Consider the following 56872-nt stretch of genomic DNA (forward strand, 5'->3'; position numbering starts at 1 on the left):
GACGAATCCGAGCTGCTTGATCACTGAAAAGACTCCTCAGAAATCCCCGCCGGGCGGCGGGGAGGAAGAAAGATCCGGTCCGGCGAGCGACTCGCCGGACTCAAGACGATGACGGTCATACGGTTCACGCTGAGTGGGGCCGGGCCTACTCCTGGGCGGGACGGACCGGCCCCACTCGTGCCGGCGTCGCATCACGTCGTCACGTGCCCGGTCACGGAGCGGAGTGTGCATCTCTTCACCGCGACCGGGCACGCCTTACGACAACGACACGGATCGCCGGACCCGGGCCGAGGTCGGTTTCCGCGCACCACCACGGTCCGCCTCGGCCGGGAGGATCAGTTGCCCTGCGAGGTGCCGCCGTCGGTGATGCCACCGGAGGCGCAGTTGTAGGGGGACTCGCCGCTGGCCTCGTGCGAGCCCGGCGACAGGATCGGGACACCGATACCGTTGAGCGAGTCACGGATCGGGACCTGGACACCGAGCACGTTCACGTCGTTGCCGCAGAGGCCGAGGGTGCCGTTCACGTTGTGCAGCGCGTCGATGTTGTTCGCGTTGATCAGGCCGACCTGGCCGTTGTGGTCGTAGCTGTCGAAGTAGTAGTCATCCGGGGTGTCGGCGGACGCGATGCCGCCGCTCAGGATCGCTCCGGCAGCCATGGTGGCCGCGACGAAACCGATTTTCTTCAACATGGATTCTCCTTGATTCGACGATTGCGTCGTACGAGACGGCAGCAAAGGTGTGTGCCCGCCCGGTGGGAGGAAACGTACTGAGGTCAGACCTTGTTTTCCAACTCATGCCACCATCGTGTGGGTGCCGCAGACCGCTGACCGCGTAATCCGTGGTCCGAATGGGTTACCCGCCCGTGCGCGGTGGCTGTTCTCCTTATTCGGCCGACGAGGCAGTATGGATAAGAGATCCTGGCACGACAAATAGCCCTGCCGCGCCACAAGAGTGACGCGCACAGGGCTGCTTTGTCGCCGGTATCAGCCGGGCCAGGCCTCGGCTTCCACTGTCAGTGCCGTCGCGACGTCGATCTCTCCCGAACGTACGCGCCAGGCCAGCGAGTCCGGCTTCGGTCTTATCAACAGCCAGCCGGCGACGTCCTTGTCGGCATAGCAAGGGTTTTCCTCGTCGCCGATACCCAGCGAGGCGAAGTAGCGCCGGGCGGGCCAGGTCTCGGGAACCCAGGTGCGAGCCCAGCGAACGACGATACGAGCGAGGTCGTTCTGGCTGTCCGACGGATGGATGAGGCGGTCTCCGGCGGTGCAGATCAGGCGTGGTGTGAAGGCCGCGCCCAAGGGCGCGACGATGCGACAGTCGGTCAATTCTCCCCCTGCCCCCGGACGTGGGCACGTTGTTCGCTGATGGGTGCGCGGGTGCGCGAACAAGGAAGGACGGCGGTGGAGGACTTGTGGACATGATCCGTACTTCCACGGCTCTTTTTTGAACCGGCCGTCATCCTACTGAAGGGAGCTTTCGGGTGAAATCCGGGGCGGGCGAAGAATCGTCACCCGTTCCTGTGAACGTGCGTCTCGACCAGCTCATCGCGGGCATTCCACAGTTGATCAGTCATCTGCCGAAAAAACGTGGAAGAGGGTTCGAAGTGAACGGGTCTCACCAATAGCGACCTGTGCGTGTACGGCCTCCGCCGCAGGTCGACGACAGTCAGGAGGGAAACTCGCGCGACGAGCGCTCGGCCTTGCCGGGCTTGTCCGGAGGGGCCCGAAAACCGGTGCCATGGCGGGATCTCAGGACTCGTCTCCTTCGGCGAGCGATCGGTGCGACCCGTGCCACAGGCTCGCGTACTCGACGCGATACGCGCCCCCTGTGGCTGCCCGGTCTTGTGGCGGCCGTATTTTCCGACCGTGGCCAAGACTAACGGCCCACCTGTCCCATGAGGAAGTGGATCCCACGCCTCGCACCCGATGAGGGTATTTCCGCGCAAAGAATAACTTAACTGATTACCCGTGCACCCTGGAAGATAAACAACACGATCGAGTGAGAATGCTGGGTGCGATGGTCGGCGTGGGGTAACTGGCAGTGAGATCGTCGTCGTCACGACCCGAAAGGGCGGCTGCGATATCTGAGGTGCCCAAGTGGGGTGACTGCGGAAACATTGGTCACCCCACTTCCGGCTGCTACTTTCCGCAGGAGGCTATTCGTAAATCACGTAAGCCGGTGTCGGCGTCAGGGCGAGGACTTCCTCAGGGGTCATCAAGGCCGCATCGCGGCGAGTGTCCTCGTCGAAGAAGAGTTTGAAGCCGGGCCGCACGTGGGCGGGCTTGCTCGGCATGAGCGTCTTCCAGGTCGCCTTCTTCGCCGAGCCCGACCCGATCCCGTCGACCACCTTCACTACCGACACCCCAGGGTGCGGACGCAGGAGCTCTTCGTCGCGCACCACCGAAGACGTCACCTGGTGGTAGACCATGACCTTGGCGGGAAGCCGGTGTCGCTCCGCCAGCTCACCGAGATAGGCGGCGACCTCGTCGAGTTCGGCTCCGGTGGTGCGGCCGAACTTCTTGCCCGGGATCGCCCCCGGCTCGACCGCCCACTCGGGGTCGAGCGCGACGCCGACGTCGGGTTCCTTCAACCAGTGCTCATAGGCCCGCACTTCGGGCAGAAAGTCGGCCCGCCCGGGCTGGATGTCCAGCAGCAACAGGCCGTTCATCGCGCGCGCGGCGTCGAGATACTCCCGGATGGTCTTGTCCGCGCAACGACTGCGGTACATCCCGTCCGCGCCGGGGGAGCGGTGCACGGTGGTGGCGATCAACTCGACGACCGGGGTGATCGGCCGCCCCGCCGGAAAGGTCTTGATCTGCTTTTGGAGTTCGAGGCTCGCGGCCGAGAGATCGCCCGTCATCCGGCCAAGAGCCTTCGAGCCGGGTGCGCCGCAGAAGCCGACGAGCAGATTCGTCGCGAGCGGGTCGACGGGCGGCGCGGCGACCGCCGGTTCCACCGGGGCCGGCGTCGCCCGGACGACGAGCCCCGGACTCTGCGGGGAGGCGCCGCACGCGCTCGCGGCAAGCCCTGCCAGGCCGACGGTGAGTACGAAGCGACGGCTGTGGTTGGGCATCCGGTCTCCCTGATGGTGCGCTCACGGCGGCTGGTCTCGTTTTCGGGACCAGGGCTGGAAAGTACCCTCGTTGATCTTCGGGCAAACTCGATTCCCGACGATCACCACATCGTGCGGTTGATGATTTCGGACTCTCCGCCCCGACCTGCGGATACGTTGATTTTCCAGCGAAGCCAACGAAATCCACGCTCACCCGACCCGGTGGATCGGACTGTCCATGTCTCGATACAGCCGCACACTTCCCGCATGCCTTCTTTTCTCCGGCTCGGCGCGGGGCTCGCCGTCGTCCTTGTGGCCGCTTGCGGGGCTCCCGGGCCAGTGACCCCGACACCGGCACCGCCGGCACCGGAACTGGCTGTCGCGCCCGCGCGCGTGACACCCGCGTTCGCGCGTCAGGTGGCCGCTGACGAGCTGGGCCGGATACCGGTCCTGATGTACCACCGGATCGTCGCGAAGCCGCGGTCGGTCTACGACCGCACGCCCGCCGAGTTCGCCGCGGAGCTGGAACGGCTCGCCGCCGAGAACTATGTTCCCGTCACCACCGCCGATCTGGTGAGCCGGAACCTGGACCTGCCCGCCGGAACGCACCCGGTCGTACTGACCTTCGACGACGGCGACCCGAGCGTGTTCACCCTCGCGCCGGACGGGCAGCCCGCCGCGGGCACGGCCGTGCGGATCCTCTTGGACGTCGCGGCGGCCCATCCTCGATTCCGCCCCGTCGCCAGCCTGTACGTCAACGAGCACCCGTTCGGTGGAGATGGGCGTGCCCTGCGCTGGCTCTCCGATCATCACTTCGAGATCGGCAATCACACGGCGAAGCACACGAATCTGCGCCGTGCCACCGAAACGGCGGCGACCACCGCGATCGCCGACGGTGACGCGCTGATCAGGCAGGCGCTTCCCGGCTATCAGCCCAGCACGCTCGCTCTGCCTTATGGCGCTCAGCCCCGGCGCGAAGAACTGGCGCTGCAGGGACCGGGCTATTCCTACCGGGGCGCGTTACTCGTAGGGGCCGGGCCCGCTCCTTCTCCGTGCTCGCGCGCGTTCGAACCTGCCGCGATCCCTCGGATCCGGTCGCAAGGTTCCGGGCCGGAGGCCGAGTACGGCTCGGCACACTGGCTCGATGAGCTCGGATCCCCGTCCGGGCGCCGCTACACCTCGGACGGGGATCCTGCCACCGTGTCGTACCCGCTGTCGGGCGCCGAGCCGACGGCCGCTTGTGCGGGTGTGGGCCTTGCCTACTGAGCCCGCGCACGTGCGCCGCGACGGTCGCCGCATCGACTGGCTGCCGCAACCGCGCTCTCACTCGTTCTCGACCGCGGCGAGCAGGCCTCCGGCGCAACCGGGTGGTGAGGTCGCGGCCCCGCACAAACACCGGATGCCTCCCCGGGGGCACAGGACCGTCGTCGAAGAGCCGCCTCGGACGCAGGACAAGCCCGCGCCTCGCACGGCGTGGAAGGCTTCGGAAGCCGACCGAACGTGGTGGCCGCTGATCGTCATCTTCGTGGCACTGATGCTGACCATGGCTCTTTTCCTGGCGCCCCTCGCCATCGAGACCCGAGTCACCCCGGAACCTGCCCCTCCGAAGCCTCCGCCCTCCTCGGTGGCGGCTGAACCGGCCGACCGAGCGCCTGAATCCGCCGCGCTGCCGGAAGGTGCTCCCTTCCCTTCGACCGGAGCGGGGACGTGGCGCGTCATCCCCGGTGCGAGCGGTTCCGTGGCGGGCACCGGTGCGAAGCGAATGACCTACACGGTCGAAATCGAGAACGGACTCGAACTCCCCTCGTTCCCCCATGAGATCGAGACGATCTTCGCGGATCCTCGCGGCTGGATCGGGCTCGGTGAAGTGTCGCTCCAGCGGATCGACACCGAGGATCCCCCACCCTCGTTCCGGGTCAGCCTCACCAGTGCCGACACGAGTCGTCGCCCGGACCTCTGCGGGTTCGAGATCCCTTACGACTCGTCGTGCTACCTCGTCCGCGATCGAAGGATCGTCGTCAACCACGCCCGATGGGTGCGAGGCGCGCATTCGTTCCAGGGTGACCTTCCGGGATATCACCAGTACGCGATCAACCACGAGACCGGGCACGCCCTCGGATACGGGCATGTCGGCTGTCCCGCGAACGGGGCGGCGGCACCGGTGATGATGCAGCAGACCTTCGGGCTGTCCAACAACTACGTCGCGGAACTCAACCGCGCCGAGCCGGGTGCGGCGGCCAAGGTCCGAGCGGACGGCGCGGTCTGCCGCCCCAACCCCTGGGTTACCGCGGCGAGTTGAGCTTCAGGCCCTTCTCGCCGGGGTGCCGTCACCCGATCAGGTAAGAGTCGGCACGAGCACCCCGCACACCTTCGACCACCGGGTACCCGAGAGTAAACGGAGGAGAAGAAGATGCCCGACAACGAGTTACCCGGATTCCTGATCATCGGTCTGATCTTCGTCGTCGCGGACGGCCAGGTCCTCTACCGCGGCGCCCGCCGCTACCTGCGCGGACGAGACGGCGGGGAAGGGAGCGGTTCGACGGCCTGGATGGTGGTGACCGTCTTCCACCTGGTCTCCATCGGAGTGCTTGCCCTGCTCTCGGTCGTAGGCCCCCAGTGGTCGGGCTCGACGTCAGCGCTGGTCGGCAGGCTGGGCATCTTCCTCCTGCTGATGGCCCTGGCCCACGTACTCACGCTGTCCGTGCTCGCCCGCCAGCGACAGGACGACGTCGTCGAGGCGCATTTCCACGAGCGAGAGACCGAACGGCCCGTGACATCGGTGGGTCCGGAGGCCGAAGTCAGGGTCAAGCAGACACCGACCGACGCTGTCTGGCAGCCGACCGTCACCCCGGTTCCCGGGCAGGAGGGGCGTCACCCCCAGGTGAGCCCGGATCTCGGGAGTCAAGGACCCTACCGGGCCTGAGAAGCGAGGAGTCGGCTCCGGTTGCCGTTCAGGAGTGGCCGGGCAACAACGTGCGCGGGTTCACGGCGGCGCGGAGCCGGGCGCGCAGGCCACGTTTGGCCAAGCCACGCCGGACTTCCCGTACCGCCGCCCACGCCTGCGGTCCGGAATGCGGGCCGGTGCCGACCCCCGACCACAGTGCGACGTCCACTGTGGACGCCAACAGGCGCAAGCCCTCCACTGTGGACGGATCGACGGTGCCGTGCGCGACCGCCGCCAGATCGCGGACCGTCATACCGGCGGTACACGGGACGCGGTGCTCGCGTAGCCGGTCCTTGACCTCCCGGCAGGCACCGAGCACCGCGCCGATGCCGGGCTGACGTCGCCGTCGCCACGCCCGCACGCCCTTGGCCAGCGGGATCCCGGCGAACCACGCCACCGTCAGCGCCGCGAGCGCGATCAGGATCGGGCCGTACGGGAACGTCCAGCCACCGTCTCCGGTGCCGCCGTCGCCGGGGCCGGAATCGCCACCGGGCAGCGGCCGATCCCGCAACTGCTCGGCCGGCGGCAGTTGTGTTCGCGCCTGCGCGGTCACCGCCGCCAGGCTGTTCGCGCTGCCGGCCGTGGTGCGCGCTTCGCCCGTCGGATCCAGCGCCACCCAGCCGACGCCGGAGACGGCGACCTCCGGCCAGGCCACGGCATCGCCGTTGTGGACGGTGTAACCGCCGTCGGCATTCGGCTTGTCCGGCGTCCGGAAGCCGACCACCAGCCGGGCCGGGATGGCGAGGGTCCGGGCGAGGGCGACGTACGCGCTCGCGAACTGCTCGCTCGTGCCCAGTTTGGTCTCGAACAGGAACTTCCGAAGTTGTGGCCAGCTGTGTCCGCTGGGCAGGTCGGTGCCGGTGGCCAGCCGATAGTGCTCACGCAAGAACCGCTCCAGCGCGAGCGCGATCCGGAAACTGGGTCGCAACCCGCCGACGGCGTCCCGGGCGAGTTGCCCGACTTCCGGCGGCACGTCGCCGATGCCCGCGAGACCGCCGGGAGCGGACGAGTCGAGCGCCGCGTCGAGCAGATCCGCCGGATTGATCTCCGGTGACCACCAGCTGAGGGAGTACCGCTGCGGGCCGTCGGTAGGGCGCGGTAGCCAAAGCGTGCCCTGCGATTCCTCGACCAGCGGAGCGATCCCGTCGACCGCCGCGGGCCATGTCTGGCTCGGAAGCCACGGGCCGGCCAGACCGCTCGTGGTGACCGTCGCCGATCGCCGGTGCGTGGGCACGTCCACCGCCGGACCGGGAGCCAGCTCGGTACCGAGCCGCCGGTAGCGGCTGCCGGGGCTCCAGTTGACGCCGTCGAAGAGGTCGAAAGCGACCAGTGGCCAGCGGTCGGTGTCGGCGTCGCCGCGGAAGGAGAACACCGGCGTGTTCGGGTGTTCCAGCCGGTAGGCCAGCTCGTCCAGCGGGTTCGCGACCCGCGCGTCGAGTTCGGCGAGCTGATCCTGTTTCAGCGAGTACGCCGGTCCGGGCGCGGGCACGAGCAGATTCGCGACGAGCGCCCCGGCGACGCCGAGTACGAACGCGGGTACGGCCAACGTCAGCATGGGCGCTTTCCTGCGGTGACCTTCCACGTCCGCCTGCGGCATCAGGGCGAACACCCCACCCGCGACCGCCGCGTACCCGAGGCCGCCGAACAGGGCCGTGACTCCGGACATCGCCTGGAAAAGCTGGCTCACCACCACGACGGCGAAACTCGGAAGAAGTGCGAGGAGCGGCCGCCTCAGCCGGAGCAGCTCCACCCCGAGCACCCCGGCCAGCAGCACCAGCAGCGGGACGAACAGCACTGTGGACGGCTCCGGTCGCGCCGGCCAGGTCGACTGCAGCGCGAGCCGCCAGGATTCGGTGACGCCGTCCGCGAGCGCGGAAACCGTGGCGCCGGTGGGAAAACCGGCGGCCGTCGTCGCATAGAGCACGGTCTCGACCACCCCGGCCAGCCCCACGGCCAGCAGCGACAACGCCCGCCACGGCGCCAGGGCCACCCAGCGCGCGCACAGCTCGGTGACGCCGAAGGCCAGAATCAGCGGGACGCCGATGGGTGCGAGCAACGCCGTCACGCCGAACACCGGAGTGAAGAACAGTCCCGCGACCGCGGCGGCCAGCAGGATCAACGCGGTGGTGAGGCGGTTCATCCCACCACCTCGTTCCATTTGCGGACCGCGTGCGCGGCATCGGCGGCGTTGAGCACCCGGACGCCGGGCACGACGATCGGCCCGGCCGCGGCGAGGTCGACGAGGAACAGTGAGGAATAGCGTGGCCGCAGGGCGGTCAACCCGTCGAGCCTGCCGGTGGTGACGGCCAGCAGGCAGCCGCCCTGGTCACGTGCGGCCGCCAGCTCGCGCGTCACGAGCGTTTCCCCGGTGTCCTGGCCGAGCTGGCACAACTCGTCGAGCAGAAGCCGCGAACCGAGCGGGCCACCGGCGGTGGTGAGGTCGAGACCGCCGGAACCGACGAGCCGGGTGTGATGCCCGGCCATCGCGGACGCGTGCAGCAGCGACGCGGCGAGGTCGACGGCTTCTTCGAAGACCTCAGGGGTGAAGGAAGTCCGGCGGGTGTCGAGCAGGAGGGTGAACCGCGGCTGCTGCGGATCGGCGTAGTCGCGCACCATCATCCGGCCGGTCCGCGCGGTGGCCTTCCAATGCAGGTGCCGGACTTCGTCGCCAGGCTGGTACTCGCGGACGTCGCGAAGATCGAGCGAACCACGCAGCGAGTCGGTCGTCCTGCCGTCGTGGTGATGACGCGGGTAGCCACCGATCAGGGCACGGGCGGGATGACGGCGCGGATGCACCCAGAGTTCCGCGGTCTCTCCGGCGGAAAGCCGATTCCTCGCCAGGCCGAAGGGGTCCACCCGGTGCAGCGTCAGCGGCCCTACCGGGAGCCTGCCCCGGCGACCGGTCGGCAATTCGTAGCGATAGGTGGCTTCGGCGTCTTGGGCGAGCGACCGGACCCGGACGGTTTGGACGGCGACGCCTGCTTTGTCCCAGGCGTCGAACCCACGCTGGCGACGCCCGGCGACGTTGCGGACCGTCAACTTCGCGAGCGCCGGGCGTCCGCGTTCGACGCGATCCGGATAGATCTCGCGGGAGACGTCGACACGCAGGCCGCGTGCGGTGACGACGACCGCGGCGATGACCGCCGCGAGCCCGACGGCACCCATGACGCGGAACAGCGGGTAGCCCGCCCATTCGGCGACCGCGAGGAGCAGTACCGACAGCACGAACAAGACCACGCCGCGGGCGGTCAGCCGCATGGTCAGCGGCCCGCGTGGTTCATCGCCGGCGCCGGGACGGCCGCGAGCACCTCGGCCACGATGTCCGCGGGGCCGCGCTGGTTGAGTTCGGCCTCCGCGGTGAGCACGAGCCGGTGCGCGAGCACCGGGACGGCGACTTCCTTGATGTCGTCGGGAGTGACGAACTGGCGGCCTCCGGTCGCGGCGATCGCTTGCGCGGCCCGGACGAGCGCGATGCTGCCGCGAGGACTCGCACCGAACCGCACGGCGGAATGCACCCGGGTGGCCGCGGCGATCCGGGCCGCGTACTCGCAGACAGCCTGGTCGAGGTGACCGGCGCGGACTTCGGCGATCGCGTCCAGCAACATCGGGATGTCGACCACGGCCGGCAGGTCGTCGGCGGAGACCCCGGCGCAGTCACCCATGATCACCATGACCTCGGACTGCAGATCCGGGTAGCCGACCGAAAGCCGCATCAGGAACCGGTCGAGCTGGGCCTCGGGCAGCCGGTAGGTGCCCTCCATCTCGATCGGGTTCTGGGTGGCGATGACGAGGAACGGCCGTGGCACCTCGTGCCCGACGGCGTCGACCGTGACCCGCCGCTCGGCCATCACCTCGAGCAGCGCGGACTGCGTTTTCGGGGTGCCACGGTTGATTTCGTCGGCGACCACGATATTGGAGAAGACGCCACCGGGGTGGAACGCGAACCGCTCGTCCTTCTGGTGATAGACGGTGACGCCGGTGATGTCGCCGGGAAGCAGGTCCGGCGTGAACTGGATCCGGCTCCAGCTCCCGCCGATACTGCGGGCGAGGCAGCGGGCCAGCGTGGTCTTGCCGAGGCCGGGGACATCCTCGATGAGCAGATGCCCCTCGGCGAAGAGCGCGGCCACGGCAAGCCGGACGACCTCCGGCTTACCGCGGATGACGCCCTGGATGTTCGCCGCGATCAGTTCGAAGGCCTCTCCGGCCTTGGACTTGCTCACCTTGCCCCCTGCGAAGTCGATCCCGCTGGACCGTTCGGCTCATCATGCCACCGGCTCAGCGTAATCGGCTAGGTACAGGAACGGTCTTTCCGCAGTACATTCAGGGTTTGCGCAGCGGCCGACAGCACAGCCCCTTGCCGCGTATTCGACGAACGGGCCAATTCCTCTCGCTCGGCGGTTCCTGCTGCCCCTTGCCGCCGATAATCGGCCTCAGCTCGATACGAAGCCGGGCCATTGGACGGCGGACCCGGGCTCCTCGCTTGTCCGGCGTCTGGTCGAGATTGCCGGTGCGAGGCTCCCTCACCCGCTGATGCCCTTGGCGATCCCTTCGGACATACGTCGTGCGAGCCGTTGAAACTTGGCCCACGAGTCCTGATCGCCATTCCAGTCGTACAACGTCTCCTTGCCGATGGTTTCGAACAACGGATGAGCGGGATCGGCCGCCATCTTCTGCAGTAGATCCGCCACCTCGGCGGCAAGGTCGCTGTGAAAGCGCACTATCCGCGTCGCGGAATGGTCGGCATGCTCTTCCAGGGCATCGTCGACAAAGTAACCCAGTTCGTCGGCGAGATAATACGTCCCGAACTCATTGAGCAGCACGTCCTGGGGGGTCGACATCATCGGCTCACGGCTCCGGGTAGTAGCTGATGGGGCGCCACTCGTTCGCGCTTCGCACGTACTCGTAGACGACTCGGGCGGTCTTCTGGGGCGTCACGACGAGATCGGGAATTCGATTGCCGTTCGCGTCCAGCACGAAGGGACTACTCGGTCCGCCGACCCGGCGCGCGACTTGTGCTGACTCTCCGAACCCTCGCGGGTCATCAGTGGTCACCAAGACGCGGTGCCGGACCGGTACACCAGAAGCCGGGTCGAAATAGAGCGGTTTACCAGTCACCGGATCAGTGTAGGAAGGCACCGCGCCGTCGCGAAGGTTCGCTTCGAGCTTGCTGGCCGCCCGGCCTAGGGCTTCGGCTTCGGCTTGTGCGTTGCGGAACCGGGAGGCGCGGCCGGCTGGTGCGGATGAACCATCCGGGGCTATACCGGTGCGTACCCTTGTCGCTTGCTGCCCGTCCGTCGTCTGGTAGCCGTGCCTGCCGTGACCGTGACCCTCCTGCCCCGCGTTCGGAAGCGGGTTCTCCAACGGTCGATCGACGTTGGCGACCGACCGCTCGGCACGCTGGCGAGATTGCTCCGCACGCCATTGCTCCCTGGTCATGGACCGTTCGCTGGACCCAGGGGTCCCGGCGAAACAATTCTCCTCACCCGCGTTGTGCGTGAGAATGTCTTGGCCGCCGACGTTGACGTAGTAAGTGTGCAGGCCCTCGATGGTGAGGTTGTGTACCTGTTGCTGCTGCGTCCACTCGTGCACGGCGACGACTTGCAGGAGGCGGCCGTCGGGGGTGCGAAGCAGGTCGCCGCGGTTCAGGTCTTCGGCGTCGGTCCAGCGGCCGGTGTCGGCGACCCAGAACGGGTGTTCGTCGGTGGCCGTGACGGTGCCGGTTGCGTTGCCCCGGTCGCCGTCGGTGTCAACGGTGATTCGTACCAGTTCCTTCAGGCCCTGGCCCGGAATCAGGTTGATCACCGGTCGGGCCTGGGTGAGGCCGGTGACAGGGTCGGTGGCCAGTACGCGGTCGCCGAGGTTGACTTTTTCGATCGGCTTGTACGTGCCGTCGGCCAGCAGGACAGGGGTACCGGGTACGAAGCTGTTCGGTGTCGGGCAGCGGGTCGCCGCGTCGGCCGAGTCCCGCGATTCCGGAGAGGTTTTCGTATCTGCTTCCGGTGTCCGGTCGCTCGACCGCTGCTTGGATTCGGCGTCGCCGGATTTCGGCGACGGTGGGGTATCGGTGTCCTGCCGAGGTTTATCGGCCGCTCGACGAGCGGGGGAATCGCCGCGGGGCAACGTGGGCAGTTGGGTCACCGGAGCCGGTAGCACCCTTCTGTCTTGCCCGTCCTTGTTCGGCGACCGGGACGACGTCCTTGGTGCGGTCGTGTCCGCCTTGGAGCCCTGAGTGCCGGTGGGCGGCGCGGTGCCGGCTCGATCCGGCGAATTCTGTGGATTTGGCGTTCCAGCGCCACTGTCCGGGCGGGCCGGGAGGTCGGCGGGCGTGGGACTTCCCGACGTTGATCCTTTGCCGGGCTCACGGTCCGGCCGCGGCCTGGCGATGGTGCCCAGGTCGGGTCCCCGGCCTCCGGACAACGCCTCGGCCGCGTTCATCACTCTCTTGCCAACGCCGACACCGGGGATGAACATCGTGCCGATGTCGACCGCCGCCCGGCCGACGACACGTTCCGGCTGGTCGCTGTTCCAGTCCTCCTTGTAAGGACGGACGACTTCTTCCACCACTTTGCCGGGATTTCGCACTACCTCGGCGACGGCCTCGCCGCGTTCCTTGATGCGTTTGTCGGCCGCGCGCCACTCGTCACTGTTCGGATCGGCCTCGGACCACGTCGTGGCGTCCTGGTTCGCGTCCACGAAACCCTTGATAGCGTGCGGAATCGACGCCAAACCCTCCACGACGGTTTCCCGTGCCTCGTCGAGCACGTTGCCGACGAGATGGTCCTTCGAATCCTTGCCCTTGTCGATCTTCATGATTTTCCGCAGATCGACTGGTTGGCCGGAGCCGCCTTTGCCGCCTACGGGGATGCTCTGACGTGGTGCGGGTTTCTCCTGCGGCTTCTCCGCCGTAGGCTGCCCAGTCTTCCGCTGTGGCTGCTCGGTGTCTTGGTGTCGATCCTTGTCGGTTTTCATGATTTTGCGTAGGTCGACTGGTTGGCCGGAGCCGCCTTTGCCGCCTACGGGAGCACCCTGGCGTGGGGCGGGTTTCTCTTGTGGTTTCTCTGTCTTGTGTTCTTCGGTTTTGCGCTGTGTCTGTTGGGTTTCCTTTCGTTGGTTCGAGTTTTTGTCGGTTTTCATGATTTTGCGTAGGTCGACTGGTTGGCCGGAGCCGCCTTTGCCGCCTACGGGAGCACCCTGCCGTGGCGCGGGTTTCTCCTGTGGTTTCTCCGTCTTGCGTTCCTCGGTCTTCCGCTGTGCCTGCTCAGCCGCCTGCCGCTTCTCCGAACCTTTGGCAAGCTCCCGTACCTTGTGCAGATCGACCGGTTGGCCCGAGCCGCCTTTGCCGCCGACGGCGGGAGCCGCCTCGGCTTGTTGAGCGGCAGCGAGAATAAAGAGCACTGACAACGCTCCACCGGACAGGCCGTACAGTATCGACCTGGTCAGTGGACGTCCTGCGGTTTCCATCAGACCTCCTGTTCTCGGCATGCTTCGTACCGCTGCATCAAACGGGAATTCGAACGCACTCCGGTCAACGCCGAGATCGGTCGACGCGGCGTGCTTCGGATTCATTCCGGGCGCCATAGCCCGCCTACGCGTCGTGAGTGGTAATGACGTCAGAGCCGTCATTACCACTCACGATTCCCCTTTTCGCGATCTTCGGCTCAGTGCTTACGTTCGTAGATTTCTTCGGCCAGCGAGTGGCCCATCAGGCCACCGAAGACGCCCGCCGCCACGCCGACCACCAGGCCCATCGGCGACGCCACCAATACGCCCGCCGCGATGCCGAAGGCCAGCGAGCCTGTAGCGCCGCCGAGGCCGGTGTATGCGCCCAGGCTCAGCGGTTCGGGTTCGCGGGCGAGGTATTCCGCGTCGTCTTCCGAGTACGGCTCGAACTCGTCGTCAGGAGGAGGTGGCGGCGCGTCTTTGCGCTCCCAGACGTCCTGTGGGATCACGATGTACCGGGTGGGTTCCAGCGTGGCGGTCATGGCGTCACCAGGCGTTGGCGGAGACGGTGCCGTTGGTCGAAGTCGCGCTGGACCACGAGGACGCGCCGTTGCCCGACGAGCTCGCCGTCTTCGTGACCGTGTTGCCGGACTTGTGGGTGGTCTTCGAAACCGTCTTGCCTTCCGCGCGAAGGGCGGCCAGTCGCTTCGCCAGATCGTCGGGGAGGTTGGCCTTCTTGAGCCGGTCGTGCGCGCCATGGTGGTCGTGGCAAGGCTTCTTGCCCGACGTCGGCTTCATCGAGTCGCGCAGGTTCTTCAGGTCCTTTTCGGACTGCGCGAGCCGCTTCTTGGCGTCACGCAACGTCTTTTCGGCGTCCTTGACGTTCTTGCGCGCGTCGTCGACGGCCTTGATCGCGGTGTCCAGTTTCGGGGTGGCCGGAGCGATCGCCATCCGCGACGGAGACACCGTCGGCGCCTTGGCCGCCGCCTGGACCACGAACCGCTTCTGCTCCGGCGCCTGGGCCACGAACCGCTTCTGCTCCGGCGCCTGCCGCACCTTCTTCACCTGCGGCTTCGACAACGCGGCCGGGACGGCGGCGCGATGGGCAGCGGCGGGTTTGACGTGGTGCGCGGGCTTGGGCGCGGCCTGTTGTGCGGCCGCTGCGGGCGCCTTCGGCGAGGCGTTCACCGGCTTCGGCGCGACCGGCGCGGCCCCGGGCGCGTGCGCCGGAGCGGGCGCGGGGGCCGGGGATGGGGCCTGTGCGGGCGCCGGGGCCGCGCTGTCGTTCGTGCTGTCCACCAGAGCGTTCGCCGTCGTCGCGCCGATCGCGGCGGTCGCCAGTCCGGCCACTCCGTAGACGGCCGCGCGCCGCAGATTTCGCTTCATGTTCGCCTCCTCGGTCATGGGGCGTGGAGAAACCACCGCCGTGGTGGCAAGAGTGGCCCGCGGGGGTCCATGGCGGATACATCCGCGGTACATCGGCGGAGGCGGCAATCACCGGACATGCTCGCCGTCGGCGGCCCTCGGATGACAGACTGGGAATGATGGAAGACGACGAGCTGGTGCCACTGGGCGAGGGTCCGGCCGCCACCGTGCTGGCCGGAATGGACGAGACGACCGGCGAGGCCTTCGCGCTCAAGGTGTACCCAGGCCGCGTCGATCGCCGCACCCGCGCCGAACTGGACAAGGAACTCTCCGCGCTGAACTCCTTGAGCGAGCTCGGCACGGTCCTCATCCCCACCGAAGCGAAGGACCTGCCCGACGGCCGGTTCGGCGTCCGGATGGAACTCTGCACGCAATCGCTGGCCGAACTCGTCGGTGCCTTCGGACCGCTTTCCGTGCAGGACGTGCTTTCCCTCGGCGAAGCCCTCGCGACGACGTTGGCCGCGGCGCACCAGGCCGGCGTCGTCCACGGCGGGATGACGCCCGGCAACGTCCTCTTCCGCGCGTCAGGCGCGCCGGTGCTGGCGGACTTCGGGCTCGCGCTGCGACAGTCGTTCCCCGGCGATCCCGCGGTGGGCTTCCTCGCGCCGGAAACGATCACCGAGGGCGTCCGCGACGAACGCACCGATCTCTACGGCCTCGGCGCGCTGCTGTATTTCGCGCTCACCGGCCGTTCCCCGGCCAGGGAAGAGCCGGGCGAGACCGCGGACGAGCTGACGCTGCGCGTGCTCAGCGGGCCGGTGCCGCCGATCGACCGGCCCGGCCTCCCGGCGGGTCTCGGTCCGCTCGTGGCCTCACTGCTGGCGCGTGACCCCGGCGCCCGTCCCATCGACGCCACCCTGGTCGCCACCCGGCTCGGCGCGACCCCCGGCGTCGCGGCCACCCCGCGCCCGCTCGGCGCGCCGATCCTGGACTACGGTCCGGAGCACGCGAAATCCCACCGTAAGGGGAAGACCCGGCTGATCGTGGGTGTCGCGGCCGGGGCCGTGCTGCTCGCCGCGGCAGCGGTTTTCGTGCTGCGGAACCGGCCACGTGAGCTGGCTGTGCCGCCCGCGAGCGCCGAACCGGTGACCAGCGTGCCCACCACGACCGCCGACCCCGTGCGACTGGACCTCGCCGATCCGGTCGACAACGGCGACTACGTCCAACTTTCCTGGCGCAGCACCGGCTCCACGCTGCACTACGCCGTCATCGTCGCGGGCCTGGACTTGCCGCGGAAGACTCACTACGTCGAGAGCGGCACGACCTACCGGGTCGATGTCCAGCCCGGTCGGCAGTACTGCTTCGTCGTGCAGGCAACCGACAGCGTGCACTCCTACGAAAGCGAGAGCAAGGGCATCCGTGGCGCCCGCTGCGTCCGCTAGCCCGACTTCCAGGTGATGACGTTGGATTTCACGCCGGTGTCGGAGACCACCCACACCTGGTTGCCGACCTGGCCGAAGTCGAACGCCTCGAAGGTGCAGTCACCACTGGCGGGGATCTTGCACGTGTGTCCCTCGTTGTCGTAATCCGGATCGCTCGACCATGGCCGGACGAGGACGCGGGCGCCGGGTTTGAAGCCCTTCATCACCACGTGGATCTTGGCGCACGCCGGCGCCTCGCACGTTTTGTCGTAGGTCCCGGTCTTGCCGCGGCTGATGGTGATCGTCGGTTTCGGTGCCGCGGGCCGGGAGACCCTCACCGTGGCCGGGGCGCCTCGGCCCGCGCGGCTCTCCGCCGCGACCGCGATCGTGTAGGTCACGCCTTCGCGCAGATCCGGGATCGACGTCGACCGCGCGTCGGCGCCGAGCGTCGCCGAACCCGCGCCCGATCCGGACGACGGTGTCCACGACACGCGATAGCCGGTCACCGCCGCGCCGTTCGCCGCCGCCGCGCCCCAGGTGACGTTCGCCGTCGCGTCCGCCAAGGTGGCGCGAAGTCCGCCGGGGATGGCGGGAGGGCTCGCCGCCAGCGCCTTGGCGGACGTCGGAGGGGTCTGCGGTTTCGTCTGCGGTTTCGCCTGTTCCGGCGATTTCGGCCGTTCGCCGCCGTTGCCTCGTTGTGGGGGCAGCTGGACCGTCGAGGACGGGGGCGGCGTGGACAGCGGGACCGGCGGCTTGTCGGCCGTCACCGCGACCTTCGCGACCGTGCCCTCCCGATCGACCACCAGGACGTGGTTCCCTTGCGCGCCTTCGATGTAGACCCGTTTGTCCTCACCGCGCGAGAGCTTCGGCGATCCGTTGTCCGGCGGGATCGGCATCATGTGCCGCGGCGAACCGTCCGGGGAGTAGGTGAGCACGGTGTTGTGGGTCAGATCGAGCAGGACGACGGCCGAGGACGAAGCGGTCGGCCGCGAGTACTGGCCGTCGGACAGGTCGATCGTCTTGGGCGGGCCGGGATGGCGCCCGGCGCTCAGGCCACTCGCGTCGAGAAAGTACAGCTTGCGCAAGCCCGGCTCGAGGACCGCGATCCGGCCGGCCGCGTCGGCCGAGGCGATCTGTGCGGCTGGGCTGAACGACGCGTTCAGCGGCAGCGGCTTGCCGAGCCCGGTGTCGGTGACTGTCTGCAGGGTGCTCGCCGTGGTGTCGACATACGCCGGCGTGTCGCCGACGACGGTCAGCGCACCGGAATGCCCGCGGATGGCCTGCACCGGGCAGCCGACGGTGTCGGAACCCTTCGACAGCCGGCACAGCATTCCGTCGCCTGTCCGCTGCAGCCACACTGTGCCGTCCGAGGTGGCCACCGGATCGCCGAGGGAGCCGCCCGTGTCGATCGACGCGAACGCGTCACCGAGCCGGACGACCCGTCCCGCCTCGCGGAAGACGAGGTAGGGACCGCCCGCGGTTTCGAGCAGGAACGGCCGTTCGCCGGTCACCGGCTGATCCACCGTGCGGCTCACCGTGAGGTCGGATTTGCCGAACTCGATGATCCGCCGCTGACCGATCACGTACGCGCTCGTGTCGCCCTGGACCACGTCGGAGCCGGGTTCGAGACCTGGCACGGCGGCCTGGGCGTCGACGCTCCGGTTGGCACCGTTGACGAAGAAGACCAGGCCGAGCGCGGGGTTGGCGACCCAATGCCCGGGCTGCGTGAGGCCGAGGCCGGGGACGGGTTTCACCGCCCCGGTGGCGACGGCGATCACGAGCGCCAGGCAGGTGGCCGACAGCACGATGAGCGGCATACGCCGCTTGAATCCCCTCTCCGGCACCGTCTGATGATAGAAGAACCGGGTACAGAATGGAGCCGCTCGGATACATTTCCCGGTCAGGACGCTTCCGGCAGCTTCAGTTCGAAGATCGCGCCGCCTTCTTCGGCGTTGTAGACGCGCAGCCTGCCGCCGTGTGCGAGCGCGACCCATCGCACGATCGACAGGCCGAGTCCGCTCGACCCACCGCCGCTGGTGAACCGGTCGAACGTCTCCTCCGCGACCGACGAGTCGATCCCCGGCCCGCTGTCGGCGACGGTCACCTGACCGCCGGCGACGGTGACGTGCACGATGGCCTCGTAACCGGGACGCCGTCCGTAGCGCAGCGCGTTGTCGAGCAGGTTGGCCACCGCGCGCTGGACCAGCGTCGGGTCGGCGGAAACCGTCGACGGCGCCGCGACCAGCGTCACCTGAGCGCCCTCGGACGGCGTCTCCGCCACGACGCTCGCGACGAGCTGGTCCAGCCGCACCGGCTGCACGGCCAGCGATTCGACCCCGGCCGCGAGCCGCGCGCGCACGAGCAGGCCGTCGATGATGCCGCCCATCCGTCCGGCGAGCCGGACGGTCCGTGGCAGCAGTTCGTCGCTCTCGGCGGGGTTGCGCACCGCCGCTTCGGCCAGCGCGCGCAGCGCCGCGACCGGCGTGCGCAGGTCGTGCGCGGTTTCGGCGAGCAGGATCTCCTGTTGCTGGAGTGCGGCGGTCGCGGGCCGGATCGCGCGCCCGGACAGCACGTGCCCGGTCACACCGATGGCGCCCAGCAGGAGCACGCATCCGCCGATGACCAGCAGTTTCAGCTGTTCATGCGCGGCGAGGGCGTCCCGCGCGTCGGCGACCGCCACGATGGCGCCCGACTCCTGGTTGTTGCGGTTGCGGAAGGGCTCGACGCCGACGCGGACCATCTCGCCCGCGGTTCCGCTGCTGTAGCCGTTGAGCACGGCCCCGTTCCGCACCGACAGGTCGGCGAAGGCCTGTAGCCGCGTGGCGTCGATCGGCACGCAGGTCCGGCCGCTCGCGTACGGCGGGAACCCGCCCGCGCCACTGGGCAGGATCATGAACTGCGGGCATTGCCGATTCACTTCGTCCTGGCCGACGTAGGCGGTGGTGACGGTGTCGCCCTCGCCCATGATCAGGCGTTTGACCGGTGCGGTGACGCGGGCGAGCTCGCTGTCCAGCTGGACTTCGCGCTGCTGAAGGTCGGCGCTCACGGCGAGCCAGGCGAGCACCACCAGCCCGGCGGCGTTCAGCCCGGTGAACAGCCACGTGAGCAGCCACCGCAGTCGGCGGAGGCGATCGGCCGCGGAGCCGTTCACCGGCTCGCGATCCGGTAGCCGCGGCCACGGACGGTGTGGATGAGTTCGGGCTCGCCGAGCCGCACCCGCAGGCGCCGGATCACCACGTCGACCACATTGGACATGGGGTCGGTGCTCATGTCCCAGCAGTGCTCGATCAGCTCGTCACGCCCGACAGCCTGATCCAGCCGCGAAAGCAGGTACTCCAGCACCGCGAACTCCTTGTCGCTCAAGGTGAGCAGGGCGCCGCCGCGGTGCACCTGCCGCCGGGCACAGTCCATTTCGAGGTCTTCGTGACGCAGCACCGACGGCCGTCCGGCGCCCGCGCGGCGGTAGAGCGCGTGGACGCGGGCGCTCATCTCGGCCACCGCGAACGGCTTCACCAGATAGTCGTCACCGCCGTGCTCGAATCCGGCGACCCGGTCGGCGAGACTGTCGCGCGCGGTCAGGAACAGCACGGGGACCGCCCAGCCTTCCTGACGACGGCGGTGGACGTAACCGATCGAATCGCCGTCGGGCAGCATCCGGTCGAACACCGCGCAGGCGAACTCGCCCGCGGCGAGTTCGGCGTCGGCCTGTGCCAGATCACCGGCCTCGCGGACGCGCAGACCGCTCCCGTTCAGCTCGGCGGTGATCGCCACCCGGAGGTCTTCGTCGTCTTCCACGACCAGCACCAGTGCCGTTGTCATCGGAACCTCAGGTACATGGCGCGATCGTAGGAGGACACGAGGGAGAGGGGTGTGAGCATGGTGCTCTTCCAGGTCCTGGGGCCACTCGAGGTGTGTGGCCGCGACGGCGTCACGGGGCGGCCGCCGGGCGGGAAACCCGCCACGGTGCTGGCCGCGCTCCTGGTGCAGCCTAACGCGTGGGTCGCGGTGGATCGGCTGATCGAGAACACCTGGCAGGAACAGGCCGCGCCGGCTTCGGCCGAAGCGAACTTGAAGACGTACATGTGGCAGTTGCGCCGGCTGCTGCCGGAACACGACGGGCCCCGCATCGAGGGCCGGGCAGGGGCGTATCGGCTGCACGTCGGCCCCGGTGAGCTGGACGCGGACTGTGCCGCGGCGCTCGCCGACGATGCCGCGCAGGCACTGGCCGAGGGGGCACCGGAAACCGCGCTGACACTGGTGGGGCAGGCTTTGCGGCTGTGGCGTGGGCGGCCGTTCGAGGGGATGGACGTCCTCGCCGACGACGCCGTCGAGCGGCTCGACGAGTTGCACCGGCAGCTGCGGGAGTCGCTCGCCGAGGCCCAGCTCGGGCTCGGGCGGACAGCCGACGCGGTGGCCACGCTGCAGGCGCTGACCGCCGACGATCCGCTGCGCGAGGACGTCTGGGCGCGGTTGATGCGGGCCCAGCACGTGATGGGCCGTCCGGCGCAGGCGCTGGCCACCTTCCACCGGGCGCGGCGGCTGCTGGCCGCCGAACTGGGGGTGCGCCCGGGACCCGAACTGATGAAGGCGTTCCAGGCGGTGCACGGCGCGGGGGCACCGGACCGGCCGCGGCGGGAGCTGCCGCGGGCCGTCGAGCCGCTCGTCGGCCGGGACCGGGAACTCGTGGCGCTGGGCAGGGCACTGACCGGATGCGCGCCCGCGGTCGTCGTCACCGGCGGGGCCGGGGTGGGGAAGACGGCGCTCGCGGTGGCGGCGGCCCATCGGGTCAGCGAGCGCTTTCCCGACGGGCAGTTCTTCGTCGAGCTGCACGGCGGTACCCGGCCACTGACGACCGCGGCCGTGCTGGAGCGGCTGTTGCGCGGCCTCGGGCTCCCGCCCGCGCTGATCCCGTCCGATGTGGACGAACGCGCCGCGCTGTGGCGCTCGGAGCTGGCCGGGCGGCGGGTGCTGCTGGTCTTCGACGACGCGGCATCCCGTGGCCAGGTCGCGGCACTGCTGCCCGCCACCGGCCGCAGTGCCGCCATCGTCACGACACGCGGTCGGGACTTCTCGCTCGCCGCGGCCGTGACCGTCCACTTGGGACCCCGGAGGGCGCCGTCCGGACAGCTGGAGTGGGTGGCATGACGACTATCCACTATGGACTTGACCGAGCAGACCTTTCGCTGCCTGGCGGGCGGGCACCGGATGTGGCCGCGAAGCTTTCGGCGGCGACCCGTGAGGTGCTCGTCGTGATGGCGGCGAGCAGCACCACCGGACCGCTTCCGGTGTTCCGCGACGCCGACCGCGACAACCTGCGGCGCGGCGTGCGTTACCGGGTACTCGCGCCGGTGGAGGCGAGGATCATCCGCGGTGTCGCCGAGCGGCTGGACACGTTCGCGTCCCACGGCGCCGAAATCCGCACCGTGGCGGCCGTGCCGATGACCGCGATCGTCGTCGACGACACACTCGCGCTGCTGCCGGGGGAAGAATGCGGCGAGCTCGCAGTGTTCCGCCTGCCCAGCGTGGTCAAGGCCGTGGCCGAACTGTTCGAACGGCTGTGGCTCGCCGGAACGCCGCCCACCGGATCGGGGCCGACCGCACGCGAGCTGGACCTGCTGGCACTGCTCGTCGACGGCTACACCGACGAGTCCGCCGCGGCCAGGCTGGGCATCTCCGTGCGGACCGTGCGGAGGATGGTGTCCGATCTGATGCACCGGCTCGGCGCGCGCAGCCGCTTCCAGGCAGGCGCGAAAACGGCGGACCGCGGCTGGCTGGCGGAGCTCGCCGGGTGATACCGCCGGCGCGTCACGCTACGGTCGTCAGGTGCGTGTACTGGTCACCGAGGACGACGAGGATCTCCGGCTAGCCGTCGAGGCTTCACTTCGAGGCTCCGGATTCGCCGTCGACGTCGCCAAGGACCTCACCGACGCCGACGAAGCGCTGAGTGTGAACGCCTATGACTGCGTCGTATTCGACCGGATGCTGCCGTCCGGGGATTCTCTCGGCTACGTCGGCGAACGCCGCCGGGATGGCTGGCGGGTACCGGTGCTGTTCCTGACCGCGCGCGACACGGTCGCCGACCGGATCGCCGGGCTGGCCTTGGCCGACGACTACCTGGTCAAGCCCTTCGCGATGGCCGAACTGATCGCGCGAGTGCGCAGCCTCTGCCGCCGCGGCGACTCCGGGCCCGCCCCGGTGCTGGGATTCCTCGACCTCGAACTGGACACCGGCAGGCACGAGGCGCGCCGCGGTGGCGTCAAGTTGACGTTGACCGGTAAGGAGTTCGCGGTCCTGCAACGGTTGGTGGTCGCGGCGGGCGAGCCCGTCCGGCGCCGCGAGCTGACCGACGCGGGCTGGGACGAGCTGGTGCCCCCGTCGCCCAACGCGCTCGAAGTGCTGATCGCGCAGTTGCGGCACAAGCTCGGCAAGCCGCCGGTGCTCCACACCGTGCGCGGCGTCGGATACGTCCTGCGCGGGTGATCATCCCGCCCGGTCAGGAACACGACGGGCCTGCTCGGTTGTCGATCACGGGTGCCGGGTACTGATGTTGAACATCCAGCTGATCCCGAACCGGTCGACGAGCGAACCAGCCTCGTCACCCCAGACCTGCCTTTTCAGCGGCAGGGTGACGCTGCCGCCTTCGGTCAGCTTCTGGAAGTACTCGCGCAGTTCGCTGTCATCGCCACCCAGGAAGAGCGCGACGTTGTTCCCCGGCCGGTATGGCGGGTGGCCTGGCCTGTCGTCGGGAAAATCCCATGCCATCAGCGTGTATCCGGCGGGGGTTTCGAGGCGAGAATGCATGACCTTGTCGGCGTTGGGCGCGTCCGGTGAGCCGAAGTCCGCGACGGTTCCCAGCTCCAGCTCGCCGCCGAAGACCTCCCGGTAGAACTCCATCGCCTGCCGCGCGTTGCCGTTGAACGTGATGCACGGATCGATCCGAGACCCCATCCGGAATCCTCTCGTCACGTGACCATTCGGGCCGTCCGGTGGTCGTCGCACCATGCTCTCGACGAATCACGACAACCCCTGTCGTGCTTTCGACCGGACTTCGATCAGGCCCCGGTGCCGGATTTTTTGCGCTGGTTGGCATTGAAGCGCGCTTTCTTCTGCCGATTGCCGCACGTGTTCATGTCACACCATCTGCGGGTGCGGCTTTGGCTGGTGTCGAAGAAGGCGGCTTGGCAGGTCGGTGACGCGCACAAGGCCAATCTGCCGTCTCGTTCGCCCGAGATGATGCTGATCGCGTCGGCGGCGATCACGCCGAGCGCGTCTTCGACGGCGGAAGCCGAGCTGAGCTGCCATCGCCGCTTGCCGTCGGGCGTCAGGATGGCCGCGGCCCGACCCTGAGCGCTGCGGTCGTTGATGACCTGGACGGCTGACGCGGGGAGTGTGGCCTGGATCGCGCTCGCCGTCGCGGCGGCGTGAATCGATTCCCTCAGTTCACGGGCGAGTTCGAGCTGCGCGGTGGTGCAGGAGTCCACGGCGAGGCCGCTCACCGCCAGCCAGTCGACGAGGCGATGCGGGGTGGGGATGCGCTCCACGGCGTCGCCGCGACGCTCCGTCAGAGTCGCCGTGAAGCTGGTCGCCAGCACGCTGCCGAGGCGAAAGTCGGGGAACTCGGCAGGCATGGAACCACCTTAGCAGGTTGCGCTGAGACAGTGCGGCTGTTAGAACCGTCTTAGCCGGTTCGCAAAAAGGTCCTGGCCGGTTCCGCGACAGCCGGGAGGTCTCATGCCCCGCTCGACCAGCGACGTACAAGCATTCGAAGCCCACGCCACCGACGCCGACCTCGACGATCTGCGCGCGCGATTGGCCGCGGCACGGCTACCGGAGGCCGAGACGGTCCATCGCGCCGCGCCGGACCCTCGCCGATGGGACCAAGGCGTTCCGCTCGCCGATCTCGTCGATGTCGTGAACTACTGGCGCAGCGGGTACGACTGGCGGTCGTTCGAAAAGCGCCTCGACCGGATCGGCCAGTTCCGCACGGCCATCGACGGTCTGGGCATCCATTTCCTGCACCGCCGATCCGCGCGGTCGGACGCCACTCCGCTGATTTTGACGCACGGCTGGCCGGGCAGTATCGCCGAGTTCACCGGGGTGGTGGACGAGTTGGCTGATCCGAAAGAAGCGACCGCGCCGGCTTTTCACGTCGTGGTTCCCTCGCTGCCGGGGTTCGGTTACAGCGACAAACCGGCCACCACCGGGTGGGGAACCGAAAAGATCGCGGCGGCTTGGGCGGAACTGATGGGAAGGCTCGGCTACGGCGAATTCCTGGCACACGGCGGTGACTGGGGAGGCAACATCACCACCGTTCTCGGCGGCAGGTTCCCCGAGCAGGTTCTCGGCATCCACACCACGTTCGCGCCGGGCCCGCCCGGCATGACCACGGAGGGCCTGACGGCGGTCGAGCGCGAGTGGGCCGAGGAAACCCACGTTTTCTGGCGCCACCGCGCGGCGTACGCGAAGCAGCAGGCGACCCGGCCGCAGACCATCGGCTACTCGCTCGTCGATTCACCGGTCGGGCTGCTCGCCTGGATCCTCGACAAATTCGCCGAATGGTCGGACACCGAAGACAGCCCGTTCGAGACGATTTCCATCGACAGCGTTCTCGACGACGTCACCCTGTATTGGCTGACGCGGACAGGCGCGTCAGCGGCCCGCATCTATTACGAAAGCCACAACTCGCTCGATCCCGACCTTCGGGTCGACGTTCCGGCGGCGATCACCACGTATCCCCGTGACATCGAGAAATACCCGCGCGCTTGGGCGCGCGAGCGGTACCGGCAAATCGTCCGGTGGCGGGCGCCCGAACGGGGCGGGCATTTCCCGTCGCTGGAGATCCCCGAATATTTCGTCGAAGACCTGCGAGCGGGCCTCGCGGCAGTGCTCGCCGCCACTCGGTGAGCACCGGTCAGTGCTCCGGTGCCAGTCGGGCCCGGCGAGGTCCGCCGGGCCCGACCGGCGCGGGCGATCAGCCCTTGAAATATCCCTTGAACAGGATTTCACTGATCTTGGTGGTGGTCTCCTGACCGGTTTCGAAGCCGTTCTGGATGACCTTGGTGTTGTTCATCAGCGCGAGGGTGTACCGCTCGTGCGGGCCGACGAAGCCGACGGAGTTCATGATCCAGGAGCCGTCGTCGTTGTCGTCGGACCAGCCGTCCTTGTTGCCGGGACGCGCCGCGGCGCCCGCGCCCCAGACGCCCCACTGCTGGTTGACGTCGACGTTGCGCATCTCGTGGACGATGTAGTCGCGGTGCTGACGGGGCAGCTTGGTCAGGACGTAGTTGATCAGCCGGTCCAGGTCGTTCGCGGTGGTCAGGATCCAGCCCCAGTGGTGCGGGTGCTGGTCGGTGAACCGCATGTCGGTCATTCCGTAGGACGGGAAGCGCTTGGCGAACTCGGCCTCCCCGCCGTACCGCGTCCACAGGGTGTGGGCGGCGGCGTCGTCACTGGAGTTGAGCATCCGGTGCATGAGGTCGCGGTCTTCGGCGGTCAGCTTGACGGCCCCGGAATCGTTGCGCAGCAACAGGTCGACGACCATCGCCAGCTTCGGGGTGGAGCATGCCCAAATGAGCGTCCCGGCGGCCGAGCTCCGGTAGACGGCGCCGGTCCACCGGTCCCGCAGGACGATGCCGGTGTCCCCGGGCCTGCTGTCGGCGTAGGCCTGGGCTTTCGCGATCCGGGCTTGGAGTTCCCGGTCGAAGCGGGTGGTCGTCGCACCGGCGGGCGCGGCGGGTGTCAACGCGAACACCGCCAGAATCGCGGTCAGAACGGCGAAAAGTCTCTTCATGGCTCCCCAGATTCCGATATCGGTTCTTCTGAGCTTGAAGGCGTTCACCGGCACCGAAGGTTGCAACAACCTGAATAACAGTGACGGCGGTCACAGGGGTGTGCGTCTGACAGAACCTGGTTGACATGCAGCCGTTTGGCTGCCTAATGTTAAAGGCAGCTGAACGGCTGCATATCAGGAAGGCGACATGGACGAGGTGTTCAAGGCGCTGGCCGACCCCAGTCGCCGCCGGTTGCTCGACGACCTGAACGCCCGCAACGGCCAGACCCTGCGTGAGTTGTGCGCGGGACTGGACATGGCGCGGCAGTCGGTCAGCAAGCATCTGGCCGTGCTGGAGGCGGCCAATCTGGTGACCACGGTGTGGCGTGGCCGCGAGAAGTTGCACTACGTGAACGCGGAGCCGATCAACGCGATCGCCGAGCGCTGGATCGACCGGTACCACCAGGGCCGGGTCGACGCGCTCGCCGACCTCAAGAAGGCATTGGAGCAGGAACCCATGAGCACCAACGAATTCGTCTACACCAGCTACATCAAGACGACGCCCGAGCGGCTCTGGCGAGCGCTGACCGACCCGGCGTTCACGAGGCAGTACTGGGGCTGTGAGTTCACTTCGGATTGGAAGGCCGGGTCGACGGTGGCCTGGGAACAGCAGGGCGTGAAGATCGAGGATCCTGAGCAGGTCGTGCTGGAGTCCGATCCGTACCGGCGGCTCTCCTACACCTGGCACACCTTCACCCCGGAGTTCGCCGAGTCCATGGAGATCGGCGATGACGTGTCGGCCAAGCTCGCGGCCGAGCCGAGGTCGAAGGTGTCGTTCGACCTCGAACCCGTCGGCGACCTGGTCAAGCTGACCGTGGTGCACGACGGTTTCGAGCCGGGAAGCACCGTGTTGGAGATGGTCAAGGGCGGCTGGCCGTCGATCCTGTCGAGCCTCAAGACGCTGCTCGAGACGGGCGAGCCACTGCCCGAGCCCGCGTAAGTGGGTCGACGACGCCGGTGCCATCGGGCAGGATCCGGACGTGCCCCTGGAGATCGCCTGCGACGAGTCCGGGTCCGAGGGTGAGAAGCTGATCGGTGGGCAGACCGGCGTGTTCGCGCACGCGGGGGTCCGGCTGAGCCTCGAAGAGGCCGCGGCTTGCCTGGTCGAGTTGCGCCGCCGGATCCGTTCGCCGGCGGTCGAATACAAAGCCAACCACCTGCTCCGCACGAAGCACCGGCGCGTCCTCGAATGGTTCCTCGGCCCGCTGGGTCCTGTCCATGGACGCGCACACGTCCACCTCGTCGACAAGAAACTGCTGCTGGCGAACGAACTCCGCGAACTCATCGGCCAGGAGGTCGCCCCGGACGACGCACTGCTGGCCGTGTTCAACGACGTGCTGCGGACCAGGAACCGGCGGGATCCCGCGGCCGGTTCGTTCTTCGCGATGGTGGGAGACACCGAGGAACTGCGGGCGAAGGTCGCCGAGTTGCGCGATGCCAAGGTCCTCGACCCCTTGGTTCCCGCGATCCTCCGCGCCGTCGAACACTGGAGCGGGGACGGCGAGCCGGTCTTCGTCGTCCACGACGAACAGCCGTCGCTCAAGGGGGAGCGACTCGCCGAAATCCGGTCCAGTCCGGGGCTGGCCGGGCTGAAGTTCGTGGATTCGCGGACGGATCCGCGGGTGCAGGTGGCCGATTTCCTGGCCGGGGTCGCCAGGCGGATCGCCGAGGACGAACTCGACGGAAGAGGCGACGAAGTATTGACCGCGCTTCTCGCGCCATATATCGACTCGAAGTCACTCTGGGCCTGATTCACTCCATGGTGCGCGGAATCGCTCGGCTGGTCGTTGCCCGGCGCGGCGCGGGGATGGAAATGTCGAGACGTATTCGACATCCGCCCGGGAGGCAGTCGCAGATGCAGGCTTTCACCTTGCCCGAGTTCTACGTGCCGCATCCGGCGCGGATCAATCCGCACCTCGAAGCGGCACGGACGCACAGCATGGCGTGGGCCAGGGAGATGGGCATGCTCGATTCGCCGTCGCCGTCCGGAGACGTCGTCTGGACCGAGCAGGCGCTGGCGAAGATGGATTACGCGCTGCTCTGCGCGCACACTCATCCGGACTGTGACGGGCCGTCCCTCGATCTGGTCACGGATTGGTACGTCTGGGTGTTCTTCTTCGATGACGATTTCCTCGCGCAATTCAAGTACACCCGGAACACCGAAGGCGCCAAGGCCTATTTGGACCGGCTGGAACTGTTCATGACCGGACCCGGGGAAACATCGCCGGAGCCGGAAAATCCCGCCGAAGCCGGACTCAAGGACCTTTGGGCGCGCACCATTCCCTCGATGTCGGAGGCCTGGCGGCGGCGATTCGTCACCAGTACGCACAACCTGATGGTCGAATCGCTCTGGGAACTGGACAACATCGACCGCGGCCGGATCGCGAACCCCATCGAATACATCCAGATGCGCCGCCGCGTCGGTGGAGCGCCGTGGTCGGCCAACCTGATCGAGTACGCCGTCGGCGCCGAAGTACCGGACAAGGTCGCGGCGACCAGGCCGCTGGAGGTGCTGCGCGACACCTTCGCCGACGCCGTCCACCTGCGCAACGACCTGTTCTCCTACCAGCGCGAAGTTCGTGAGGAAGGCGAGAACTCCAACGCGGTCCTCGTCTTCGAGGAGTTCCTCGGCTGTTCGACGCAGGAGGCCGCCGAACTCACCAACGATCTGCTGACCTCTCGCCTTCAGCAGTTCGAGAACACCGCGCTCGTCGAGGTGCCGGCGCTACTGGCCGAAAACGACGTCCCATTGCCGGAACAGATCGGGATCGGCCGGTACGTCAAGGGCCTGCAGGACTGGCAGTCCGGCGGCCATGAATGGCACGCGAAATCCAGCCGGTACATGAACGAAAGCCCCGTCTCGGGCACGAATGGTCCCCTCGGGGGACCGACAGGGCTCGGCACGGAGTCGCTACGGCTCTCACCGAACCGGCTGGGCCTGGTCCAGCGGACGCGGCAGCAGGCGCCCCCGCCGTTCGCGCCGGTCGGACACCTTCCCCTGCCCGAATTCCGCATGCCGTACCCCGTCCGCACCAGCCCGCACCTCGCCGCCGCCCGCGAGTACGCCCCGGGCTGGGCGCGGAAGATGGGCATGTTCGACTCGGTGCCGGGCGTCGAACTCGGCGGTGTCTGGGACGAACGCCGGATGCGCGGCATCGACCTGCCGCACTGTGCCGCGATGATCCACCCGGACGCGGACTTCGAACAGCTCAAACTGTCGTCGGACTGGCTCGCGTGGGGCACCTATGGTGACGATTACTTCCCGTTGATCTTCGGGATGCGTCGGGACCCTGTCGCGGCGAAACTCTGCAGCGACCGGCTTTCCCTGTTCATGCCGCTCGGCGGCGAGCCGGTGCCCGAGGCCGCCGATCCGATCGAGCGAGGGCTCACGGATCTGTGGCAGCGCACCGCCGGACCGCTGACCCCGCACGCGCGGGCGGGGTTCCGGCGTGCGGTCGAGAGCATGATCGCGAGCTGGGTCTGGGAGGTGGCGAACCAGGCGCAGAACCGCGTCCCCGACCCGATCGACTACGTGGAGATGCGACGGCGGACGTTCGGATCGGACCTCACGAAAAGCCTCGCGCGGCTCTCACTCGGCGACGTCGTCCCGCCGGAGATCTACCAGAACCGGGTCCTGTTCGAACTCGACACCGCCGCCCAGGACTATGCGACGTTCGTCAATGATCTCTTCTCCTACCAGAAGGAGATCGAATACGAGGGCGAGGTGCACAACCTCGTCTACGTCGTCGAACGCTTCCTCGACGTGGACAGGCTCCAGGCCAGGGACATCACCGCCCGCCTGATGAACGCGCGGATGGAGCAGTTCGAGCAGCTCGCCGACGAAGGCCTGCCGCGGATGTGCGACGACCTCGGGCTCGACGACGAGGTCCGCGCGGTACTGACCAGGTACGCGGACAACATGAAGAACTGGATGTCCGGAATCCTGGAATGGCACCGGAAATGCGTGCGGTACATGCCGGAGGAACTGGCGCGCACCCGCACTCCCGAACCGCCGGTGCGCTCGCTCAAGCCGAGCGGGATCGGACCGAACGGGATCGGCTTGTCGGCCTGGCGGATCGGGAGCGGGGTGCGCTGAGGGGGTCGCCGGCGGGGTCGTGCGTGGCGATTCGGGTTCTATTGAGGAGTGCCGAGGGTTCCGTCGCCATTTTGTGGCGACGGCCACGGCTGCCGCAGGTCGACCCCGGTTCGTCCATGAAGGAATCGGGACACTCAACGTCCCAATTCCTTCACCGCTGTCCCCAATGTCGCATCAGAGACGCTCAGTGTCACCAATGCGACATCGGGAACCGGAGGCATCGGCCACGCTCAGGCAGATGCCACCTGACGCGGGCTCCCCGCCTAGAAAGCGGTCAGTATGATCCGCGCCGAACGTGGGTCACCGTCGTGCACCAGCGACTCGAAGTGCCCGACGTCGTCGAAGGCGAAGCCGTAGGCCTTACCGTCGACCATCTGCTCGTGCACGATCCGCGAGTAGTGGTCGGTCACGGACTGCTTGTAGAACTGGCCCGCGTCGTAGGTCGGCTGCGTGTGCAGGTAGCCCAGGGTCGATCGGTGCAGCGCCGCGCACAACGTCCGCGCGATCGGCCCGACGACCTGGTCGTTCGGCGCCTGCAGCCGTCCGTCGCAGTTGAAGACGTCGCGGGTGCTCGGCTTGCTGAACGACGCGACCGTCGCCCCTGAGGTGTTCGTGAACCGCATGACGTCGTCCCCGCCGGTCCGGCCGGTGAACTTCTTGCCGGGTTCCGCCTCGAACGGGACCACGGTCAGCGGCGTCGACTTGTAGGTGTTCCAGGCGTTCGTGACGTAGCCGTCGAGGTAGTCGCCGCTGAACTTGCCGGAGTCGAGACCCTTGCCCGGCGCGAGGACCCGCAGGCGGTTGTAGACCAGGTTCGAGAAACCCGGCTGCGCTTGGACGGCGTTGAAGATGTTCTCGCGACCGTTCGCCTTGAGGCGCCCGGCTTCCTTGTTCGCGCCGGCGCCGTTGGTCAGCCCGACCGCGTGCGGGACGCTGAACATGTCGACCTGCGAGCTGTTGATGAACAGGCCCGCGTTGTCGTAGGTGAATTCGCTCCAGTCGAACAGGATGTCGCGGTTCGGATCCCCGCCGGCCCACGGTGCCGGCTGCACCAGCCCGTCCGGTGTCAGGAAGAACTTGATCTTCTGCCCGAACGACAGGTAGACGCGGCCCGAAAGCATCCGCGGGATCCGCAGTGTGGTCGAGCCGCCGTTGCCGGGGCCGGCGATCGCGACGTCCGGGGCGGGGCTCGGTGGGTTCGCGCCGGGCGGCCACGGGGTGAAGGCGCCGCCCGCGTTGACGTAACCGAGCCTGCCGGTGTTGAGGTTCGTGCCGAGCACATAGAGGTGGACCGCGTCGGAGCGGTTCGAATTGTTGGTGACGGTCAGCGGCAGCGGATCGGGACCGGCGGCGACCGCGGTGGGTGCCGAAAGGGCCGAAACCCCGGTGACCAGTGGGAGAACGACCGCCAACGCGGTCAGGACGCGCCGGATCTTCTGACGGATGCGCACAGCTCACTCCTCGGCTGAATCCCGCCGCGGAGCGCGAACGCGCCACGGCGGTGCTTGCGGATGTCGGCTGGGGGCGCGTTCCCGGCCTGGGGTGACCTTGGCGAGGGGTCACAGCACGGAAAGTTACGTCCCGAGTCCTAACTTGTCTAGACCAACGGTGGGAACCTGTCCGGTTTCGTGCCGGGGCGGACAATTTGTCGCGGACTTTCGTCGATTGAGGTGGCCGGACTACTCGACTACCGTGGTCCGCGTTCCGTCCTGGACCCCGGCGGCCGGTTTTCTCATCCGTGGGGAGCGGGACATGGGCGACGGCGACGATTTTCCGGTGCGAAGAACCAGCGAGGGCGAGACTTGGATCTCCCCGGCCGGTTGGGACGACCTGGCCAAGGCCGCGGCGGACGGCGAGCCGCACGGCATGGACGATCTCATGGCAGCCCTCTCCCCGTGGGCGCGGCAGTACGCCGAAACCCGGCTCCGCGGCCGCGACCTGACCTACCTCGAACCGGCCGACGTCGCGCAGGAGATCTGCCTCGCGGTCCTGGTGGCCGTTCCCGGCTACGGCGTACGAGGTGGTTCTTTCCTGTTCCTCCTGCGCGCCATCGCGGCGAACAAGGTCGCCGACGTCTTCCGGAAGGCCGCGCGGAGCAGACAGGTTTTGACCGGTGAGCTCCCGGAGCACCCGGCCGTCGCCGCGGACGAGCCGGAGCAACGCGCTTTGCGGACCGACCTCGGTGTCCGGCTCGGCAGGCTGCTGCGGATGCTGCCGGTCTCCCATCGCGAGGTGCTGGGAATGCGGGTGATCGGTCAGCTGACGTCCAACGAGACCGCCGCGGCCCTTGGCACGACGTCGTCACGCGTGCGGGTGACCAAACACCGGGCGATCAGCAGGCTGCGCGCCTGCGCTCAGCGCCAGGACGCCTTGAGTTGAATGCGGACCAGCAGCCGGAGAAGAAGATTCTCCCGCTTGGCCCGGGTTTCGAGAATGCGAACGCACATGGCCCCTCCAGAGCTCGCCGTCGGCGCCGTCGCCGAGGGCCGGAGCCACGGACGCCGGTGTCAAGCCTAGGTGCGGATGGGCACGCGGAAACCGGCTGAACGGACGATTGGCGTCCACCGGTTCGGGTCCGGTGGGTGAATACCGACCGGACCAATACCGATTCAGCGCTTGTCCGCCACTGATTGATACCTAGACTGAATAGGTGTTCTCCCTGGAGCAGCTGGTGAGTTTCGTCGCGGTGGCCGAGGAACTGCACTACGGCCGGGCGGCGGAACGGCTTTCGATGACCCAGCCGCCGTTGAGCAGGCGGATCCAGTTGCTGGAGCGCGAACTGGGGGTCGAGCTTTTCGACCGTACGCACCGCGCGGTCCGGCTGACACCCGCCGGACGGGTCTTTCTCGCTGAGGCAAGGAAAATACTGCGTTCGTCGCAAGAGGCGACGCTGTACGTCCGCCGGGCGAAGAAGGGTGAGGTCGGCGTCGTCACGCTCGGTTTCACCGCCACCGCGGCGTATTCGTACCTCGAACGCGTTCTCGCCGCGACGAACGCCGAAGTGCCGGGCGTCGATCTGGTCCTCCGGGAAATGGTGACGTCGGCGCAGGTGGCGGAGTTGCTGGCGGGCGGGATCGACCTCGGCATGATCCGGCCGCCGGTGACCGGCGGCGACATCGTGACCATGCCGCTGTGGCGCGAGCCGCTGCTCGCGGCGTTGTCGTCGGCGCATCCGTTGGCGCGGCGCAAGAAGAATCCCGGCATCCGCGACTTCGACGGCGAGCCGTTCATCATGTACTCGCCGTCGGAGGGCCGGTATTTCCACGACATGCTCGTGGCGGTGTTCCGCGCGGCGCGGGTCCTGCCGGAGTACACGCAGTACCCCAGCCAGGTGCATACGGTGCTCGCGCTGGTCAAAGCGGACCTCGGGGTCGCGCTCGTGCCCGCGGCGGCCGCCGCGCTGCGGTTCGAGGGTGTCGTGCTCCGTCCGGTGGACGGCATCGAGGGCCGTCCGGTGGAACTCGAACTGATGTGGCGGCGCGGCAACGACAACCCGGCGCTCGGCGCGCTGCTCACCGTCATCGGCGGCCTGGCGCGGCGCGGCCATCAGTCCACTGTGGACTGAGTGGGTGGCCAGGCGCCGCCCCATTCCGCGTCACGCGCCGCGCGGTAGTCCGCGCCGTGCCGTTTGGTGACGATCGTTTCGGTGAGTCCGGCTTCGGCGCACAGGGACAGGCTGACCATCCCCTTGCGTTTGACCGGATGCCGCAGGATCCGGCCCGCGGCCCGCTCCGGTGCCGTCCGGGAAGCGACGACGTAGGAGAACTTCTCGTCCTCGAATCCGAGCGTTCCCGCTTTCAGCTGACGATGCAGGCCGGTACGCGGGAGACGGGCGGAGAAATGACACCAGTCCTTGCCGCGCGGGATCGGGCAGGCGCCTTCGTGCGGGCAGGGCGCGACCAGGAAGAGGCCGAGTTCGACGAGCCTGTCCCGTGCCTCGACGATGCGTTCGTAGCCGGCCGGAGTGCCGGGTTCGATCAGCACCAGCATCCCGGCCTTGGCCGCCAGCCAACCGACGACGTCGGCCCGGCGGGGCCCCGGCAGTTCACCGAGGACATAGGAGAGGGTCACCAGATCGGCGTCCGGTGCGGGCGCGTCCGGGTCGATCAGGCCGCGCTGCCAGGTCGAGCCGCGCACGGCCTTGACGGCGGCGTTCCCCGCGAGCCGCCGTCCCAGCGCGATCGCGCCGGGAACCTGCTCGACGACGGTGCTGTCCTCCAGCGACGGCCACACGTCCGCGGCAGCCCAGATCGCCGCACCGGTGCCACCGCCGACGTCGATCTGCGTACGCGGAGCGAACCCGGGCGCGCGAAAGGCGGCTTCGGCGAGAACGGCGTGTATGGCCGCGTAGGTGGCCGGCATCCGGTAGCCCGCGTACGCCGCGATGTCGACCTCGGAAGACAGGATCGGAGCCGTCGCCGGGCTGTTCTCGCGGTAGCGCGAGCTGAGCCGCTCGACGGACTGCGTCAGCCTGGTCTGCGGGTACTTGCCCAGCTCTTCGTCGAGGGCGGAGCGGAGATCTGGGGGGAGAGCGGCCACGGCCCGATTCTTTCATGGGCGGTTGACCTGCGGTTTTCCGGCTGCTCGAATACTCGCGGAAAAAAGTTCGGGGACCGTGTCGAAACCCGGGGTGCCCGATCGACGCGTGGATGTGGCAGGGACGAGCCCCGCCGGGAACGGAGACACGAGATGCGGTTCATGGTGATCGTCAAGAGCAACGACGAGGTCGAGGCCGGTGCGCAGCCGAGTGCCGCGGACCTGCAGGAGATGGGGAAGTTCAACGAGGAGCTGGTCAAGGCCGGCGTCATGCTCGCGGGTGAAGGCCTGGTCAACAGCGCGGACGGCGCCCGCATCCAGTACAACGGCACCGCCGAGGCCAGGGTCATCGACGGCCCCTTCGCCGAGACCAAGGAACTCGTCGCGGGCTTCTGGATCCTCCAGGCGAAGGACAAGGCCGAGGTCGTCGAATGGATGAAGCGCGCGCCGTTCCGCGAGGGCGAGATCGAGATCCGCCGCGTCGCCGAAATGGAGGACTTCGACCACGCCACCCCCGAGATCGTCGAGCACGAGCAGAAACTCCGGAAGCAGGCCGAGGGGAACTAGCCGTGCCCGGTAGGTCTGCTCGTGGTCTTCGGGCCCAGGCGGCCCCTGACGGCACGGGCGGATGCGCCTGAGTACGACCCGGTACGAGGGCGATCCACCCGCACCGCCAGGAACCACCTGGACCTCGAAGCCCATCGACCAGACCTACCGGACACGGACTAGTGGTTGCGGTCGTCGCGCCGACGATGTTGATTGGTCGGCGTGACGGCAACAGCAGACCCTCGTTCGGCGATCGACGCGGTGTGGCGGATCGAATCGGCCCGCCTCATCGCCGGCCTCGCGCGGATGACGCGCGACGTCGGCCTCGCGGAGGAACTGGCGCAGGACGCGCTGGTCGCCGCGCTCGAACAGTGGCCTGAGTCGGGCGTCCCGAGGAATCCGGGCGCCTGGCTCATGACCACGGCCAAACGCCGAGCCGTCGACACCTTCCGCCGCAACGAGCGGTACGAGCGGAAACTCGGCGAGATCGGCCGCGAGCAGGAGTTCGAGGAGGAGCCGGACTTCACCGCGGGCCTCGACGACCATATCGAGGACGATCTGCTGCGGCTGGTGTTCACCGCCTGCCACCCGGTGCTCTCGACCGAGGCCAGGGTGGCGCTCACGCTGAAGATGATCGGCGGGCTGCAGACGCACGAGATCGCGCGGGCGTTCCTGGCCAAGGAAACCGCCATCGCGCAACGGATCGTCCGGGCGAAGAAGACGCTCGGGGACGCCAAGGTGCCGTTCGAGGTGCCGGAGGGGGCCGACCGGGTCGCGCGCCTGGAGTCGGTGCTCGAAGTGATCTACCTGATCTTCAACGAGGGATATTCGGCGACGGCCGGTGAGGATTGGATGCGGCCGGGGTTGTGCGAGGAGGCACTGCGGCTCGGCCGGATCTTGGCCGGCCTCATGCCGACGGAACCGGAGGTGCACGGGCTCGTCGCGTTGATGGAGATCCAGGCTTCGCGGTCCGCCGCCCGGATCGGGCCGAACGGTGAACCCGTACTGCTCATGGACCAGGACCGCGCCAAATGGGACAGGCTCCTGATCGGCCGCGGCCTCGCCGCGCTGGAACTCGCCGAGTCGCTGACGAATGGCGCTTTCGGTGTCTACGCGGCACAGGCCGCCATCGCCGCCTGTCACGCACGGGCGCGCACAGGCGAGGAGACCGATTGGGGACGCATCGCGGTCCTGTACGAAGGACTCGGGAAGCTGAACCCGTCACCGGTGATCGAACTGAACCGGGCCGTGGCGCTGTCGATGGCCTTCGGGCCGGAGGCCGGACTCGTGGTCGTCGACAAGCTGACGTCGGAGCCCGCGCTGAAGTCGTATCACCTGCTGCCGAGTGTGCGCGGCGATTTCCTGGCGAAGCTCGGCCGTCTCGACGAGGCCCGCGTCGAGTTCGAGCGGGCGGCGGAGATGACCGGAAACGACGCGGAACGCACGCTGCTGCTCAACCGCGCGGCCGAATGCGCCGCCGGCACCGACCGCGGTTAGTCCTCTGAACGCGGTACTTGCGCGTGCAACTACCGCATTCAGAGGACGAAACGCGTCAGGCGGGGGTGGGGCGCAGGGTGGTGAGCGCCCGGTGCTGACCCAGCCGGACGGCCTGGACGGAGCAGCCGAGTGCCAGCGCGGTGTCGTCGGTGGAAAGCCCCACGAGCGACCGCAGCACCATGATCTCGCGCTGCTGCCCGGGCAGTACCGAAAGCGGATTCGGCAGTTCGGCGGCCGTCCGGTGGAAGTCGTCGACCAGGTCGCGCGTGACGTTGTAGGCGAACGTGAGCAGCGTGGTCGCCGCGGCCGCGCCGGCGAGGATCTCGCGGCAGCTGTTCATCGCGACGGCGTCCGCGGTCTCGTAGCTACCCGCCCGCCGTCCGATCCGCGCCCGGCAGTAGCGCACGACAAGGACGCGGACCGCGTCGATGAGTTTCGAGGCTGTCTCCATCCGCCCGTCGGCCTCCTCCAAGCGCCGCGAACCGTGTACTCGCATCGGCTCCCTCTCCCACCTTTCAGATGAACACGCCGAAGGGGGCGGGAGGTACGGTCTTTTTGCCCACACCGGAGGTGTCAGGAGGCGGTTCAGGCCTCGATGAAGACGATCCGCTCCGGTTCGACCGTCAGGTTCACCGTCTGTCGCTTCACGCTCACCAAGGTCTCGAATTCCGTGGCGTGCCCGTCCGGCACGGTGAACAGCCGGTCGTCGCGGGAATCGAGGAAGTCGGAGAACCCGCTCAGGGAGACCCCGCCGCTCTCGTCGAGCGCGAGGTAGTCGACGAGCCTGCGGAACAGTTTCGGCAGGATCACCAGTTCGTCGGCGAGTTGCCGCCGGGAGGAGAGTTTGAACCCGGAGTTCGTGACGTCCCGCGGCCACAGCCCGAGCCCGGCTTGGCGTGCCTTGCCCGCGGCTTCGGCCAACGCGTCACGGAGATCGGGGTAGAGCAGCGAATAGAACGTCGGATAGGCGAGGCCGCCGGCGACCTGCCGGTAGTTGGCGGAGTTCTTCAGCGTTTTGACGTCGAGATGGACGCGGGAAAGGTCCGCCGACCTTCCCGGCCGTTGTCCGGGAAAGGCGAACGCCACGGCTCGTCCGTATTTGTCCGCGAATCGCGTCAGTATGTGGCCGGGTACCTTGATCGGGGTCGACGAAGTGACCGTGCCCCGTTCATCGCGTTCCACCGTTTTGAACCCGAGTGCTTTCAGCAGGTTCGCCGCGGCGGCATCGGCGAATTCGGCGGGCTGATGCCACCTCCCGCCGGTTCCCCTGGCCTGGTAATGCGTTTCGAGCGCGTCGATCGCGTCGAGCCGCAACTGCATCCCGCCCCGGGAATTGAGCCGGACCTTGAGGCCCGCTTTCTTGGTCGCCTGGGGATCTTCGGGATAGAAGCGCACCGAATCGCCGTCCGGTGCGGCTCCGGCAAGCTGGAACGTACCTTTGATCAGCGTCATGGGCATGGGACAACGGTAGTTCCCGTTCCGGTGAACGAACCCTGTGTTCATCCATCCAGAGCAGTGGCCGGTAAAGGTCGCGTGACCATTGTGGATAGTCTCGTGAGTGATAACGACGACGGTGAGAACCGAGGATGTGCGCTGGCGCGCACAAGCGCGGTGATCAAGCGCCAGCGCCGCGGACAGCCAGACCCCGCCGGCGGGCTGGTAGTCCTGAGTCGGTCCACATCAGCCCCGTTGCGCCCGCACGTAACCGAGGCGGAGGGAAAGCGCGGCGGCCGTACCCGCCACGGTGGCGCCGAGTTCGTCGGTCCGGCGGAGCACGCGGCCCGCCGGGCCCGCGACGCTGATCGCCGCGATCGGCCGTCCGGTGTGGTCGCGGACGGCGGCGGCGACGCAGCCGACGTCCGGTTCGTTCTCGACCTCGTCGACGGCCCAGCCGCGACGGCTCGTCCTGGCGAGGTCGTCGAGCAGCCTGGCCGGATCGATGATCGTCTTGAGGGTGAGACTGTCGAGTTTCATCCGGCGGATGCGTTCGAGCCGGTCCTGTTCGGGCAGTGCCGCCAGCCACGCCTTGCCCAGCGACGTCGCGTGCTGCGGACGGCGGGTGCCGAGACGGCAGGCCAGGGTGACGGCGTTGGCGCTGCGTTCGGTGGCGACGTAGACCATCGTGTCGTTGTCCGGGACGGCGAGATAGGTCGTCTCCCCGCTCCGTTCGGCGAGCGACGCGAGATAACGCGGTGCGCAGCGGTGGAGATCGGTCGCCGCCATCGCGCGGGCGCCGAGTTCGACCAGCCGGGTGCCGAGCCGCACGCGGCCGGTGGCGCGATCGGCTTCGAGGTATTCGAGGTTCTTGAGGGTGCCGACGATGCGGTAGGCGGCGCTCCGGGAGAGACCCAGTTGCCTGGCGATCGCGTTGGTGGAAATTTCCTGGTTCTTGCCGACGTGCTCGAGCACCGCGAGTCCGCGCTCGAGTGTGCCACTGGAATCCAGGCCGCGTGGTGTACCCACTTCGCCCTCCGTTGGACCGGGGTACCGATGGCCGGTACCTGTTTCCGCTAAGCGGATTCGGACGTTAACAGCTTGGTCCACCCTTGGGAAGGTTTCTTAACAAACTGGCGGCTGGACAAGTTTCCCCAGCTCGTGGCGTTCCTGTCAAGATCACCGGATCGGCCCAATCCGTTCGGCGGTTCCGACTCGGCGTATGACTTCAGGGGTCATTTTCCTGTCACGGACATGAAAGAACCCTCGCCGGGAAATCACGGCGAGGGTTCGGGCAGGAGTTCGTTTCTAACCCGCGGACAGGTCGGCGACCGCGCGGACGACCGCCGTGCAGCGATCTTCGACGTAGTCCAAGCCGCCTTCTTCGGCGATCCGGCGCGACTCGGCGGAGACGATGCCCTGCTGCAGCCAGAGTGCTTTCGCGCCGATCGCGACGGCCTGTTCGGCGATCGGCGGGGTGTCCGCAGACGGGCGGAAGACGTCGACGAGGTCGACCGGCTCCGGGATGTCGGTGAGCGAGCGGTAGACCTTCTCGCCAAGCAGTTCGTCGGCCGACGGATGGACGGGGATGATCCGGAACCCGTGTGCCTGCAGCACGGCGGCGACCCCGTGCGAGGCCTTGGCCGGATCACGGCTCAGCCCCACGACGGCGATCGTCTTCGATCCGGCGAGGATCTCGGTGGCGCGATCGGTCATACCGGGTTCAACCATCGCGTCCGCGTGGGAATTCCTAGAGTTTCCAGAGCCGCAGGCCACGAACCCGGTACACCGGCCAGACGACGTGCCAGGCGCGTCGCCGCAGGAAGGCCGCCGAGCAGGTCAGGACGTTGCGCGCGGATGTCGTCGCGACATCGTGACGATCCGGCCAGGTCTCGCCGTGCCGTCCGGCGGCGATCCGGAAGACGTTGACCAGTCCCCGGCCCTGCAAGTCGTACTTCGCGCCGGTGTCACCGGAATCCGGGGTGAGGGAAGCGATCTCCGGTCCGAACGCGGTCGAGGGCGCCGGCCCGGCGTCGGCGGGGAGGTCGCCGACCGTCGCCGAGATCCCCTTGCCGTAGAGGCGGCGGGTGTAGCGCGTGAGCAGCACCCGTTCCCACGGCGGCAGGACACGGCGGTGCTTGAGCAACGCCGAGCACTCCGCGTGCCCGATGGCGAAGACGTCGGTCAGCTCGTCGTAGGCATTGTGCGCCGTGGGCTCGTTGAGGTGCACGCGCACCTCGTACCGGATGCGCGCGGTCAGCTCGTCGAGCTCCTCGCGGCGGTCGATCCTGGCCTTCGCCCGGGAGAGGGACCAATCGGACATGGGTGCAGGCTAGGTGATGATCGCGGTCGCACAAGACACTTTCGGCCTAATCTCCTCGTACCGGCCAGTGGAACGGGCGTCTTGTGCCGGTCAAGGTGAGGAGGCAGAGTTCGGCTGTCGGAAGGAGCCCATGGACGCCAGCACGCTGCAGGAGGCCGCGGCCGCGCTGCTCAGCGCGTACGAGACCGGCAAGCCGATCGCGCCCCTGATCGAGACGTATCCCGCGGCGACGTTGGAGGACGCGTACCGCATCCAGCAGCGGCTCGTCCGTCACTGGGCCGAACGCGGCGACGGCGTGCGCGGGCACAAGGTGGGCCTCGCCTCCGCCGCCATGCAGCGGCAGATGGGCGTCGACCAGCCCGACTACGGCCACCTGACCGCCTCGATGTTCCACCTCGAGCATCAGCCCATCCCGATCGGCGGTTACCTGCAGCCGAAGATCGAACCGGAGATCGCGTTCGTGCTCGGTTCGCGGTTGCGCGGCCCCGGCGTCACGGTGGCGGACGCGCTGCGAGCGGTCGACTTCGTGGTGCCCGCACTGGAGATCGTGGATTCCCGCATCCAGGACTGGAAGATCAGCATCGTCGACACCATCGCGGACAACGCCTCCTCCGGCGGTGTCGTCCTCGGCAGCAGGCCGACCGCGATCGGCGACATCGATCTGCGGCTGGTGGGCTGTGTCCTGCACCGGAACGGCGCGATCGCGGCCACCGGCGCCGGTGGCGCGGTACTCGGTTCGCCGGTGAACGCGCTGGTGTGGCTCGCGAACACGGTCGGACCGCTCGGTGTCGCACTGGAACCGGGTCACGTCGTGCTGCCGGGTTCGATGACGCGCGCGATTCCGGTGAGCCCTGGCGACACCGTCGTCGCGACGATGGCGGGGCTCGGCAGTGTCACCGCGAAGTTCTCCGGGGAGGAACGGCCGTGAGCCTTGGTGTGCGGGAGGCGGCGGAAGCGCTGCTGTCCGGGGAAGAACGCGAGCCGCTGACGGACTCGTGGCCCGCTTTGGACGTCGATACCGCTTACGCGATCCAGGACGAGGCGTTGCGGCTTCGGCGAGCTCGCGGCGAGACCGTGGTCGGCGTCAAGCTGGGCCTGACCTCGCGCGTGATGCAGCGACGGATGGGCATCGACTCGCCGTTGCTCGCGTGGCTGACCGACGCGATGGTCCTCCCCGCCGGCGTCCCGGTGCCCTCGCTGATCCACCCGCGCGCGGAGCCCGAACTGGTTTTCGTGCTGGGGAAACGACTCGCGGGCCCCGGCGTGACCGCGGCGACCGCGATGGCGGCGGTGGACCGGGTCCACGGCGGCATCGAGATCGTCGACAGCCGCTACCGTGACTACCGGGGCAAACTGCCGGACGCCGTGGCGGACAACGGTTTCTCCGCGTATTTCACCCTGGGCCCGGTCGGTGCCGAGCCGTCCGCGCTGGATCTTTCGCTGGAGGCGGCGCTTTTGGAGGTCGACGGCGCCATCGTCGACACCGCCACCGGTGCCGCCGTCCAGGGCCATCCGGCGGAGGCCTTGGCACTGGCGGCCAACATCCTCGGCGCCCGCGGCCTCGCGCTGGAGCCGGGCTGGCTCGTCCTCACCGGCGGGATGACGGACGCCGTCGACCTGCGCCCGGGTTCACGGGTGGCCGCGCACTTCTCGCAGCTGGGTTCGATCACGCTCGCCGGGTCTTGACCTCGGCACGGTCCGCTGTCCGGACGAGGCCGCGCACGAGCCGGGGCCAGATCGCGTGCGGAAGGTCGTGCCCCATCCCGGGGACGATGTCCAATTCGGACTCCCGCAGCGCGCGAGCCGTCGCCCTGCCGCCGGAAACGTGCACGAGCGGATCCTGCGAACCGTGCACGACGAGGGCGGGCACCTGGACCTTCCGCAGGGCGCGGAACCGATCCCGGCTCGACAAGATCGCCGCCAGCTGGCGCGCGGTGCCGCCGGGGTTGACGCCACGATCGAAGGAGCGTTCCGCGCGCTCCCGCATTCGGGCCTCGTCGAAGGGATAACCGGGCGAGCCGATGACCCGGAACGTGCGCAGCAGGTAGTCGACGTACCGCTCGCGATTACGCGGCGGTGCCGAAAGCAGCATCGTCATGGCCTTGGCGCTCGGCCGTCCGACGAACCGGTTGCCGGTGGTCGACATGATGGACGTCAGCGAGCGCACGCGCGCCGGATGTTCGATGGCCAGGGTCTGCGCGACCATTCCGCCCATCGAAGCGCCGACGACGTGCGCGCTTTCGATGCCGAGTTCGTCGAGCAGCGCGGCGGCGTCGTCAGCCATGTCCTTCAGCGAGTACGGCGCCACGCGCAGGGTGTACGCCAGCGGCAGGTTCACCCGCCCCGACAGCCTGCTGGAGCGCCCGGCGTCCCGATTGTCGTAGCGGATGACGAAGAACCCCTTGGCCGCGAGGCTCTCGCAGAGTTCGTCGTCCCACCAGATCATCTGCGAGGCGAGGCCCATGATCATCAGCAGCGGCCTGCCGTCGGGGGATCCGAACGTCTCGTGGCACAGCTGGATGCCATTCACCTCGGCGATTGTCTCCGGCATTCCGACAGTGTGACCGGTGACGGCCCAAAACGGCTAGGCGTCCTCGATGTGGACGGCCGCACTCTCCGGCCCGGCGGAACGCTGCCTGCCCGCGTAGTCGGCGACCTCGGTCGATTCGGTGTCCCACGGTTCACCGCCGTCGGGCGTCGTGAGCTGGACGGCTTCTTCGGACGCGTCCGCGGGGGCGGGGCCGTCTGCTGCTTCGCGCTCTTCTTGGTCGGACACGGTTCCTCCTGGTGGATCGAGGTCTTCGCCGACGGGTTACCCGCTTCGCGCCCGGTTACTCACCGCGAAGCAGCGGGCTGCAGGGGGCGTGAGTGGCGAGAGGCATCGACTGTGGATTTCGGGACGTTGGATGACCCGAAATCCACACAGTCCCGCGTGACCGGTCCACACACCCCTCACCCTGAGTGACAACTCAAGCTCTCATCAGCCCGACGCACATTCAGGCCTGAATCGCACACGGAGTTGCCTGGCGGCGTGCTTGTGGACGGTCAAGGGCGCACCGTGTCTCAGCGGGGAGTGCTGGACTGCAACCAAGGTAGCGAAGGTCCCCTTCGCTACCTTCAGGGTAAGCAAGGGGACCTTCACGGCAACGAGCCGATCACGCCGGCCACCATGGCTTCGGGAGCTGTCCTCATGGACGGTCAAGACCGCAACAACGTCTCCGTGGTTGAACCGCTCGGCCATGCCCGCCACCGGAACGCCGGGACGAAAGTCCTCTTCAGCTCCCTAGCGCCGTGCGCTACGCTCTCGCTAGAGCGATCTATCAAATCGCAAAGGGGCGAACATGGATCTTCTTCGAGACCGGGGACTCACCGCCTTGCGGCTGATCCTGGCGTTCACGCTGTTGTCCACCACGCTGCACTACGCGCACAACGTGCTCAGAGCGGCGGACTACCCGCAGCTCGAAGGGATCTCGGTCGGTGTCACGGCCGCGCTGGTCGTCTTCGCGTACTTCCTCTTCACCGCGTTCGGCGTGCTCGGCTACCGCGACTACCTGCGCGGGCGCTCCTGGCGGGCGCTCGCGTTCCTGATGGTCTACTCGCTGTCCGGATTGGCCAGCCTCGGGCATTTCCTGATCGCGGTGCCGCAGATCCCGGCCTTCTGGTTCGCCACGATCTACACCGATACAGCGGCGGCACTCCTGTTGTGGGCCTTCGTGACCTGGGCCGCGACGAAACTCAACCGGGTGAGCGCGCCTGACCAACTCTCTACACAACATTGACGTTCAATATCGGCATGTAGACAATCGATGGGGTGACGCGGACCACGTCGGTGACGTTCGAACGTCATCCCAGCGGCTACCGGCACTGGCACCTGGGCATCGACGGTGACGTCGCGTGGCTCGAACTCGACGTCGACGCCGACGGGGGTCTCGTACCGGGTTACGAGCTCAAGCTCAACTCGTACGACCTCGGCGTCGACATCGAGTTGTACGACGCGACGCAGCGCCTGCGGTTCGAACATCCCGAAGTCCGCGTGGTCATCGTGACCAGCGCGAAGGACAACGTCTTCTGCGCGGGCGCGAACATCCGCATGCTGGCTTCGTCGTCGCACGAGTGGAAGGTGAACTTCTGCAAGTTCACCAACGAGACCCGCAACGCCATCGAGGACGCGTCGGCGAACTCCGGTCAGCTCTACATCGCCGCGGTCAACGGCACCTGCGCCGGCGGCGGGTACGAGATCGCGCTCGCCTGCGAGAAGATCCTGCTGGTCGACGACAACTCTTCGACCGTCGCGCTGCCGGAGATCCCGCTCCTCGGCGTCCTCCCCGGGACCGGCGGGCTCACCAGGCTGGTCGACAAACGCGGCGTGCGGCGGGATCTCGCCGACGTCTTCGCCACCCGTCCGGACGGTATGAAAGGCCGGGCCGCCCTCGACTGGCGGCTCGTCGACGAACTCGTGCCGCGGCAGGGGTTCCGCGAAGCCGTACTGGCCAAGGCGAAGGAACTCGCGCGGACGAGCGGCCGGCTCGATGGTGAAGGTGTCGAGTTGACGCCCCTCGTGCATCGCTATGTCGACATTTCGCTGGGCGCGACCGAAGCGACGATCACCGTCAAGGGACCCGACGGCGACGATGGCTGGCTGCTGGACGTCACTCGCGAACTGGACGACGCCATCCTTCGCCTGCGCACCAACGAACCCGAACTCGGTACCTGGGTACTCCGCACCGAAGGCGATCCGGCGCAGGTCCTGGCGCACGAACGTGTCGTGTTCGACGCGAAAGACGTTCTGAGCAACGAAATCGTTCACTACTGGAAGCGGACGCTCAAGCGGCTCGACGTCACCAGCCGCAGCCTGATCGCGCTCATCGAACCTGGTAGCTGCTTCGCCGGGCTCCTGCTGGAACTCGCGCTCGCCGCGGATCGGCAGTACATCTTGGACGGTCCGCCGATCGACGACGAAGACAGTGAAGAACGTGCGTCGATCACCCTGTCCGAGGCCAACTTCGGCCGCCTTCCGATGGGGAACGGCCTGTCCCGCCTCGAATCCCGGTTCTTCGGCGACCCTGAGCACGTCACGATGCTCGCGGCAGAACGCGGAAAACCGCTTGGTCCGGCGGAGGCGAACGAGCTCGGTCTGGTCACCGACGCCCCGGACGACCTCGACTGGGAAGACGAGGTCCGGATCGCGCTGGAAAGCCGGGCTTCGCTGAGTCCCGACGCGCTGACCGGAATGGAGGCGAACCACCGGTTCGTCGGACCCGAGACGCTGGAAAGCAAGATCTTCGGCCGCTTGGCGGCTTGGCAGAACTGGATCTTCACTCGTCCGAACGCATCCGGTCCGGAAGGCGCTTTGCGTCGCTACGGTACTGGTCAGAAGGCCGTCTTCGACAGGAAGCGGGTTTGAGACCCATGCCCACCAAGATCGATTACGACGCCAAGATCCCCAACAACGTCGATCTCTCCGGGGACCGGCGGCTCCAGCGGGCGCTGGAGGGCTGGCAGCCGAAGTTCCTGGACTGGTGGGGTGAAATGGGCCCCACGCTGCAAACTCAAGGCGTCTACCTGCGCACGGCGGTCAGCGTCGGCCGGGACGGCTGGGCGCATTTCGACCACGTCAACGTGCCGGACTACCGGTGGGGGATCTTCCTCGCGGAGCGCGACCCGGACCGCGTCATCACCTTCGGCGAGCACCAGGGCGAACCGGCCTGGCAGCAAGTTCCCGGCGAATACCGCGCCGATCTCCAGCGGCTCATCGTCATCCAAGGCGATACCGAACCCGCGTCGGTCGAGCAGCAGAAACTGCTGGGGCTGACCGCACCGAGCCTTTACGATCTGCGGAACCTCTTCCAGGTCAACGTCGAAGAAGGCCGTCATCTGTGGGCGATGGTGTATCTGCTGCACGCCTACTTCGGCCGCGAAGGCCGTGAAGAAGCGGAAGCCTTGCTGCTCCGGAATTCCGGAAGTCCGGACGCCCCGCGCATCCTCGGCGCCTTCAACGAAGAGACCGCGGATTGGCTCGCCTTCTACATGTTCACCTATTTCACCGATCGTGATGGCAAATACCAGCTCGGCACGCTCAAGGAAAGCGGCTTCGACCCGCTTTCCCGCACTTGTGAATTCATGCTCAAGGAAGAGGCGCACCACATGTTCGTCGGTACCACCGGCGTGGACCGCGTGGTCACCCGGAGTGCCGAACTGATCCGCGAGCACGACACCTTCGACATCGCCGGGCACGGCGGGATCCCGCTCGATCTCATCCAGCGATACCTGAACTTCCACTACACCGTCTCGCTCGACCTGTTCGGCGGCGAGACTTCGACCAACGCGGCGAACTACTACACCGCCGGGCTGAAAGGCCGCTGGCAGGAGGCCCGCCGCAAGGACGACCACCGGCTCACCGACTCCGCCGGGTCGCTGTCCCGTCCGCGGGCCGACGGCACCTGGGAGATCGAAGAACACCCGGCCATCCTGCTGCTGAACCTCGACCTGCGGGAGGAGTACCGCGCCGACTGCCAGACCGGGGTCAACCGCTGGAACAAGATCCTGGACGAGGCGGGCATCGACTTCCGATTCGTCCTCCCGCACCCTGGATTCAATCGCGAAGTCGGCATAAACTCCGGCCACCATGTGACGCCCGACGGCACCGTTGTCGACGAGCGGACCTGGCTGGCCGGCAAACGCAAGTGGCTGCCCACCCCGGAAGACCTGACCTTCGTCCGATCGCTGATGCATCCGGTGTACGAGCGAGGAAAGATCGCGAGCTGGGTGGCGCCGCCACGCCAGGGCATCAATGGGAAACCGTTCGACTACGAATACGTTTACCTGAGCTGAGCCGATAGAAGGTGCGCCGTGACCGCTGCAGCTACCGGGTTCAACGCGGCGAGCTACCTGCTCGAGGCGCATCTGGCGGAGGGGCGCGGCGCCAAGACCGCGGTCGTTTCACCGAGGCGGAGCCTCACCTACGCCGAACTCGCGGCCGAAACCCGCCGGGTCGCGGCCGGACTGCGCGCGATCGGCGTCCGCCCGGAGGAGCGGGTCCTGTTCTGCATGGTCGACGACGTCGAACTGCTCACCGGGCTCCTCGGCGCGATGCTGGCCGGGGCGGTCGCGGTACCGGTGTCCACCATGGTCACCGGGCTGGACCTCGGCAAGCTGCTCGCCGACTCACGGGCCAGGGTCCTGTGCGTTTCCGGCGAGTTCACCGCACAGGCGACGATCGCGCTGGGGCTGGCGCCCGAGGTCACCGACGTCGTGCTGGACAGGGCGAAGGCGGCCGAACTGCCGTCCGGGGTCCGCGTGCACGACTGGAGTGATCTGTCCACAGTGGACGATCACGGTTTCGAACCGGCGCCGACCTGGGAGGACTCGCCCGCGCTCTGGCTGTACACCTCGGGGACGACGGGTAAGCCGAAGGGGGCGATGCACCGGCACGCGGGCATCCGCGCGGTCTGCGAAACGTATGCGCGCGGCGTGCTGGACGTCGGCCCGAACGACCGGTTCCTTTCCGTCCCCAAGCTGTTCTTCGCTTACGGCTTGGGGAATTCCGCGTTCTTCCCGCTCGCGGCCGGCGGGACGACGCTGCTCGAACCGGCCCGTCCGACCCCAGGACTGATCGCCGCCAGGGCGTGCGCGGAGCGGCCGACGTTGTTCTTCGCCGTTCCGACCTTCTACGCGGCGTTGCTCGCCAGCGACCTCCCGAACGACACGTTCGCTTCGGTACGCCAAGCCGTTTCGGCAGGCGAACCGCTACCCGCCGTGCTCTACGAGCGGTTCCGTGACCGGTTCGGCGTCGAGATCATCGACGGGATCGGGTCCACAGAGGCACTGCACATCTTCCTGTCCAACCGGCCGCGTCAGGTCCGGCCGGGCAGCACGGGGGTGCCGGTCCCCGGCTACGAAGTCGCCCTGCGTGACGAGCACGGCGCGCCCGTACCGGACGGGCAGCCCGGTGAGCTGTTCGTCGCCGGACCGTCGATCGCGACCGGATACTGGGCGCGGTACGAGACGACGAAGCACGTCTTCCAGGGCGAATGGCTGCGGACGGGTGACAGTTTCGTGCGCAACGCCGACGGGACCTACACCTGCCTCGGGCGGTTCAACGACATGCTGAAGCCCGGTGGGATCTGGGTGTCGCCCGCCGAGGTCGAGGACCGGCTGCGGCAGCATCCGGCGGTCGCCGAGGTCGCCGTCGTGGCCGCCTTCGACTCAGACGGCATCGAGAAACCGGTCGCCTGCGTGGTCGGCGTTCCCGGCCATCGGCTGGACGCGGACGAGCTGATCGACTTCTGCCGGGCGGGGCTGGCGTCGTTCAAACGCCCGCGAGGCGTCGTCGAGCTGGGCGAACTGCCCAAGACGGCGACCGGGAAGATCCGGCGCAACGTCATCCGTGACCTCGTGCGAGACCTGTACGAGGTCCGGGACCCCGCCCCGCCGCATTTAGTCCTCTAAATGCGGTACGTGCACGCGCAACTACCGCATTTAGAGGACGAAATGCGGCAGGTCAGGAGCCGTTGACGGTGCGGAGGGTGCGCATGGCCTCGGCCAGCGCGTGCGCGTCGTCACCCAGCGGAGTCAAAACGATGCGCCGCAGGATCTCCGCGCACGCCTCGCGCGCCTGCTGGGCGACGTCGAGGCCGTGCGCGGTGAGCGCGGCGAAGGTGACGCGCCGGTCGTCCGGGCTGGGCACCCGGCAGATGAGGTCCGCGGCGACCAGCCTGTCCGCGACCTTCGTGAACCCGCCGCTGGACAACGCCGCCTCGACGGCCAGCCGCGTCATCGGCATCCGGTGCTCCGGCGAGCGCACCAGCCGTAACAGGATGTCGAAAGACGCCGGAGCCAGGCCGAACCGGTCGGCGATCTCGCCCATCAGCCTGTTCTGCGTGGCCAGGTAGCCCTCGATCACCAGGCCCCACCACGTGACCACTTCGTCGTCGCTCGGATCCGCTGTCACGGGCGCGAGCCTACACCGAGAAATCTTTCAGGAATATATCTTGCGCGCGAGAGGTTCTGTGGTTAGCTTGTTCTCACCGGCTCCCAGAGGAGGGGCACCATGTCGATCAAGACTTCCGGCCTGCACCACGTCACCGCCATCGGTGGCGACCCCCAGCGCAACGCGGACTTCTACACCAGGGCGCTGGGCCTGCGGCTGGTGAAGACCACCGTGAACTTCGACGACCCCGGCACCTATCACCTCTACTACGGCGATCAGTCCGGCAAGCCCGGCTCCCTGATGACGTTCTTCCCGTGGAAGGACGCGCCGAAGGGCCGTCACGGCACCGGGCAGGCGACCACGACGTCGTTCTCCGTGCCGGAAGCCTCGCTCGGCTGGTGGAAGGCGCATCTCGCCGAAAGCGGCATCGAGACGAGTCAGATCCGCAACTCCGACGGGGAAGAGACGCTCACCTTCCTCGACCCGGACGGACTGAAGCTCGCGCTCGTCGCGCATCCCCAGGGTGACCCGCGCGACCCGTGGGACACGAAGCTCGTCCCCGCCGAGCACGCCATCCGCGGGCTGCACTCCGTCACGCTGTCGGTGTCCAAAGAGGACGCGACCGCCGGGATGCTGACCGACGGCCTCGGCCTGGCCTTCCAGCACCAGGAGAGCAATCGCCTGCGCTTCTCCGCCGGTGAAGGCGGCCCCGGCGCGCTCGTCGACGTCCTCGTGACGCCGGACGCCCCGCGCGGGCTGGTGGCGGCGGGCACCGTGCACCACGTCGCGTGGCGCGCGCCGGACGAGCGGACCCAGGCCGCGTGGCGCGACGAACTGATCGACGACGGGGTGAACGTGACGTCCATTTTGGACCGTCAATACTTCCGCTCGATCTACTTCCGTGAGCCGGGCGGCACCCTGCTCGAAGTCGCGACCGACGAACCCGGTTTCGCGATCGACGAGCCGCTGCTGGAACTCGGCCGCGCGCTGAAACTGCCGCCGTGGCTGGAGCCCAAGCGCGAGGACATCGAGGCGATGCTGCCGAAGCTGGACCTCCCCAGCGAGAACAACCCGGACGCACGATGACCGGACTGGAGCACAAGTACGTCGAAGGTTCACCGGACGAGCCGGTGCTGCTGCTTCTGCACGGCACCGGCGGCGGTCCGGACGATCTGGTGCCGCTCGCCCGTCAGCTGAGTCCTGAGTCGGCGCTGCTCGCGCCGGCCGGGCCGGTGTCGGAACACGGTGCGCCGCGGTGGTTCCGCCGGTTGGCGGAAGGCGTTTTCGACCACGAGGACGTGGTCTTCCGCGCGAACCAGCTTGCCGATTTCGTGGTGGCCTCGCGGGCGGCCTACGGCCTCGAAGGCAGGCGGCTGGTCGCCATCGGATTTTCCAATGGCGCCAACATCGCGGCCGCGGTGACCTTGCTCCGCCCGGACGCCGTTCGCGAGGCGGCGCTGTTCGCGGCGATGTCGCCCGTTCCTTCGCCACCACAACATGATTTGTCCGGTACGAGGGTGTTCCTCTCGAATGGCGAACAGGATCCGATGGCGCCGCTCGCGTCGGCGGAGGCACTCGTCCGTGTCTTGCGCGAGCGTTCCGCGGACGTCGTCGCGCATCGCCATCCCGGTGGACATCAGGTGACAGGCAACGGTTTGGTAGCGGCCGCGGGATGGCTCAACCCTTGACGGTGCGAGCAAAGTAGACGGACGTACCATCGCCCGATGACTAACGGCGACCTTGCCCGCGCCCAGGCTCTGCTCGAAAGGGTGCTCCTGGCGGACGGACACAACGATCTGCCATGGGAGCTGCGGGTAACGACCGGCCCCGATCCGGTCGAGGCCGTGGCGGGCACGGATCTCACGATCCGCCAGCCGCATCTGCACACCGACTTCCCGAAGCTCGCCGAAGGCAGGCTCGGGATGCAGTTCTGGTCCGTCTACGTGCCTTGTCAGTTCGAGGGGCACAGCGCGGTCACGGCGGTGCTCGAACAGATCGAGATCGTGCACCAGATGATCGAGCGATACCCCGATCGCCTGGCGCTGGCGGACACCGCGGACGAGGCCGAAGCGGCTTTCCGCGACGGTAAGATCGCCTCGCTGCTGGGCGCCGAGGGCGGCCACAGCATCGCCGAATCCCTTGGCGTGCTGAGGATCCTGCGCCGCCTCGGCGTCCGGTACATGACGCTGACGCACAATCACAACACCACCTGGGCCGACTCCGGCACGGACGAGCCCGCCCACCACGGGCTCACCGACTTCGGTCGCGACGTCGTCCGCGAGATGAACAAGATCGGCATGCTGGTCGACCTCTCGCACGTCGCGCCGAGCACCATGCGCGACGCGCTGGAGGTCAGTTCCGCGCCGGTGATCTTCAGTCACTCGTCGTGCCGCGCGGTCAACGACCATCCGCGCAACATTCCTAATGACGTCCTGGAAACCCTGGCCGCCAAGGACGGCGTCGCGATGGTGACCTTCGTACCGGGCTTCATCTCGCCGAAGGTCGCCGAGTGGGACGACCAGTTGCGCCAGGACATGGATGCCGCGGGCCAGGACTACCGGAATCTCGACCTGCGCACCAAGTTCACCGCGGAGCGCGGCGGTCCGGAGAAGCCGAAGGCGAGCATCGACGACGTCGTCGCGCACATCGAGCACGCTCGCGAGGTGGCCGGTGTCGACCACATCGGCCTCGGCGGTGACTACGACGGCGTCGCGACACTGCCGGATGGCCTCGAAGACGTTTCGAAGTATCCGGTGCTGTTCGCCGCGCTGCTGGAGCGCGGCTGGAGTGAAGAGGATTGCGCGAAACTGGCCGGGAAGAACACCTTGCGCGTGCTCCGCGCGGCGGACGAGGTCACCCGTTTGGACGCTTGAGGACGCGATCAAGCCCACTTCGGCGGACACTGTCCTGCATGACGCAGCCGCACGAAGGCGCCGCCGACGTTCCGGTCGAGCCCGTCAAGCCGCCCGAAACCGCCGGCGGCGCACGCCACAGCGGCAAGTTCGACGCCGTCCCGAAGCTCAAACGCACGCGGGTGAGCGGGACTTGGGTCGCCGTCATCGTGGCGCTGGTCGTACTGGTGTTCCTGCTCGTGTTCATCCTGCAGAACCAGGACACCGCGACCGTGCACTTCCTCGGCATGTCCGGCAGCATGCCGCTGGCCGTCGCGATGCTGTTCTCCGTGATCGCGGGCGGCGCGCTGGTCGCGCTCGTCGGTGGCGCCCGGATCCTGCAGTTGCGCAAACAGGCCAAGAAGTCCCGCCACCTGCAACGCTGAGCCGTCGGCCCTAGCCAAGGCCATCATGTACTGCACGCCAGCGGTGGTTCGCTCTAACCCGAATCGCCACTCACGACACGATGATCGACGTCATCCCGAGCACGACGTCGCAAACGCTTTCGTCACCCTTGGCGGTGACCCGGTCCCTGTTCACGGGGTTCCGGGTGCACAGCCGCCAGAACGTGTCCGCGTCCGTCGTCACCGAGGCCAGCGGCGAGCGTGAGGCCGGCGCGACGCGGTCGATCTCCCAGCCGCCGACGGCTCGCTGGGCCGTCCACTTCCCGCCGCCCTGACCGGTGACGGTGTAGCCGACCTGCCTGCCGATCCGCGCTTCGACGTCACGCAGGGTGTGCGGCAGTGCTCGCATGAAGGTGTCGATCACCGGCCCGCGGAACTCTGGTCCGTCGAGCGGACCAGGTATACCGACGGCTTCGCGGATCTGCCGCTGATGCACCCAGAACTCGGTGTACTCACGGGCGACGTCGAGCCAGACCGGCGCTGGTTCGTGCCCGGCCCAGCTGACCGGCTCACCGAGGGTGTCGAGGTCGGCGCGGCCCCACAGCTCGGCGATCTGCGAGGTGCTGTCGACCAGCAGCGCGAACAGCACTTCGGGCGACAGCCGACGGCACGCGACCACCCATTCGTCGTTGATCCGGTCGATGAACTCCGCGAAGCGTTCGCCCTCGCGCGGCGCCGTCGTCCGGTAGTCGTCGCGGTCGCGGGACAGCCTGCCGAGTTTGTCGCCGAGGATATGGGCGGCGAGATCGTGCACCGTCCAGCCCGTGCAGACCGTCGGTGCGGCCCACTGCTCCGCGTCGAGTCCGGTCAGCACGTCGAGCAGGGCCTGTTCCTCACGCGCGAACAGCGGGAGGACGTCGATCGGCGGACCCCAGCGCGTGAAGCTCATGGTCTCCATCCAAACATCCGGGTCCATCACAATTTCGGCCATTCGGCCTACTCGCGGGTAGCATCAGCGCGAACGCGAGGGGAGTGCCCGTGAGCAACGACCGACCCGCCGGTGACGACCTGGCCGCCTTCGCCAAACGCGCGGGACAACTGGCGGGCTGGGCCGCCCGCACGGGCATCGAATACACGCGCAAGTTCCCCGGCGTCGAGCTCGCCGAGCAGGTCATCAAACAGGGTGAGCGGCAGCTGCTTTCGGAGCTGCGCCGCCGTCTCGACGAGGTCGACGATCCCTACCACGCCGCGCTCACCGCCGCGTCCGCGATGAACCGGCCCGACGCCGACGGCTCCCGCCCGGTCGAAGCGACCGTCACACTCGTGCACACCCGCGCCCACCTCGAACCGCTCCGCGCGGCGATGGCGGAACTGCTCAACCACTCGATCGGCTTCGGCCGCGAACGCGCCCGCGAGTACCTCTACGCGATCATCCTGCGGCAATTGACGCCGGACGAGGCCCGCATCCTTTCCGCGCTTTCCGACGGCTCGCCGTTCCCCGCCGTCGATGTCGCCGAGCGGACCAACCTCGGCGGTGCCGGGCGGTTCGTCCTGCGCAACGCCTCCACCGTCGGCAAGGCCGCCGGGGTGTCGCTGCCCGACCAGGTGCCCGGTTATCTCACCAGGCTGATCGGACTCGGCCTGGTGGAGCTGGACGAAGAGGTGCCCGCACTCGACACGCAGTACGAGATCCTGCTGACCGACGAGACCGTCCGCGAGGCGGAGAAGTCGGTCAAGCGGGCCAAGTTCGTCAAGCACACGGTGCATATTTCCCGGCTCGGCGCCCAGTTCTGGCAGGCCTGCGACCCGAGCGCGGGCTGACCCCGGCATGGGTGCGTTCTTCGAGGGGATCCTCGCCGACTTCGCCCAGCATTGGCCGATTTACGTCTCCATCCCGATCGTCGCCGCGCTGATCGGGTACACCACCAAACTCGTCGCGATCCGGATGATGTTCCAGCCGGTGGAGTTCATCGGGATCAAACCGTTCCTCGGCTGGCAGGGCATCGTGCCCAAACGCGCCGCGCGGATGGCGAGCATCGCCTGCGACACGATGACCGAGCAGCTGATCAAACCGGCGGAGGTGGTCGCCCGGCTCGATCCGCAGAGAATCGCCAAGGAGATCGAAAGACCGCTGCAGGCGGCCGTCGAGGACATCGTGCGCGACGTCGCCGCCCACTACCAGCCGGGGCTGTGGGAATCGCTGCCCGTGCGGGTGCAACGGCTGGTGATCCAGCGCGTCCAGGCCGAGACACCGAAGATGGTCGCCGCCGTGCTGGAGCTGATCAAGTCCGATGTGGACAGTGTGTTCGACCTCAAGGGCATGGTGGTCACCGCACTGGTCAAGGACAAACGTTTGCTGAACCGGATCTTCCAGGAGGCGGGTGACAAGGAGTTCAAGTTCATCGCCCGCTCCGGCATCTTCTTCGGCGGGCTGATCGGCGTGATCCAGATGATCGCGTGGGTACTGTTCAAGTTCCCGCTGATCATGCCGCTGTTCGGGCTCTTCACCGGCTGGTTCACCGACTGGCTCGCGCTGCGGATGATCTTCTACCCGCTCGAAGAGCGCCGGTACTTCGGAGTGCGCTGGCAGGGTCTGTTCCTGAAGCGGCGCGGCGAGGTCGCGGAGGCGTACGGCGCGCTGATCGCGCAGGAGATCATCACGCCGCACAACGTCATCGAGGCGGTGCTGCACGGGCCCCTGTCGGATCGGGTGCTCGCGCTGATCCAGCGGCAGCTCGACGCACAGCTCGGTCGCCGCGTCGGGGTCGGGAAACCGCTGGTGGTGTTCGCCGTCGGCAGCAGGCGGTATCAGGACATGAAGCTGAACATCGCCGAGAAGATCATGGACAAGCTGCCGGAGACCATGCGGTACATCGAGGACTACGCGAGCGACGCGATGGACATCCGGAACGTGCTGGTGACCAAGATGAAGGAGCTGTCGCCACGCGAGTTCGAAGGCTTGTTGCGGCCGGCGTTCCAGCAGGACGAATGGATCCTGATCGCGACCGGCGCCGGCCTGGGCTTCGCCGTCGGTGAAGCCCAGGTGCTCTTCCTGGAACACTTCGCCGCCTGACTCCTACTCTCACCCTTCGCATTTCGTCCTCTAAAGGCGATAATTCGTGCCCGAACTACCGCCTTTAGAGGACGAAATGCGCGAGGCGGCACTAACGGTGGTACACCGGTTCGCCCGTCCGGTCTAAGGTGCTCGGTGCACTGAGCCTTGGGGAGGGCGCACATGGCCGACGCGGGGAGTCCGTGGCCGCAGGAGATCCGGCTGGCGATGACCATGGTGGGCGGGGCGAGTCTCGCGGTCTGGATGGGCGGGGTCGCCACCGAGACCTCGCATCTGCTGCAGGCGTCGAGAACGCCGGAATCGACGAGTCCGTACCGGACCCTGCTCGACCTGCTCAACGCCACCGTCTCACTCGACGTGCTCACCGGCACGAGCGCCGGCGGCATCAACGCGGCGTGCCTCGGGCTGGCCGAGGCGTTCCGGTCGAGTCCGCAGGTGTTGCGGGACACGTGGATCAGCACCGGATCGCTCGACAACCTGATCCGCGACCCCGGCGAGAAAGAGCCGAGGTCGTTGCTGAACGGCGATCGCGTGCTGCTCGGTGACCTCAAGGAAGCACTGCACCGGATCACCGACAAGGCGACGGTGAAACCCGAGTGCCCCGACATCACCGTGCTGCTCACCGGCACGATGATCGACGGCGAGACGACCAGGTTCGACGACGCGCTGGGAAACCTCGTGCGGGACACCGAACATCGCCTGCTCTTCCGCTTCGATGGTCCTTTGTGGACAGATGATGTCGTGGGCCCGCTCGCGCTAGCGGCACGCTCCACCGCTTCGTTTCCCGGCGCTTTCGAGCTTTCCCGGATGCCGATCGGCGAGCAGACCGGCCCGCTGCATCCGGACATGAGCCGCTACACCGACGTCACGCGGTCGCATTGGCTGACCGACGGCGGGGTGCTGCTGAACAAACCGTTGCGCCCGGCGTTGCGGGAGATCTTCGAACGGCAGTCGCATTCGGACGTCCGGCGGCTGCTGCTGTACGTGGTGCCGACGGCGGAACGCGACGCCGAGCGCGTCGAGGTCGATCCGGAGCGTCCGCCGCTGCTCGGCACCGCCATGAGCAAGGTCGTCGGCACCGTGCTGAGCCAGACGATCAGTGCCGAACTCGAAGACCTGACCCGGCACAACGACGCCGTCGTCCGGACCAGG

General features: G+C 67.9%; 55 protein-coding genes (1 of these 55 cut by a window edge). 28 read left to right on the forward strand and 27 right to left on the reverse strand.

Annotation, left to right across the window (positions count from 1 at the left end; genetic code table 11):
• Positions 1–335 precede the first annotated feature (335 nt).
• From AVL48_RS03765 to AVL48_RS03775, 3 genes are all read right to left on the reverse strand, one after another.
• Entirely contained in the window at positions 336–689 is a 354-nt protein-coding gene (locus AVL48_RS03765; RefSeq protein WP_061985210.1) for a hypothetical protein, read from the reverse strand.
• A 294-nt stretch (positions 690–983) separates the two neighbouring features.
• A complete protein-coding gene (locus tag AVL48_RS03770; RefSeq protein WP_061985208.1) occupies positions 984–1325 on the reverse strand; it encodes a hypothetical protein in 342 nt (113 codons plus the stop codon).
• 830 nt (positions 1326–2155) lie between these two features.
• Entirely contained in the window at positions 2156–3073 is a 918-nt protein-coding gene (locus AVL48_RS03775; protein WP_061985206.1) for a hypothetical protein, read from the reverse strand.
• A 246-nt stretch (positions 3074–3319) separates the two neighbouring features.
• Between AVL48_RS03775 and AVL48_RS03780 the strand changes: the two genes are divergently transcribed.
• From AVL48_RS03780 to AVL48_RS03790, 3 genes are all read left to right on the forward strand, one after another.
• Entirely contained in the window at positions 3320–4318 is a 999-nt protein-coding gene (locus AVL48_RS03780) for a polysaccharide deacetylase family protein (RefSeq protein WP_061985204.1), read from the forward strand.
• Positions 4308–5351 carry a DUF3152 domain-containing protein gene (locus tag AVL48_RS03785; protein ID WP_244162399.1) on the forward strand — a complete coding sequence of 348 codons (1044 nt, stop codon included), beginning with the start codon at positions 4308–4310 and terminating at the stop codon, positions 5349–5351. Before AVL48_RS03780 ends, AVL48_RS03785 begins: the two co-directional genes overlap by 11 nt.
• A 111-nt stretch (positions 5352–5462) precedes the next feature.
• The gene (locus AVL48_RS03790) at positions 5463–5975 is read left to right on the forward strand and encodes a hypothetical protein (protein WP_061985202.1); all 513 of its coding nucleotides are present in this window, start codon (positions 5463–5465) and stop codon (positions 5973–5975) included.
• Positions 5976–6003: 28 nt separating this feature from the next.
• Here the strand turns inward: AVL48_RS03790 and AVL48_RS03795 are convergent, their stop codons facing one another.
• The 7 genes from AVL48_RS03795 to AVL48_RS03830 form a co-directional block, all read right to left on the reverse strand.
• Positions 6004–8136 (reverse strand): transglutaminase TgpA family protein, encoded by a 2133-nt coding sequence (locus AVL48_RS03795; protein ID WP_061985200.1) that lies wholly within the window; start codon positions 8134–8136, stop codon positions 6004–6006.
• On the reverse strand, positions 8133–9254 hold the full coding sequence (locus AVL48_RS03800) for a DUF58 domain-containing protein (RefSeq protein ID WP_061985198.1): 1122 nt from the start codon (positions 9252–9254) through the stop codon (positions 8133–8135). The genes AVL48_RS03795 and AVL48_RS03800 overlap by 4 nt, the downstream gene beginning before the upstream one ends.
• A 2-nt stretch (positions 9255–9256) precedes the next feature.
• Positions 9257–10216: an AAA family ATPase gene (locus tag AVL48_RS03805; protein WP_061985196.1), complete on the reverse strand. Its 960-nt coding sequence runs from the start codon at positions 10214–10216 to the stop codon at positions 9257–9259.
• 300 nt (positions 10217–10516) lie between these two features.
• Positions 10517–10837, reverse strand: coding sequence for a hypothetical protein (locus AVL48_RS03810; RefSeq protein WP_061985194.1), 321 nt, complete (start codon positions 10835–10837; stop codon positions 10517–10519).
• 4 nt (positions 10838–10841) lie between these two features.
• Positions 10842–13562 (reverse strand): polymorphic toxin-type HINT domain-containing protein, encoded by a 2721-nt coding sequence (locus AVL48_RS03815; RefSeq protein WP_248846469.1) that lies wholly within the window; start codon positions 13560–13562, stop codon positions 10842–10844.
• A gap of 92 nt (positions 13563–13654) precedes the next feature.
• On the reverse strand, positions 13655–13978 hold the full coding sequence (locus AVL48_RS03825) for a hypothetical protein (protein WP_061985188.1): 324 nt from the start codon (positions 13976–13978) through the stop codon (positions 13655–13657).
• Positions 13979–13982: 4 nt separating this feature from the next.
• Positions 13983–14822: a hypothetical protein gene (locus AVL48_RS03830; protein ID WP_143104885.1), complete on the reverse strand. Its 840-nt coding sequence runs from the start codon at positions 14820–14822 to the stop codon at positions 13983–13985.
• 158 nt (positions 14823–14980) lie between these two features.
• On the opposite strand from AVL48_RS03830, the gene AVL48_RS37975 reads away from it, so the two are divergent.
• A complete protein-coding gene (locus tag AVL48_RS37975; RefSeq protein WP_244162401.1) occupies positions 14981–16243 on the forward strand; it encodes a serine/threonine protein kinase in 1263 nt (420 codons plus the stop codon).
• Here AVL48_RS37975 and AVL48_RS03845 read toward each other — a convergent pair.
• From AVL48_RS03845 to AVL48_RS03855, 3 genes are read right to left on the reverse strand one after another with little or no spacing between them, the layout of a single operon-like run.
• On the reverse strand, positions 16240–18066 hold the full coding sequence (locus tag AVL48_RS03845) for a fibronectin type III domain-containing protein (protein WP_061985182.1): 1827 nt from the start codon (positions 18064–18066) through the stop codon (positions 16240–16242). The genes AVL48_RS37975 and AVL48_RS03845 overlap by 4 nt on opposite strands.
• Before the next feature lie 56 nt (positions 18067–18122).
• Positions 18123–19373, reverse strand: a complete 1251-nt coding sequence (locus AVL48_RS03850; protein WP_061985180.1) for a sensor histidine kinase — start codon at positions 19371–19373, stop codon at positions 18123–18125.
• Positions 19370–20041: a response regulator transcription factor gene (locus tag AVL48_RS03855; RefSeq protein WP_177242343.1), complete on the reverse strand. Its 672-nt coding sequence runs from the start codon at positions 20039–20041 to the stop codon at positions 19370–19372. The genes AVL48_RS03850 and AVL48_RS03855 overlap by 4 nt, the downstream gene beginning before the upstream one ends.
• 57 nt (positions 20042–20098) lie before the next feature.
• Between AVL48_RS03855 and AVL48_RS03860 the strand changes: the two genes are divergently transcribed.
• Genes AVL48_RS03860 through AVL48_RS03870 form a run of 3 tightly spaced genes read left to right on the forward strand, consistent with a single transcriptional unit; the run spans position 20099 to position 22702 of the window.
• Complete coding sequence (locus tag AVL48_RS03860) at positions 20099–21367, forward strand: AfsR/SARP family transcriptional regulator (protein ID WP_061985179.1); 1269 nt, start codon at positions 20099–20101, stop codon at positions 21365–21367.
• Positions 21364–22014, forward strand: a complete 651-nt coding sequence (locus AVL48_RS03865) for a helix-turn-helix transcriptional regulator (RefSeq protein ID WP_082857556.1) — start codon at positions 21364–21366, stop codon at positions 22012–22014. Before AVL48_RS03860 ends, AVL48_RS03865 begins: the two co-directional genes overlap by 4 nt.
• A gap of 31 nt (positions 22015–22045) precedes the next feature.
• Positions 22046–22702, forward strand: coding sequence for a winged helix-turn-helix domain-containing protein (locus tag AVL48_RS03870; RefSeq protein WP_061985175.1), 657 nt, complete (start codon positions 22046–22048; stop codon positions 22700–22702).
• Positions 22703–22747: 45 nt separating this feature from the next.
• On the opposite strand, the gene AVL48_RS03875 is transcribed toward AVL48_RS03870, so the two are convergent.
• The gene (locus AVL48_RS03875; RefSeq protein WP_061985173.1) at positions 22748–23170 is read right to left on the reverse strand and encodes a VOC family protein; all 423 of its coding nucleotides are present in this window, start codon (positions 23168–23170) and stop codon (positions 22748–22750) included.
• A 104-nt stretch (positions 23171–23274) separates the two neighbouring features.
• Complete coding sequence (locus AVL48_RS03880) at positions 23275–23850, reverse strand: CGNR zinc finger domain-containing protein (RefSeq protein WP_061985171.1); 576 nt, start codon at positions 23848–23850, stop codon at positions 23275–23277.
• A 103-nt stretch (positions 23851–23953) separates the two neighbouring features.
• On the opposite strand from AVL48_RS03880, the gene AVL48_RS03885 reads away from it, so the two are divergent.
• A complete protein-coding gene (locus AVL48_RS03885; protein ID WP_061985169.1) occupies positions 23954–25126 on the forward strand; it encodes an epoxide hydrolase family protein in 1173 nt (390 codons plus the stop codon).
• A gap of 67 nt (positions 25127–25193) precedes the next feature.
• Here AVL48_RS03885 and AVL48_RS03890 read toward each other — a convergent pair whose 3' ends face one another.
• Positions 25194–26012, reverse strand: a complete 819-nt coding sequence (locus tag AVL48_RS03890; RefSeq protein ID WP_061985167.1) for a serine hydrolase — start codon at positions 26010–26012, stop codon at positions 25194–25196.
• Positions 26013–26199: 187 nt separating this feature from the next.
• On the opposite strand from AVL48_RS03890, the gene AVL48_RS03895 reads away from it, so the two are divergent.
• The 3 genes from AVL48_RS03895 (at position 26200) to AVL48_RS03905 (ending at position 30147) form a co-directional block, all read left to right on the forward strand.
• On the forward strand, positions 26200–26991 hold the full coding sequence (locus AVL48_RS03895) for an ArsR/SmtB family transcription factor (protein WP_061985165.1): 792 nt from the start codon (positions 26200–26202) through the stop codon (positions 26989–26991).
• A gap of 40 nt (positions 26992–27031) precedes the next feature.
• The gene (locus AVL48_RS03900) at positions 27032–27802 is read left to right on the forward strand and encodes a DUF3800 domain-containing protein (protein WP_061985163.1); all 771 of its coding nucleotides are present in this window, start codon (positions 27032–27034) and stop codon (positions 27800–27802) included.
• A gap of 104 nt (positions 27803–27906) precedes the next feature.
• Entirely contained in the window at positions 27907–30147 is a 2241-nt protein-coding gene (locus tag AVL48_RS03905; RefSeq protein ID WP_061985161.1) for a terpene synthase family protein, read from the forward strand.
• Positions 30148–30410: 263 nt separating this feature from the next.
• Here the strand turns inward: AVL48_RS03905 and AVL48_RS03910 are convergent, their stop codons facing one another.
• Positions 30411–31598, reverse strand: a complete 1188-nt coding sequence (locus tag AVL48_RS03910; protein ID WP_061985159.1) for a beta-1,3-glucanase family protein — start codon at positions 31596–31598, stop codon at positions 30411–30413.
• A gap of 301 nt (positions 31599–31899) precedes the next feature.
• Here AVL48_RS03910 and AVL48_RS03915 point away from each other — a divergent pair, with 301 nt between their 5' ends.
• Together AVL48_RS03915 and AVL48_RS03920 are read left to right on the forward strand one after the other, a co-directional pair.
• Complete coding sequence (locus AVL48_RS03915) at positions 31900–32526, forward strand: sigma-70 family RNA polymerase sigma factor (protein ID WP_061985157.1); 627 nt, start codon at positions 31900–31902, stop codon at positions 32524–32526.
• 271 nt (positions 32527–32797) lie between these two features.
• Positions 32798–33712, forward strand: a complete 915-nt coding sequence (locus AVL48_RS03920) for a LysR family transcriptional regulator (protein ID WP_061985155.1) — start codon at positions 32798–32800, stop codon at positions 33710–33712.
• On the opposite strand, the gene AVL48_RS03925 is transcribed toward AVL48_RS03920, so the two are convergent.
• Entirely contained in the window at positions 33694–34686 is a 993-nt protein-coding gene (locus tag AVL48_RS03925; protein ID WP_061985153.1) for a small ribosomal subunit Rsm22 family protein, read from the reverse strand. The genes AVL48_RS03920 and AVL48_RS03925 overlap by 19 nt on opposite strands.
• 150 nt (positions 34687–34836) lie before the next feature.
• Here AVL48_RS03925 and AVL48_RS03930 point away from each other — a divergent pair, with 150 nt between their 5' ends.
• Positions 34837–35250, forward strand: a complete 414-nt coding sequence (locus AVL48_RS03930) for a YciI family protein (protein ID WP_061985151.1) — start codon at positions 34837–34839, stop codon at positions 35248–35250.
• A gap of 192 nt (positions 35251–35442) precedes the next feature.
• On the forward strand, positions 35443–36726 hold the full coding sequence (locus AVL48_RS03935) for an RNA polymerase sigma factor (RefSeq protein ID WP_061985149.1): 1284 nt from the start codon (positions 35443–35445) through the stop codon (positions 36724–36726).
• A gap of 55 nt (positions 36727–36781) precedes the next feature.
• Here AVL48_RS03935 and AVL48_RS03940 read toward each other — a convergent pair whose 3' ends face one another.
• From AVL48_RS03940 to AVL48_RS03960, 5 genes are all read right to left on the reverse strand, one after another.
• Positions 36782–37177, reverse strand: coding sequence for a sigma factor-like helix-turn-helix DNA-binding protein (locus AVL48_RS03940; protein ID WP_061985147.1), 396 nt, complete (start codon positions 37175–37177; stop codon positions 36782–36784).
• Positions 37178–37311: 134 nt separating this feature from the next.
• Positions 37312–38184, reverse strand: coding sequence for a hypothetical protein (locus AVL48_RS03945; RefSeq protein WP_061985145.1), 873 nt, complete (start codon positions 38182–38184; stop codon positions 37312–37314).
• 222 nt (positions 38185–38406) lie between these two features.
• On the reverse strand, positions 38407–39189 hold the full coding sequence (locus tag AVL48_RS03950; protein WP_061985142.1) for an IclR family transcriptional regulator: 783 nt from the start codon (positions 39187–39189) through the stop codon (positions 38407–38409).
• A 279-nt stretch (positions 39190–39468) separates the two neighbouring features.
• A complete protein-coding gene (locus AVL48_RS03955; RefSeq protein WP_061985140.1) occupies positions 39469–39876 on the reverse strand; it encodes a CoA-binding protein in 408 nt (135 codons plus the stop codon).
• Positions 39877–39910: 34 nt separating this feature from the next.
• Positions 39911–40483, reverse strand: a complete 573-nt coding sequence (locus tag AVL48_RS03960) for a hypothetical protein (RefSeq protein ID WP_061985138.1) — start codon at positions 40481–40483, stop codon at positions 39911–39913.
• 130 nt (positions 40484–40613) lie between these two features.
• On the opposite strand from AVL48_RS03960, the gene AVL48_RS03965 reads away from it, so the two are divergent.
• Positions 40614–41411 (forward strand): 2-keto-4-pentenoate hydratase, encoded by a 798-nt coding sequence (locus AVL48_RS03965; protein ID WP_061985136.1) that lies wholly within the window; start codon positions 40614–40616, stop codon positions 41409–41411.
• Positions 41408–42169 carry a 2-keto-4-pentenoate hydratase gene (locus tag AVL48_RS03970; RefSeq protein ID WP_061985134.1) on the forward strand — a complete coding sequence of 254 codons (762 nt, stop codon included), beginning with the start codon at positions 41408–41410 and terminating at the stop codon, positions 42167–42169. Before AVL48_RS03965 ends, AVL48_RS03970 begins: the two co-directional genes overlap by 4 nt.
• On the opposite strand, the gene AVL48_RS03975 is transcribed toward AVL48_RS03970, so the two are convergent.
• Positions 42150–43034: an alpha/beta fold hydrolase gene (locus AVL48_RS03975; RefSeq protein ID WP_061985132.1), complete on the reverse strand. Its 885-nt coding sequence runs from the start codon at positions 43032–43034 to the stop codon at positions 42150–42152. The genes AVL48_RS03970 and AVL48_RS03975 overlap by 20 nt on opposite strands.
• A 33-nt stretch (positions 43035–43067) precedes the next feature.
• On the reverse strand, positions 43068–43259 hold the full coding sequence (locus AVL48_RS03980) for a hypothetical protein (protein WP_061985129.1): 192 nt from the start codon (positions 43257–43259) through the stop codon (positions 43068–43070).
• A gap of 565 nt (positions 43260–43824) precedes the next feature.
• On the opposite strand from AVL48_RS03980, the gene AVL48_RS03985 reads away from it, so the two are divergent.
• From AVL48_RS03985 to AVL48_RS04000, 4 genes are read left to right on the forward strand one after another with little or no spacing between them, the layout of a single operon-like run.
• Complete coding sequence (locus tag AVL48_RS03985) at positions 43825–44262, forward strand: hypothetical protein (RefSeq protein ID WP_143104887.1); 438 nt, start codon at positions 43825–43827, stop codon at positions 44260–44262.
• A 32-nt stretch (positions 44263–44294) separates the two neighbouring features.
• The gene (gene boxC, locus AVL48_RS03990) at positions 44295–45887 is read left to right on the forward strand and encodes a 2,3-epoxybenzoyl-CoA dihydrolase (RefSeq protein WP_061985125.1); all 1593 of its coding nucleotides are present in this window, start codon (positions 44295–44297) and stop codon (positions 45885–45887) included.
• 5 nt (positions 45888–45892) lie between these two features.
• Positions 45893–47314, forward strand: coding sequence for a benzoyl-CoA 2,3-epoxidase subunit BoxB (gene boxB, locus AVL48_RS03995; protein WP_061985122.1), 1422 nt, complete (start codon positions 45893–45895; stop codon positions 47312–47314).
• An 18-nt stretch (positions 47315–47332) separates the two neighbouring features.
• On the forward strand, positions 47333–48931 hold the full coding sequence (locus tag AVL48_RS04000; RefSeq protein ID WP_061985120.1) for a benzoate-CoA ligase family protein: 1599 nt from the start codon (positions 47333–47335) through the stop codon (positions 48929–48931).
• Between the two features lie 52 nt (positions 48932–48983).
• On the opposite strand, the gene AVL48_RS04005 is transcribed toward AVL48_RS04000, so the two are convergent.
• Entirely contained in the window at positions 48984–49433 is a 450-nt protein-coding gene (locus tag AVL48_RS04005; protein ID WP_061985118.1) for a MarR family winged helix-turn-helix transcriptional regulator, read from the reverse strand.
• A 99-nt stretch (positions 49434–49532) separates the two neighbouring features.
• Here AVL48_RS04005 and AVL48_RS04010 point away from each other — a divergent pair, with 99 nt between their 5' ends.
• Genes AVL48_RS04010 through AVL48_RS04025 form a run of 4 tightly spaced genes read left to right on the forward strand, consistent with a single transcriptional unit; the run spans position 49533 to position 52689 of the window.
• A complete protein-coding gene (locus AVL48_RS04010; protein ID WP_061985116.1) occupies positions 49533–50498 on the forward strand; it encodes a ring-cleaving dioxygenase in 966 nt (321 codons plus the stop codon).
• Positions 50495–51100 carry an alpha/beta hydrolase gene (locus AVL48_RS04015; protein ID WP_061985114.1) on the forward strand — a complete coding sequence of 202 codons (606 nt, stop codon included), beginning with the start codon at positions 50495–50497 and terminating at the stop codon, positions 51098–51100. The genes AVL48_RS04010 and AVL48_RS04015 overlap by 4 nt, the downstream gene beginning before the upstream one ends.
• Positions 51101–51136: 36 nt before the next feature.
• Entirely contained in the window at positions 51137–52285 is a 1149-nt protein-coding gene (locus AVL48_RS04020) for a dipeptidase (protein ID WP_061985112.1), read from the forward strand.
• A 38-nt stretch (positions 52286–52323) separates the two neighbouring features.
• Entirely contained in the window at positions 52324–52689 is a 366-nt protein-coding gene (locus AVL48_RS04025) for a LapA family protein (protein WP_061985110.1), read from the forward strand.
• A gap of 70 nt (positions 52690–52759) precedes the next feature.
• Here the strand turns inward: AVL48_RS04025 and AVL48_RS04030 are convergent, their stop codons facing one another.
• The gene (locus AVL48_RS04030) at positions 52760–53605 is read right to left on the reverse strand and encodes a maleylpyruvate isomerase family mycothiol-dependent enzyme (RefSeq protein ID WP_244162403.1); all 846 of its coding nucleotides are present in this window, start codon (positions 53603–53605) and stop codon (positions 52760–52762) included.
• An 80-nt stretch (positions 53606–53685) separates the two neighbouring features.
• Here AVL48_RS04030 and AVL48_RS04035 point away from each other — a divergent pair, with 80 nt between their 5' ends.
• The 3 genes from AVL48_RS04035 to AVL48_RS04045 form a co-directional block, all read left to right on the forward strand.
• Positions 53686–54468, forward strand: a complete 783-nt coding sequence (locus tag AVL48_RS04035) for an Abi-alpha family protein (RefSeq protein ID WP_061985108.1) — start codon at positions 53686–53688, stop codon at positions 54466–54468.
• Positions 54469–54475: 7 nt separating this feature from the next.
• Entirely contained in the window at positions 54476–55720 is a 1245-nt protein-coding gene (locus tag AVL48_RS04040) for a DUF445 domain-containing protein (RefSeq protein ID WP_061985106.1), read from the forward strand.
• A gap of 162 nt (positions 55721–55882) precedes the next feature.
• Positions 55883–56872, forward strand: partial view of a patatin-like protein gene (locus AVL48_RS04045; RefSeq protein ID WP_061985104.1) — the 5' portion only. Its footprint extends 1983 nt past the window's final position; the window shows 990 of its 2973 coding nt (coding positions 1–990); its start codon is at positions 55883–55885; its stop codon lies off the right edge, out of view.

It is taken from the genome of Amycolatopsis regifaucium (assembly GCF_001613935.1).
GTDB lineage: Bacteria > Actinomycetota > Actinomycetes > Mycobacteriales > Pseudonocardiaceae > Amycolatopsis > Amycolatopsis regifaucium.

Bases quoted from the DNA above. Each gene is read 5' to 3' on its own strand.
- AVL48_RS03765 (WP_061985210.1), bottom strand. From the start codon at position 689: ATGTTGAAGAAAATCGGTTTCGTCGCGGCCACCATGGCTGCCGGAGCG.
- AVL48_RS03775 (WP_061985206.1), bottom strand. From the start codon at position 3,073: ATGCCCAACCACAGCCGTCGCTTCGTACTCACCGTCGGCCTGGCAGGG.
- AVL48_RS03780 (WP_061985204.1), top strand. From the start codon at position 3,320: ATGCCTTCTTTTCTCCGGCTCGGCGCGGGGCTCGCCGTCGTCCTTGTG.
- AVL48_RS03790 (WP_061985202.1), top strand. From the start codon at position 5,463: ATGCCCGACAACGAGTTACCCGGATTCCTGATCATCGGTCTGATCTTC.
- AVL48_RS03795 (WP_061985200.1), bottom strand. From the start codon at position 8,136: ATGAACCGCCTCACCACCGCGTTGATCCTGCTGGCCGCCGCGGTCGCG.
- AVL48_RS03800 (WP_061985198.1), bottom strand. From the start codon at position 9,254: ATGCGGCTGACCGCCCGCGGCGTGGTCTTGTTCGTGCTGTCGGTACTG.
- AVL48_RS03810 (WP_061985194.1), bottom strand. From the start codon at position 10,837: ATGATGTCGACCCCCCAGGACGTGCTGCTCAATGAGTTCGGGACGTAT.
- AVL48_RS03815 (WP_248846469.1), bottom strand. From the start codon at position 13,562: ATGAATCCGAAGCACGCCGCGTCGACCGATCTCGGCGTTGACCGGAGT.
- AVL48_RS03825 (WP_061985188.1), bottom strand. From the start codon at position 13,978: ATGACCGCCACGCTGGAACCCACCCGGTACATCGTGATCCCACAGGAC.
- AVL48_RS03830 (WP_143104885.1), bottom strand. From the start codon at position 14,822: ATGAAGCGAAATCTGCGGCGCGCGGCCGTCTACGGAGTGGCCGGACTG.
- AVL48_RS37975 (WP_244162401.1), top strand. From the start codon at position 14,981: ATGGAAGACGACGAGCTGGTGCCACTGGGCGAGGGTCCGGCCGCCACC.
- AVL48_RS03855 (WP_177242343.1), bottom strand. From the start codon at position 20,041: ATGACAACGGCACTGGTGCTGGTCGTGGAAGACGACGAAGACCTCCGG.
- AVL48_RS03860 (WP_061985179.1), top strand. From the start codon at position 20,099: ATGGTGCTCTTCCAGGTCCTGGGGCCACTCGAGGTGTGTGGCCGCGAC.
- AVL48_RS03865 (WP_082857556.1), top strand. From the start codon at position 21,364: ATGACGACTATCCACTATGGACTTGACCGAGCAGACCTTTCGCTGCCT.
- AVL48_RS03875 (WP_061985173.1), bottom strand. From the start codon at position 23,170: ATGGGGTCTCGGATCGATCCGTGCATCACGTTCAACGGCAACGCGCGG.
- AVL48_RS03880 (WP_061985171.1), bottom strand. From the start codon at position 23,850: ATGCCTGCCGAGTTCCCCGACTTTCGCCTCGGCAGCGTGCTGGCGACC.
- AVL48_RS03885 (WP_061985169.1), top strand. From the start codon at position 23,954: ATGCCCCGCTCGACCAGCGACGTACAAGCATTCGAAGCCCACGCCACC.
- AVL48_RS03890 (WP_061985167.1), bottom strand. From the start codon at position 26,012: ATGAAGAGACTTTTCGCCGTTCTGACCGCGATTCTGGCGGTGTTCGCG.
- AVL48_RS03895 (WP_061985165.1), top strand. From the start codon at position 26,200: ATGGACGAGGTGTTCAAGGCGCTGGCCGACCCCAGTCGCCGCCGGTTG.
- AVL48_RS03905 (WP_061985161.1), top strand. From the start codon at position 27,907: ATGCAGGCTTTCACCTTGCCCGAGTTCTACGTGCCGCATCCGGCGCGG.
- AVL48_RS03915 (WP_061985157.1), top strand. From the start codon at position 31,900: ATGGGCGACGGCGACGATTTTCCGGTGCGAAGAACCAGCGAGGGCGAG.
- AVL48_RS03930 (WP_061985151.1), top strand. From the start codon at position 34,837: ATGCGGTTCATGGTGATCGTCAAGAGCAACGACGAGGTCGAGGCCGGT.
- AVL48_RS03940 (WP_061985147.1), bottom strand. From the start codon at position 37,177: ATGGAGACAGCCTCGAAACTCATCGACGCGGTCCGCGTCCTTGTCGTG.
- AVL48_RS03945 (WP_061985145.1), bottom strand. From the start codon at position 38,184: ATGCCCATGACGCTGATCAAAGGTACGTTCCAGCTTGCCGGAGCCGCA.
- AVL48_RS03955 (WP_061985140.1), bottom strand. From the start codon at position 39,876: ATGACCGATCGCGCCACCGAGATCCTCGCCGGATCGAAGACGATCGCC.
- AVL48_RS03960 (WP_061985138.1), bottom strand. From the start codon at position 40,483: ATGTCCGATTGGTCCCTCTCCCGGGCGAAGGCCAGGATCGACCGCCGC.
- AVL48_RS03965 (WP_061985136.1), top strand. From the start codon at position 40,614: ATGGACGCCAGCACGCTGCAGGAGGCCGCGGCCGCGCTGCTCAGCGCG.
- AVL48_RS03975 (WP_061985132.1), bottom strand. From the start codon at position 43,034: ATGCCGGAGACAATCGCCGAGGTGAATGGCATCCAGCTGTGCCACGAG.
- AVL48_RS03985 (WP_143104887.1), top strand. From the start codon at position 43,825: ATGGATCTTCTTCGAGACCGGGGACTCACCGCCTTGCGGCTGATCCTG.
- boxB (WP_061985122.1), top strand. From the start codon at position 45,893: ATGCCCACCAAGATCGATTACGACGCCAAGATCCCCAACAACGTCGAT.
- AVL48_RS04010 (WP_061985116.1), top strand. From the start codon at position 49,533: ATGTCGATCAAGACTTCCGGCCTGCACCACGTCACCGCCATCGGTGGC.
- AVL48_RS04015 (WP_061985114.1), top strand. From the start codon at position 50,495: ATGACCGGACTGGAGCACAAGTACGTCGAAGGTTCACCGGACGAGCCG.
- AVL48_RS04020 (WP_061985112.1), top strand. From the start codon at position 51,137: ATGACTAACGGCGACCTTGCCCGCGCCCAGGCTCTGCTCGAAAGGGTG.
- AVL48_RS04025 (WP_061985110.1), top strand. From the start codon at position 52,324: ATGACGCAGCCGCACGAAGGCGCCGCCGACGTTCCGGTCGAGCCCGTC.
- AVL48_RS04030 (WP_244162403.1), bottom strand. From the start codon at position 53,605: ATGGAGACCATGAGCTTCACGCGCTGGGGTCCGCCGATCGACGTCCTC.
- AVL48_RS04040 (WP_061985106.1), top strand. From the start codon at position 54,476: ATGGGTGCGTTCTTCGAGGGGATCCTCGCCGACTTCGCCCAGCATTGG.